Origin of the sequence: Amycolatopsis panacis (assembly GCF_003600245.1) — a bacterium.
Taxonomy (GTDB): domain Bacteria; phylum Actinomycetota; class Actinomycetes; order Mycobacteriales; family Pseudonocardiaceae; genus Amycolatopsis; species Amycolatopsis sulphurea.
Genome location: NZ_QZFV01000098.1, coordinates 115,105 through 172,775, shown reverse-complemented (window position 1 = coordinate 172,775; position 57,671 = coordinate 115,105). Strand labels below are relative to the sequence as shown.

General features: G+C 69.8%; 49 protein-coding genes and 1 pseudogene (2 of these 50 only partly in view). 30 read left to right on the top strand and 20 right to left on the bottom strand.

The genetic code is table 11. The features are described 5' to 3' along the window. From mtrA to secA, 6 genes are all read left to right on the top strand, one after another. On the top strand, positions 1 to 609 hold the 3' portion of the coding sequence (mtrA, locus tag D5S19_RS21100) for an MtrAB system response regulator MtrA (RefSeq protein ID WP_120025071.1). The gene continues 69 nt to the left of window position 1, outside the view; only the last 609 of its 678 coding nucleotides appear in the window; its start codon lies off the left edge, out of view; the stop codon is at positions 607 to 609. A 7-nt stretch (positions 610 to 616) separates the two neighbouring features. Beyond that, positions 617 to 2,368, top strand: coding sequence for an MtrAB system histidine kinase MtrB (gene mtrB, locus D5S19_RS21095; RefSeq protein ID WP_120025070.1), 1,752 nt, complete (start codon positions 617 to 619; stop codon positions 2,366 to 2,368). Beyond that, entirely contained in the window at positions 2,365 to 4,116 is a 1,752-nt protein-coding gene (locus D5S19_RS21090) for an LpqB family beta-propeller domain-containing protein (RefSeq protein WP_120025069.1), read from the top strand. Before mtrB ends, D5S19_RS21090 begins: the two co-directional genes overlap by 4 nt. Positions 4,117 to 4,815: 699 nt before the next feature. Beyond that, a complete protein-coding gene (locus tag D5S19_RS21085) occupies positions 4,816 to 5,106 on the top strand; it encodes a ComF family protein (protein ID WP_120025068.1) in 291 nt (96 codons plus the stop codon). Between the two features lie 947 nt (positions 5,107 to 6,053). Continuing rightward, positions 6,054 to 6,746, top strand: a complete 693-nt coding sequence (hpf, locus tag D5S19_RS21080) for a ribosome hibernation-promoting factor, HPF/YfiA family (RefSeq protein ID WP_120025067.1) — start codon at positions 6,054 to 6,056, stop codon at positions 6,744 to 6,746. Between the two features lie 229 nt (positions 6,747 to 6,975). After that, positions 6,976 to 9,885 carry a preprotein translocase subunit SecA gene (gene secA / locus D5S19_RS21075; protein WP_120025066.1) on the top strand — a complete coding sequence of 970 codons (2,910 nt, stop codon included), beginning with the start codon at positions 6,976 to 6,978 and terminating at the stop codon, positions 9,883 to 9,885. A 220-nt stretch (positions 9,886 to 10,105) separates the two neighbouring features. Here secA and D5S19_RS21070 read toward each other — a convergent pair whose 3' ends face one another. Continuing rightward, the gene (locus tag D5S19_RS21070) at positions 10,106 to 10,582 is read right to left on the bottom strand and encodes an Rv3235 family protein (RefSeq protein ID WP_199730608.1); all 477 of its coding nucleotides are present in this window, start codon (positions 10,580 to 10,582) and stop codon (positions 10,106 to 10,108) included. Between the two features lie 163 nt (positions 10,583 to 10,745). Here D5S19_RS21070 and D5S19_RS21065 point away from each other — a divergent pair, with 163 nt between their 5' ends. Further along, positions 10,746 to 11,153, top strand: a complete 408-nt coding sequence (locus tag D5S19_RS21065; protein ID WP_120025106.1) for an HAD-IA family hydrolase — start codon at positions 10,746 to 10,748, stop codon at positions 11,151 to 11,153. Here the strand turns inward: D5S19_RS21065 and D5S19_RS21060 are convergent. Further along, positions 11,146 to 11,946: a TrmH family RNA methyltransferase gene (locus tag D5S19_RS21060; RefSeq protein ID WP_407641773.1), complete on the bottom strand. Its 801-nt coding sequence runs from the start codon at positions 11,944 to 11,946 to the stop codon at positions 11,146 to 11,148. The genes D5S19_RS21065 and D5S19_RS21060 overlap by 8 nt on opposite strands. On the opposite strand from D5S19_RS21060, the gene D5S19_RS21055 reads away from it, so the two are divergent. Next, positions 11,945 to 13,342: a WS/DGAT/MGAT family O-acyltransferase gene (locus D5S19_RS21055; protein WP_120025063.1), complete on the top strand. Its 1,398-nt coding sequence runs from the start codon at positions 11,945 to 11,947 to the stop codon at positions 13,340 to 13,342. The genes D5S19_RS21060 and D5S19_RS21055 overlap by 2 nt on opposite strands. Then, on the top strand, positions 13,339 to 13,830 hold the full coding sequence (locus D5S19_RS21050; protein WP_120025062.1) for a DUF6912 family protein: 492 nt from the start codon (positions 13,339 to 13,341) through the stop codon (positions 13,828 to 13,830). Before D5S19_RS21055 ends, D5S19_RS21050 begins: the two co-directional genes overlap by 4 nt. A gap of 57 nt (positions 13,831 to 13,887) precedes the next feature. Here the strand turns inward: D5S19_RS21050 and D5S19_RS21045 are convergent, their stop codons facing one another. From D5S19_RS21045 to rsgA, 3 genes are all read right to left on the bottom strand, one after another. Continuing rightward, complete coding sequence (locus D5S19_RS21045) at positions 13,888 to 14,682, bottom strand: hypothetical protein (RefSeq protein WP_120025061.1); 795 nt, start codon at positions 14,680 to 14,682, stop codon at positions 13,888 to 13,890. A 130-nt stretch (positions 14,683 to 14,812) separates the two neighbouring features. Continuing rightward, complete coding sequence (locus D5S19_RS21040; protein WP_120025060.1) at positions 14,813 to 15,718, bottom strand: hypothetical protein; 906 nt, start codon at positions 15,716 to 15,718, stop codon at positions 14,813 to 14,815. Positions 15,719 to 15,843: 125 nt separating this feature from the next. Continuing rightward, positions 15,844 to 16,881, bottom strand: coding sequence for a ribosome small subunit-dependent GTPase A (gene rsgA / locus D5S19_RS21035; protein ID WP_120025105.1), 1,038 nt, complete (start codon positions 16,879 to 16,881; stop codon positions 15,844 to 15,846). A gap of 134 nt (positions 16,882 to 17,015) precedes the next feature. Between rsgA and D5S19_RS21030 the strand changes: the two genes are divergently transcribed. After that, a complete protein-coding gene (locus D5S19_RS21030) occupies positions 17,016 to 17,777 on the top strand; it encodes an SOS response-associated peptidase (protein WP_120025059.1) in 762 nt (253 codons plus the stop codon). Continuing rightward, positions 17,774 to 18,382, top strand: a complete 609-nt coding sequence (locus D5S19_RS21025; protein WP_120025058.1) for an alpha/beta hydrolase family protein — start codon at positions 17,774 to 17,776, stop codon at positions 18,380 to 18,382. Before D5S19_RS21030 ends, D5S19_RS21025 begins: the two co-directional genes overlap by 4 nt. 64 nt (positions 18,383 to 18,446) lie before the next feature. Here the strand turns inward: D5S19_RS21025 and ybaK are convergent, their stop codons facing one another. Then, on the bottom strand, positions 18,447 to 18,935 hold the full coding sequence (gene ybaK, locus D5S19_RS21020) for a Cys-tRNA(Pro) deacylase (RefSeq protein ID WP_120025057.1): 489 nt from the start codon (positions 18,933 to 18,935) through the stop codon (positions 18,447 to 18,449). A gap of 188 nt (positions 18,936 to 19,123) precedes the next feature. Here ybaK and D5S19_RS21015 point away from each other — a divergent pair, with 188 nt between their 5' ends. Next, entirely contained in the window at positions 19,124 to 19,750 is a 627-nt protein-coding gene (locus D5S19_RS21015) for a sigma-70 family RNA polymerase sigma factor (protein ID WP_120025104.1), read from the top strand. Next, complete coding sequence (gene rsrA, locus D5S19_RS21010) at positions 19,747 to 20,067, top strand: mycothiol system anti-sigma-R factor (RefSeq protein ID WP_120025056.1); 321 nt, start codon at positions 19,747 to 19,749, stop codon at positions 20,065 to 20,067. The genes D5S19_RS21015 and rsrA overlap by 4 nt, the downstream gene beginning before the upstream one ends. 69 nt (positions 20,068 to 20,136) lie before the next feature. On the opposite strand, the gene D5S19_RS34210 is transcribed toward rsrA, so the two are convergent. Beyond that, positions 20,137 to 20,211 (bottom strand): 50S ribosomal protein bL37, encoded by a 75-nt coding sequence (locus tag D5S19_RS34210; RefSeq protein ID WP_098515123.1) that lies wholly within the window; start codon positions 20,209 to 20,211, stop codon positions 20,137 to 20,139. 198 nt (positions 20,212 to 20,409) lie between these two features. Between D5S19_RS34210 and D5S19_RS21005 the strand changes: the two genes are divergently transcribed. Further along, entirely contained in the window at positions 20,410 to 21,930 is a 1,521-nt protein-coding gene (locus D5S19_RS21005; protein ID WP_120025055.1) for a sensor histidine kinase, read from the top strand. A 346-nt stretch (positions 21,931 to 22,276) separates the two neighbouring features. On the opposite strand, the gene D5S19_RS21000 is transcribed toward D5S19_RS21005, so the two are convergent. Next, complete coding sequence (locus D5S19_RS21000; protein WP_098515124.1) at positions 22,277 to 22,531, bottom strand: WhiB family transcriptional regulator; 255 nt, start codon at positions 22,529 to 22,531, stop codon at positions 22,277 to 22,279. Positions 22,532 to 22,789: 258 nt separating this feature from the next. Continuing rightward, complete coding sequence (locus D5S19_RS20995) at positions 22,790 to 23,731, bottom strand: diacylglycerol/lipid kinase family protein (protein ID WP_120025103.1); 942 nt, start codon at positions 23,729 to 23,731, stop codon at positions 22,790 to 22,792. 787 nt (positions 23,732 to 24,518) lie between these two features. On the opposite strand from D5S19_RS20995, the gene D5S19_RS20990 reads away from it, so the two are divergent. Further along, on the top strand, positions 24,519 to 25,001 hold the full coding sequence (locus tag D5S19_RS20990; protein WP_120025054.1) for a hypothetical protein: 483 nt from the start codon (positions 24,519 to 24,521) through the stop codon (positions 24,999 to 25,001). Between the two features lie 11 nt (positions 25,002 to 25,012). Here D5S19_RS20990 and D5S19_RS20985 read toward each other — a convergent pair whose 3' ends face one another. Then, positions 25,013 to 25,495 (bottom strand): GNAT family N-acetyltransferase, encoded by a 483-nt coding sequence (locus D5S19_RS20985; RefSeq protein ID WP_120025053.1) that lies wholly within the window; start codon positions 25,493 to 25,495, stop codon positions 25,013 to 25,015. Position 25,496: 1 nt separating this feature from the next. Beyond that, complete coding sequence (locus tag D5S19_RS20980; protein ID WP_120025052.1) at positions 25,497 to 26,087, bottom strand: acid phosphatase; 591 nt, start codon at positions 26,085 to 26,087, stop codon at positions 25,497 to 25,499. Between the two features lie 88 nt (positions 26,088 to 26,175). Here D5S19_RS20980 and D5S19_RS20975 point away from each other — a divergent pair, with 88 nt between their 5' ends. Further along, entirely contained in the window at positions 26,176 to 26,646 is a 471-nt protein-coding gene (locus D5S19_RS20975) for a hotdog fold domain-containing protein (RefSeq protein ID WP_120025051.1), read from the top strand. Here the strand turns inward: D5S19_RS20975 and rfbC are convergent. After that, entirely contained in the window at positions 26,613 to 27,224 is a 612-nt protein-coding gene (rfbC, locus tag D5S19_RS20970; RefSeq protein WP_120025050.1) for a dTDP-4-dehydrorhamnose 3,5-epimerase, read from the bottom strand. The genes D5S19_RS20975 and rfbC overlap by 34 nt on opposite strands. Before the next feature lie 449 nt (positions 27,225 to 27,673). On the opposite strand from rfbC, the gene D5S19_RS20965 reads away from it, so the two are divergent. Continuing rightward, on the top strand, positions 27,674 to 28,858 hold the full coding sequence (locus tag D5S19_RS20965; RefSeq protein ID WP_120025049.1) for an NAD(P)-dependent malic enzyme: 1,185 nt from the start codon (positions 27,674 to 27,676) through the stop codon (positions 28,856 to 28,858). A 97-nt stretch (positions 28,859 to 28,955) separates the two neighbouring features. On the opposite strand, the gene D5S19_RS20960 is transcribed toward D5S19_RS20965, so the two are convergent. Next, complete coding sequence (locus tag D5S19_RS20960; protein WP_199730607.1) at positions 28,956 to 30,209, bottom strand: ATP-binding protein; 1,254 nt, start codon at positions 30,207 to 30,209, stop codon at positions 28,956 to 28,958. A gap of 143 nt (positions 30,210 to 30,352) precedes the next feature. Continuing rightward, the gene (locus D5S19_RS20955) at positions 30,353 to 31,777 is read right to left on the bottom strand and encodes a bis-aminopropyl spermidine synthase family protein (RefSeq protein WP_120025048.1); all 1,425 of its coding nucleotides are present in this window, start codon (positions 31,775 to 31,777) and stop codon (positions 30,353 to 30,355) included. Positions 31,778 to 31,873: 96 nt separating this feature from the next. Here D5S19_RS20955 and D5S19_RS20950 point away from each other — a divergent pair, with 96 nt between their 5' ends. From D5S19_RS20950 to D5S19_RS20935, 4 genes are read left to right on the top strand one after another with little or no spacing between them, the layout of a single operon-like run. Continuing rightward, complete coding sequence (locus D5S19_RS20950) at positions 31,874 to 32,962, top strand: ABC transporter ATP-binding protein (RefSeq protein ID WP_120025047.1); 1,089 nt, start codon at positions 31,874 to 31,876, stop codon at positions 32,960 to 32,962. Beyond that, positions 32,962 to 33,657, top strand: a complete 696-nt coding sequence (locus D5S19_RS20945) for an ABC transporter permease (protein ID WP_120025046.1) — start codon at positions 32,962 to 32,964, stop codon at positions 33,655 to 33,657. The genes D5S19_RS20950 and D5S19_RS20945 overlap by 1 nt, the downstream gene beginning before the upstream one ends. Continuing rightward, positions 33,654 to 34,358 (top strand): ABC transporter permease, encoded by a 705-nt coding sequence (locus tag D5S19_RS20940; protein ID WP_098513428.1) that lies wholly within the window; start codon positions 33,654 to 33,656, stop codon positions 34,356 to 34,358. The genes D5S19_RS20945 and D5S19_RS20940 overlap by 4 nt, the downstream gene beginning before the upstream one ends. Continuing rightward, entirely contained in the window at positions 34,355 to 35,245 is an 891-nt protein-coding gene (locus D5S19_RS20935) for an ABC transporter substrate-binding protein (RefSeq protein WP_120025045.1), read from the top strand. The genes D5S19_RS20940 and D5S19_RS20935 overlap by 4 nt, the downstream gene beginning before the upstream one ends. 78 nt (positions 35,246 to 35,323) lie before the next feature. Here the strand turns inward: D5S19_RS20935 and D5S19_RS20930 are convergent, their stop codons facing one another. Further along, positions 35,324 to 39,025 carry a multifunctional oxoglutarate decarboxylase/oxoglutarate dehydrogenase thiamine pyrophosphate-binding subunit/dihydrolipoyllysine-residue succinyltransferase subunit gene (locus D5S19_RS20930; protein WP_120025044.1) on the bottom strand — a complete coding sequence of 1,234 codons (3,702 nt, stop codon included), beginning with the start codon at positions 39,023 to 39,025 and terminating at the stop codon, positions 35,324 to 35,326. Between the two features lie 263 nt (positions 39,026 to 39,288). Here D5S19_RS20930 and D5S19_RS20925 point away from each other — a divergent pair, with 263 nt between their 5' ends. After that, positions 39,289 to 39,657, top strand: coding sequence for a hypothetical protein (locus D5S19_RS20925; RefSeq protein ID WP_233574066.1), 369 nt, complete (start codon positions 39,289 to 39,291; stop codon positions 39,655 to 39,657). A gap of 7 nt (positions 39,658 to 39,664) precedes the next feature. Here D5S19_RS20925 and D5S19_RS20920 read toward each other — a convergent pair whose 3' ends face one another. Next, a complete protein-coding gene (locus D5S19_RS20920) occupies positions 39,665 to 43,420 on the bottom strand; it encodes an ABC transporter ATP-binding protein (protein WP_120025043.1) in 3,756 nt (1,251 codons plus the stop codon). Between the two features lie 428 nt (positions 43,421 to 43,848). Then, positions 43,849 to 44,964, bottom strand: coding sequence for an alanine dehydrogenase (gene ald, locus D5S19_RS20915; RefSeq protein ID WP_098513433.1), 1,116 nt, complete (start codon positions 44,962 to 44,964; stop codon positions 43,849 to 43,851). Between the two features lie 186 nt (positions 44,965 to 45,150). On the opposite strand from ald, the gene D5S19_RS20910 reads away from it, so the two are divergent. Then, positions 45,151 to 46,092 (top strand): zinc-binding dehydrogenase, encoded by a 942-nt coding sequence (locus D5S19_RS20910; protein ID WP_120025042.1) that lies wholly within the window; start codon positions 45,151 to 45,153, stop codon positions 46,090 to 46,092. Between the two features lie 12 nt (positions 46,093 to 46,104). Here the strand turns inward: D5S19_RS20910 and D5S19_RS20905 are convergent, their stop codons facing one another. Then, positions 46,105 to 47,673 carry a PucR family transcriptional regulator gene (locus D5S19_RS20905; protein ID WP_120025041.1) on the bottom strand — a complete coding sequence of 523 codons (1,569 nt, stop codon included), beginning with the start codon at positions 47,671 to 47,673 and terminating at the stop codon, positions 46,105 to 46,107. Positions 47,674 to 47,879: 206 nt separating this feature from the next. Between D5S19_RS20905 and D5S19_RS20900 the strand changes: the two genes are divergently transcribed. Both D5S19_RS20900 and metX read left to right on the top strand, forming a co-directional pair. Continuing rightward, complete coding sequence (locus D5S19_RS20900; RefSeq protein ID WP_120025040.1) at positions 47,880 to 49,187, top strand: bifunctional o-acetylhomoserine/o-acetylserine sulfhydrylase; 1,308 nt, start codon at positions 47,880 to 47,882, stop codon at positions 49,185 to 49,187. Next, positions 49,184 to 50,305 (top strand): homoserine O-acetyltransferase MetX, encoded by a 1,122-nt coding sequence (gene metX, locus D5S19_RS20895; protein ID WP_233574065.1) that lies wholly within the window; start codon positions 49,184 to 49,186, stop codon positions 50,303 to 50,305. Before D5S19_RS20900 ends, metX begins: the two co-directional genes overlap by 4 nt. A 64-nt stretch (positions 50,306 to 50,369) precedes the next feature. On the opposite strand, the gene D5S19_RS20890 is transcribed toward metX, so the two are convergent. Then, the gene (locus tag D5S19_RS20890) at positions 50,370 to 51,143 is read right to left on the bottom strand and encodes an SGNH/GDSL hydrolase family protein (protein WP_120025039.1); all 774 of its coding nucleotides are present in this window, start codon (positions 51,141 to 51,143) and stop codon (positions 50,370 to 50,372) included. Positions 51,144 to 51,245: 102 nt separating this feature from the next. Beyond that, positions 51,246 to 52,419 (bottom strand): annotated as a pseudogene (locus D5S19_RS20885) (IS3 family transposase). Positions 52,420 to 52,604: 185 nt separating this feature from the next. Between D5S19_RS20885 and D5S19_RS20880 the strand changes: the two are divergent. The 5 genes from D5S19_RS20880 to D5S19_RS20860 form a co-directional block, all read left to right on the top strand. After that, on the top strand, positions 52,605 to 53,195 hold the full coding sequence (locus tag D5S19_RS20880) for an SACE_7040 family transcriptional regulator (protein WP_199730606.1): 591 nt from the start codon (positions 52,605 to 52,607) through the stop codon (positions 53,193 to 53,195). 55 nt (positions 53,196 to 53,250) lie between these two features. Then, the gene (locus D5S19_RS20875; RefSeq protein WP_120025038.1) at positions 53,251 to 53,748 is read left to right on the top strand and encodes a hypothetical protein; all 498 of its coding nucleotides are present in this window, start codon (positions 53,251 to 53,253) and stop codon (positions 53,746 to 53,748) included. A 192-nt stretch (positions 53,749 to 53,940) separates the two neighbouring features. Further along, positions 53,941 to 55,554 carry a carboxyl transferase domain-containing protein gene (locus D5S19_RS20870; RefSeq protein ID WP_120025037.1) on the top strand — a complete coding sequence of 538 codons (1,614 nt, stop codon included), beginning with the start codon at positions 53,941 to 53,943 and terminating at the stop codon, positions 55,552 to 55,554. 5 nt (positions 55,555 to 55,559) lie between these two features. Further along, positions 55,560 to 57,545, top strand: coding sequence for an acetyl-CoA carboxylase biotin carboxylase subunit (locus tag D5S19_RS20865; protein WP_120025099.1), 1,986 nt, complete (start codon positions 55,560 to 55,562; stop codon positions 57,543 to 57,545). Beyond that, positions 57,542 to 57,671: the 5' portion of an acyl-CoA dehydrogenase family protein gene (locus tag D5S19_RS20860; protein ID WP_120025036.1), read on the top strand. Its footprint extends 1,031 nt past the window's final position; 130 of the gene's 1,161 nt are visible here — the first part of the coding sequence; it begins with the start codon at positions 57,542 to 57,544; its stop codon lies off the right edge, out of view. The genes D5S19_RS20865 and D5S19_RS20860 overlap by 4 nt, the downstream gene beginning before the upstream one ends.

The window sequence follows — 57,671 nt, the reverse complement described above, 5'->3', positions numbered from 1 at the left end:
GGCGAGGGGTTCGACACTGCGGTGGTCGCGGACGGTTCCCGCGCGCTGCCCGCGTTGCGCGAGCTCAAGCCGGACCTGGTCCTGCTCGATCTCATGCTGCCCGGCATGAACGGCATCGACGTCTGCAAGGCGATCCGCGCGGAGTCCGGCGTGCCGATCGTGATGCTGACCGCCAAGAGCGACACCGTGGACATCGTGCTCGGGCTCGAGTCCGGCGCCGACGACTACGTGGTCAAGCCGTTCAAGCCGAAGGAACTGGTCGCCCGGGTGCGGGCGCGGATGCGCCGTACCGAGGCCGAGCCCGCCGAATCGCTCACCATCGGCGATCTGGTCATCGACGTGCCCGGCCACGAGGTCACCCGCGAGGGCAAGGCGATCCCGCTGACCCCGCTTGAGTTCGACCTGCTGGTCGCGCTGGCCCGCAAGCCCCGCCAGGTGTTCACCCGGGAGGTGCTGCTGGAGCAGGTGTGGGGCTACCGGCACGCGGCCGACACCCGGCTGGTCAACGTACACGTCCAGCGGCTGCGCTCGAAGGTGGAGAAGGACCCGGAGCACCCCGAGGTGGTGCTGACGGTGCGTGGTGTCGGCTACAAGGCTGGTCCGCCGTGATCCTGCGATGAAACCGCTCGCGGGCCGGCTCTCCTCCGCCGTCCGCGCCACCGGCCGCCTGCTGCGGCGGCTGGTGGTCTTCGCACGGCGCCGAGCCGTGGCATGCAACGAGCTATGGCGGCATTCGCTGCAGTTCCGGGTGACCATCTCGACCCTCGCGTTGTCCTTCGCCGTGGTGTTCGTGCTGGGCATGGTCCTGCAGAACCAGATCACCGAACGGCTGCTGGACACCAAGCGCAAGGCCGCCATCGAACAGACCCAGTCGCTGGCCGACACCGCGGCGCGGGAGCTGGTCGGCGTCGGCGGCGAATCGCCGGACGCGTTGCACACGCGGCTGGAGAACGCGCTGAAGAAGCTCTCGTCCGTGGGGTCGTCGCCGAGCGGCGCGGGGGCGGGCACCTTCGAACCGGTGCTCGCCAGCGTCGAGCCCGGCCAGCCCAACGCCGACCCGATCTACGTCGGGCCGTTCTCGTCGGTTCCGGTGCAGCTGCGCGAGTTCGTGGAGAACAACGCGTTCTCCCGGCTGGAGCACACCGTCGTCGGGGGAGACGGATCGCGCACCACGTATCTGATCGTCGGCACCCCGCTCAACACCGTCGCCACCCCGATGCAGCTGTACCTGCTGTTCCCGCTGACCGGTGAGCAGAACACCGTGTCCACCGTGCAGAACACGCTGCTGGTCGGCGGGCTGGTGCTGCTGCTCCTGCTGGCCGGGATCACCAACCTGGTGGTCCGGCAGGTGGTGCGGCCGGTCCGGCAGGCGGCCGCGGCGGCCGAGCAGTTCGCCGGCGGGGATCTCGACCAGCGCCTCGCCGTGGTCGGTGAGGACGACGTGGCCAAGCTCTCGGTGTCCTACAACCGGATGGCCGCCAGCATCCAGCGCCAGATCCGCCAGCTGGAGGAGTTCGGCGGGCTGCAGCGGCGGTTCACCTCCGATGTGTCGCACGAGCTGCGCACCCCGCTGACCACCGTGCGGATGGCCGCGGACGTGCTGCACGCCTCGCGCGAGCAGTTCCCTGCCGGGCTGGCCCGTTCCACCGAGCTGCTGGTGGACGAGCTGGACCGGTTCGAGGCGCTGCTCGGCGACTTGCTGGAAATCAGCAGGCTGGACGCGGGCGTGGAGGAACTGGCCGCGGAGTACATCGACGTGCGGCCGATCGCGACGCGCGCGGTCGAGCAGGTCCGGGTACTCGCCGCGGGCACCGGCAGCGAGGTACGGCTGGTGCTGCCGGACGAGGACGCGGCGGCCGAGGTGGACGCGCGCCGGGTCGAGCGGATCCTGCGCAACCTGCTCGCCAACGCGGTCGACCACAGCGAGGGGAAGCCGGTGGTGCTCACCGTCGCGGCGGACGAGACGGCGGTGGCGGTCACCGTGCGGGACTACGGCGTCGGCCTGCGGATGGGGGAGTCGGACCTGGTGTTCAACCGCTTCTGGCGGGCCGATCCCTCGCGCAACCGGCGTACTGGCGGGACCGGCCTCGGCCTGGCGATCAGCCAGGAGGACGCCCGGTTGCACGGCGGCCTGCTCGACGCGTGGGGCGAGACCGGGCACGGTGCTTGCTTCCGCTTGGTGCTGCCGCGCCAGCAGGGAATGCCGCTCGACGATGGGCCGCTGGCGCTGCCGCCCGCCGACGCCGTTTCGGAGATTACGCTCTCGCCCTCGTCGCTGCTGGAGCTGCAGCCGGAGCCGGAGGTGATCCTGCCCGAGCCGGAGCAGGCGAACCCCGGCAATGCGGATCGGGAGGGGGTCGGCCGGTGAGGCGGGTGCTGCTGGCAGTGGCCTGCGTGCTGCTGCTCGCCGGGTGCGCGAACGTGCCGCAGGAATCGCAGCCGGTGGTGGTGTCCCCGGAGGGGGCGAAACCCCAGCCGAACGAGGTCGTGCCGCCGGATCCGGGGCTGGACGCGCTGTCCATCGTCCGCCAGTTCGTCCGGGCGTCGGCCGATCCGCGCTCGAACAACGCGGCCGCCCGCGCCTACCTGGAGGACCGGCTGCGCACGCCGTGGCATCCGAGCCGGGCGATCACCATCATCGACAACACGTTCAGCACCGTCTACAACGACGCTTTGCCTCCGACGCTGGCCCCGGGGCAGCCGTCGGACCCGAACGTCCGCACGATCTCGGTGCGCGGTTCGGTCCTCGGCACGCTGAGCGCGGACAGTGCGTTCATCCCCAGCTCCGGCACGGCCGAGCCGACCTTCCAGGTGCGCAAGCAGGCGGACGGGCAGTGGCGGATCTCGGTGCCGCCACCCGGTTTGCTGATCACCGACGACGATTTCGACGCGAACTACAACTCCGTCGCGGTGAGCTTCTACTCGCCCGAATCCGCGACCTTCGTGCCGGATCTGCGTTACGTCGGCGCGAAACCGCAGTCCGGGCTGCCCAGCCGGGTGATGGATCTGATCCTGCAAGGCCCCTCCGCCGGGCTGGCCGGTGCGGTCAAGAACCTGCTCGGCGACCAGGTCACCCTCGAGACGAACGTGAAGAACAACGACGACGGTTCGCTGCTGGTGCATCTGTCCGGGCTCACCGGGGCCGGCCCGGAGACCCGGTCGCTGATCGCCGCGCAGATCGTGCTCTCCATGCAGACCGTCACGTCCACTCGCATCCGGCTGCTGGCGGACGGCACCCCATTGGTCCGCGATCACGAGTACTGGCGCGCCAGCGACGTGCCCGCCTACAGTGCGGCCACGTCACCGAGCCCGGATCTGCCCGGACTGATGACAGTCGACGGGCGTATCCGCTCACTCGCCGACGGCGGCCCGATCCCCGGCCCCGCCGGCAGCGGCTCATTCAGGGTGGTCAGCGCCGCACAGTCGATCGACGGGAAACGGCTGGCCGTCGTCGAACAGAACGGTGACCGCGTCAGCCTGCGCGTCGGCGATTTCGGCCGGGACATGCCGCAGGTCGAGCTGGGGGGCGGTTCGCTCAGCCGCCCGACCTGGCGTACCGCGCCGACCGGAGCCGGCCCGTCCGGCGAGGTGTGGACCGTGGTGGACCACACGATCATCGCCCGCATGGTGCTCGATCCCGGTGGCCGCTGGCAGCGCCAGAGCGTGAACGCGAACGACCTGCTGGCCCTGGGCCCGATCGATGCCCTGCGCCTGTCCCGCGACGGCGCCCGCGTCGCCGCGATCGTGCGCGGCCGGCTGGTCGTGGCGGCCGTGGTCCGCACCGGAGATGCGGTGACCCTGCGCGAGCCCCGCGTCCTCCAGCCCGCCGCGCTGGCCGATGTGGTGGACGTCGACTGGGGTTCCACTCCGGACACCCTGGTCGCGGTCACCTCCTCGATCTCGCAGCCAGTGCGGCGGATCTCCCTGGACGGGCGGCGCATGGACACCTTCAACAGCTCGAACCTGACCGCCCCCGTCCGCGCCGTGACCGCCGCCCCGAGCCGCCCGATCGTGGTAGCCGACGCCGGTGGCCTGTGGAACGCCACCGAACTCGGCGAGGTCTGGCGCCCACAGGCCCACACCCTGGCGAACGCGGACCCGTTCTATCCGGGGTGACTTTCGCTGTTTCGCTGCCGGTGAACATCTTTTCGTTCGAAACTTTCAGTAGTCAGGTGCATACTGAGAGTTATGTTGCTTGATCTGCTCTTGCCCACCCGTTGCGCCGGCTGCGACACCCGCGGCGCTGCTGTGTGCTCCGGCTGCACCCGTGAGTGGTCTTCCCTCGCTGAGGTGACCCGGCCCCTGCTCACCGTCCCCGCCTACGCTCTTGCGCCCTACCGCGGCATCGCGAAACGCATCCTGCTCGCCTACAAGGAGCGTGGCCGCCGAGATCTGGCTCCGTCGCTGGGCTGGGCCTTGGCCGTCGCCCTGGTCGCCCTCCCGCGCCTGGGTGCCCTTCTCTTGCCGGCAGGCCGGAACCGCGCGTCCCGTCTCTTGCCGACGGGCCGAATTCTCGCTTCCCGTCTCCGGCCAGGAGGCAGCCGTCCCACGTCCCCTCTTTCGTCAACAGGACACTCTCCCGTGCCCTCGCTCTCGTCAGCGGGCTGCCCTCCCGCGCCCCTTCTTTCGTCAACAGGTCGAATTCTCTTGTCAACAGGCAGCCCTCCCGTGGCCCCTCTCTCGCCAACAGGTCGCCCTCTCGCGTCCCCCGCTACTCGTCACCCGGATCGATTCCGGAACCAGACTCGCCCGTCCCTCTGCCTGATCCCGGTGCCCAGCCGCCGTCCTGCCGCCCGAGCCCGAGGCGGTCCGCATATGCGGCGAATCGCCGAAGAAGCCGCCCGCCACCTGAGCAATACCCTCGTCGCACCCGCGCTGACCCTGTCCGGCGGCCGGGACTCCGTCGGCCTCACCCCGGACCAGCGAGCCCGGAACCTGCACGGACGCGTGCACTTCATCCCCGCCCGACGCCCGCCGCCGAACACCCGAGTCCTCCTTGTCGACGACGTGATCACCACCGGCACCACCTCCGCCGCCTGCGTGACCACCCTGGCTGCCGCGGGTATTCCGGTGGCCGGTGTCGTCGCCCTCCTCAGCGCGGGCTGACTGCTTCGGACTTGCTTCGGGGTCTGCTTGCCGGCTGACTTCGAGGGTCTGCTGTCGGTTTCTTTCGTCGGGTCGCTCCGTCGGGTCGCTTCGTTGGCTTGCTTCGTTCGGCGGCCTCGCCGATGTCTGTGAAGGGACCCTTCACGGACTCTGAGTCCGTGAAGGGTCCCTTCACAGCCATCCAATCCGGACCTCCGGCGGGCCGGTTGCCCACGGCGGGTCGGCTCTTCGCCAGTCCCACGGACTTCGTCACCCGGCTTTCGCTGCCTCGCTACCCACGGCCCGCCCCTGTCCGCCCACCACCCACCACCTACCGCCCCGCCTCAATGGCTTTATCAGCCCCGTCCGGCTCGTCGTCACCATCCGCACCACCAACCACCCGGGTGACCACCACACAACGCCACGGTGAACGTCACCTACACGAGTGATGTCGACGGGGAACCAGCCGTTGCTGCCGCCCGTTGTCCGAGCATGCGGGTCAGGAACGGAATCACTCCGCCGACCGGGCGCTTGACCGGGGTGGCGGCTGCGTCGGAGGGGGCCGTCACCCTCGGCGTCCGAGGCACGGAGCCGTTGCGCCTTCCGCGTGAAACCCAACGGGCTGCGCTGCGCCTTCCGCGCAAGGTTTTCGGGGTCGGCACAAGCGTTTCACTGCGCGCCGTGACGGGTTCCCGAATTGTGACATCCCCCGGCTCGGGGGCTGTTGCGGACGGCGTGATGAAGCTAACGTGCTCCGCTATCAGCAAAACCCGCAGGCAGGGAGGTGTGCAGCCCATGTCCCTGGCGCCGGAGGCCCGCTGAGTCCGCGCTCGCGCATCCGCCACGAGACGTCGTGGACCGGCTGCGGGGGTTCTGCTCGGCCCGCCGGATCCGGGCTCCGTCCCGCAAGTACCGGCGCCATGTGAACGCACAACAGCTCGCAGTCATCTCGGCGAGGGAGGTCGTGTATGGACATCGTCATCAAGGGCCGCAACGTGGAGGTGCCCGAGCACTATCGGGCACTCGTCAGCGAGAAGCTGGCCCGCCTTGAGCGCTACGACAAGAAAGTCATCCGCTTCGACGTGGAGCTGTTCCACGAGCCCAACCGCAGGCAGGCCAAGAACTGCCAGCGCGTGGAGATCACCGGAAAGGGCCGTGGCCCGGCCGTGCGCGCCGAGGCGTGTGCCGCCGACTTCTACGCAGCGCTCGATTCTGCCGTGACCAAACTGGAAAACCGGTTACGGCGGACACACGACCGCAGGCGCGTGCACTACGGCCGCAGCCGTCCGGAGTCGGTCGCCGAAGCGACTTCGGTGGTGGCGGCGGCGGGCGGTGCGGGCTCGAGTGCCGGGCCGGCGATGAGCACCGCGGTACTGGAGGCACCCGACGCGACCGCACCGATGGTGAACGGTTTCGCGGCGACGAGTGCCGGTGACATCCCCCAGCAGAAGCGCTGGGAAGGCGACGAACCGGGATACCAGCCCGGCCGCGTCGTCCGCGAGAAGCGGCACAACGCGGACCCCATGACGGTGGACCAGGCTCTCTACGAGATGGAGCTGGTCGGCCACGACTTCTACCTGTTCAACGACTCCGAGGCCGGCCGGCCGAGCGTCGTCTACCGGCGAAAGGGCTTCGACTACGGCGTGATCCGGCTCGGCTGAGCCCGGCGTCCGGATGGCCCGCGCACCCCGGGTGTGCGGGCCATCCGCATGCCCGCGCCGGCCGCCGCCGAAACGCCCGGTGACCTTCGGCGACGCCGTGCGTGCACGGACCTGGGCGCGTTCCCTACGATGGGGTATGCGACGGCGGAGCAGTCGGGCGTCCGCCGCGGGAGAGACTGCCCGGGACCGGCTCGGGTGCGATCATGATTCAGCTAGTGAGGTCGACCGGATGGTGCTGAACCGCCTGCTCCGCGCGGGCGAGGGCAAGATGGTGAAGCGGCTGCGCAACATCGCCGATCACATCAACACCCTCGAAGACGACGTGTTGGACCTGTCGGACGACGCGCTGCGGGCCAAGACCGACGAGTTCCGTGCGCGGTACGCCAAGAACGAGTCCTTGGACGACCTGCTCCCGGAGGCGTTCGCGGTCGCCCGGGAGGCCGCGAAACGGGTACTCGGCCAGCGGCCCTACGACGTCCAGCTCATGGGCGGCGCCGCATTGCATCTCGGCCAGGTCGCCGAGATGAAGACCGGTGAGGGCAAGACGCTCACCTGTGTCCTGGCCGCCTACCTCAACGCGCTCTCGGGCGAGGGCGTGCACGTGGTCACCACCAACGACTATCTCGCCAAGCGGGACGCCGAGTGGATGGGCCGGATCCACCGCTTCCTCGGGCTCGAGGTCGGCGTCATCCTCGCCGAGCAGGACCCGCAGGAACGCCGCAGGCACTACAACGCCGACGTCACCTACGGCACCAACAACGAGTTCGGCTTCGACTACCTGCGCGACAACATGACCTGGTCCCTGGAGGACTGCGTGCAGCGCGGGCACAACTTCGCGATCGTCGACGAGGTGGACTCGATCCTCATCGACGAGGCGCGCACCCCGCTGATCATCTCCGGCCCGGCGGACCAGTCCTCGCGCTGGTACGTGGAGTTCGCCCGGCTCGCGCCGTTGATGCAGGGCATCGACACCACCACGATGGGGACGCGTGAGCGGGTCGAGAAGGCCAACCTGATCAACTCGAAGTACCACTACGAGACCGACGTCCGCAAGCGCACCGTGGCGGTCACCGAGAAGGGCGTGCGGTTCGTCGAGGACCAGCTCGGCATCGAGAACCTGTACGAGGCGGCGAACACCCCGCTGGTGGGTTACCTGAACAACGCCTTGAAGGTCAAGGAGCTCTACCACCGGGACAAGGACTACATCGTCCGCGACGGCGAGGTCATGATCGTCGACGAGTTCACCGGCCGGATCCTGGTGGGCCGCCGCTACAACGAGGGCATGCACCAGGCGATCGAGGCCAAGGAACGCGTCGAGATCAAGGCGGAGAACCAGACGCTGGCCACGATCACGCTGCAGAACTACTTCCGGCTCTACGGCAAGCTTTCCGGGATGACCGGTACCGCCGAGACCGAGGCGGCCGAGTTCCACCAGACCTACAAGCTCGGTGTGGTGCCGATCCCGACGAACCGGCCGATGGTCCGGGCCGACCGCGCGGATCTGATCTACAAGACCGAGCAGTCGAAGTTCGAGGCGGTCGCCGAGGACATCGCCGAGCGGCACGAGAAGGGCCAGCCGGTGCTGGTCGGCACCACCAGCGTGGAGAAATCCGAGCACCTGTCGAAGCTGCTGCTGAAGCTGGGCGTGCCGCACGAGGTGCTGAACGCGAAGTACCACAACAAGGAAGCGCTGATCGTCGCGCGCGCGGGCAAGAAGGGCGCGGTCACCGTCGCCACCAACATGGCGGGCCGCGGTACCGACATCGTGCTCGGCGGGAACCCGGACATCATCGCCGACCAGGTGCTGCGCGAGCAGGGCTTGGACCCGGTGGAGAACTCCGAGGAGTACGAGGCCGCCTGGCCGAAGGTGCTCGAGGAGGTCAAGGCGGAGGCGACCGGCGAGGCCGAGCACGTTCGTGAGGTCGGCGGGCTGTACGTGCTCGGCACCGAGCGGCACGAATCGCGCCGGATCGACAACCAGCTGCGCGGTCGTTCCGGGCGGCAGGGCGACCCCGGCGAGTCGCGGTTCTACCTGTCGCTGGGCGACGATCTGATGCGCCGGTTCAATGCGGTGATGGTGGAGCGTGTGATGACCACCATGCGGCTGCCGGATGACGTGCCGATCGAGCACAAGATGGTCTCCAAGGCGATCAAGAGCGCGCAGACCCAGGTCGAGCAGCTCAACATGGAGACGCGCAAGAACGTCCTCAAGTACGACGAGGTCATGAACGAGCAGCGCAAGGTGATCTACGCCGAGCGGCACCGCGTGCTCGAGGGCGAGGATCTGCGGGAGCAGATCGAGCACATGCTCACCGACGTCGTGCAGGCCTACGTCCAGGGCGCCACTTCGCAGGGATACGCCGAGGACTGGGACCACGACCAGCTGTGGACCGCGCTCAAGACGCTCTACCCGGTGAGCCTGGACTGGGACGACCTGATCGAGGACGGCGACCTCGACGCGGAAGCCCTCAGCCAGGCGCTGACCGAGGACGCGCTCGCCGCCTACACCCGGCGTGAGACGGAGATCGACGAGCTGGTCGGCGAGGAAGGCTCGATGCGCCGCCTCGAGCGTCAGGTGATGCTGACCGTGCTGGACCGCAAGTGGCGCGAGCACCTCTACGAGATGGACTATCTCAAGGAGGGCATCGGCATGCGGGCGCTCGCCCAGCGCGATCCGCTGATCGAGTACCAGCGCGAGGGCTTCGACATGTTCCGTGCGATGCTCGACTCGCTGAAGGAGGAGGCCGTCGGCTTCCTGTTCAACCTGCAGGTCGAGCGCACCGAGGCGGAACCGGCGCCGCAGCCGGAGCCGTCCGCGCTACCCGGCGGCGTCACCTCCGCCACCGGTGCGGCCGCCGCCTCGTTCGGCGAGAACGGCGGCAGGCACGCCCGCCCGACGCCCCCGCAGCCACCGGCCACGGACGCCGAATCCGTGCCGTCCGCCTTGCGGGGCAAGGGAACCGGCGGCGGTGTCCCATCCAGACTGACGATGTCCGGCCCCGGCGAGGACGGCGACGTCGAGTCCCGTTCGGACAGCCCGAAGCCCGCGGACGGGGCGCCGGGCGCCAACACCCGGCGCGAACGCCGGGCGGCCGAACGCGCACAGGCGAAGAAGGCCAGGAAGGGCACGCAGCGCTGAGCCGCTCGTGAACCGACGCGGGCCGTCCCGGATGGGGCGGCCCGCGTTCGTGTTCCGGGCGGGACTTGCCGGGGTCGCGTTTCGCGGGCCGACCGCTCGGGCTACCGGTGGGGCCCGGTTTGGATGGCTGTGAAGGGACCCTTCACAGCCTCAGAGTCCGTGAAGGGTCCCTTCACAGCCTTTGGCGATCGCTCGGCGGCCCCGGTTCCGAGCCGCCCGGTCAAGCCACCGACGGCCGGTCCGGCTGAGGGCGGCGTACCGGGCCGAGGCGCGGCGCCAGCACGTGGAATCGAGTGCACACCCAGCCGGTGCGGGTGAGTTCGAAGCGGGCGGCGACTGCGTGTACGCGGCCGTGGGTGATCAGGGTTGTGCTGGTCTCGATGGCGGTGTCCGAGGGCTGGCACACATGCAGGTCGCCGACGCGGTAGCGCAAGCCGGGCAGTGGGCCGTGCGCGGACAGCCGGGCGAACAGGGCGTCGTCGACCAGCGACTGGATCTGGACGGCCGGGCGGCGGCCGGCGAGGACTTCGAGGATCGCCTTGAGCCGCTGGGTGAGGTGCCGTTCGTGCGGGACTTCGGCGAAGCGCAGGATCCGGTGGCCGGCGGGCGGCAGATCCCGGACCGCGGGCCGCGCGACGCGGTGGTGGACCCTGCGGACAGGCCCGGGCGTCAGCAGCCGGAGGTGGTGTTTCGTCATGAGGTTCCTCCCCTGGATCGTGGCGTTGCTGCACAACGGCCACACACACATGACTCAGTGCATTCGCGCCGAACGGGTGTGACAGCGTGCGTCGGATCGGGCGAAACGGCAGGGAACGGACTAGACGTATGTGCTTTGTGTGTTAGTGCCCGAGCACCGGTCGATGCCCCCGGATACCCTGGATGACGTGCTGAAAGGCTTGCTGGTCGACTACGCGGGGGTGCTCACCGACCCGGACGCGCACCTGCTGTACGACTACCTCCACGACGCCCGTGCCCGGGGTACGCGGACCGCGCTGGTGTCCAACGCGCCCGGGGCCGCGCCAGGGGCGAAAGCCGCGCTGGGCGAGTATTTCGACGCGCTGGTGTTCTCCGGTGAAGCCGGGGTCGCCAAACCGGCCCGCGAGATCTACCTGGTGGCCGCCGAGCGGCTCGGGCTGGCCGCGCCGAGCTGTGTCTTCGTGGACGACGCCGAGCGCAACGTTCGCGGGGCGGTCGAGGCGGGCATGGTCGGCGTCCATCACGTGGGTGTGCCGAAGACTCTCGCCGAGCTGGCCGTCCTGTTCAGCTGAGGCCGCGCCGCACCAGTTCGAACGACACCACTGCGGCCGCGGCGGAGACGTTCAGCGATTCCACGTCGCCGGGCATCGGAATGGTGACCCATTCGGTGACCAGTTCCGCGACTTCCGCGCTCACCCCGGCCGTTTCGCCGCCCAGCACGAAGACCGCGCGCTTCGGCAGGTCGACTTCGAACACCGACACCCCGGCGGACGCATCGAGCGCGTACAGGCCGTAGCCCGCCTCCATCAACGACTCCGCCGCTTCGCGGGCGCTCCCGCAGCGCAGTACCGGCGCCCGGAAGGCGATCCCCGCGGATGCCTTGACCACCATAGGATCGAGCGCCGCCACGCCCCGGCGCGGCACGATCACCCCGGCCAGCCCGGCCGCGGTGGCGGTGCGCAGAATCATCCCGACGTTCGCGGGGGTGGTGATCCCGTCGAGCAGCAGCAGTCGCTCCGGCGGGCGGCGGTCAGCCAGCGCCGCGGCCAGCGCGCGCATCCGTGGCGCGACCACGTCCGCCAGCACACCCTGGTCCTGTTTTCCGTTGCCGGCCAGCACTTTCACCCGGTGCGCGCTGGCTCGCTGCACGGGCACGCCGGCCGTCTTCGCGGCGCGCTGGATCTCCGCGGCGGCCGGGCCGCGCGCGGTGTCGGCGAGGATCACCTTGTCCACGCGCAGGTCCGCGTCCGCGAGCGCCTCCAGCACCGGTTTGCGCCCGTAGACGGTCAGGAATCGGTCCTTCGGGGAAACCGCCTCGTCATCACCCACACCGGTCAGTCTCGCACTATGTAAGGATCGGCCCATGCCCGACCGCCTGTCCGCCCTCGATGCCTCGTTCCTGTACGTGGAGGACCAGACGACGCCGATGCACGTCGGCGGGGTGGCGATCTTCGACCGGCCGCCGTCCGGATTCACCTACGAGCAGCTGCTGGCCCTCGTCGGCGCGCGGCTGGCGTTCCTGCCGCGCTACCGCCAGCGGGTGCTCGGCGTGCCGGGGCACCTGGCGCGCCCGGTGTGGGTGGACGACGTCGACTTCGACCTCAACTACCACGTCCGCCGGTCCGCGCTGCCCGAACCGGGCAGTGACGAGCAGCTGTTCGACCTGGTCGCCCGCCTGATGTCGCGCCGGCTGGCCCCGGAGCGCCCGCTGTGGGAGGCCTACTTCGTGGAGGGGCTCTCCGGCGGCCGGGTGGCGCTGGTCACCAAGACTCATCCGTCCGTTGTGGACGGTATCGGCACGATCGACCTCGGCCAGCTCATCCTCGACGAGACCCCGGCGCCGCCGGAGCCGTTCGAAGACATGTGGACCCCGCGCCGGGAACCGAGCCGCATGCAGCTGCTGCTCGACGCGGTGAGTGAGACCGTGCAGCGGCCCGGCGAGCTGGCCGAGAACGTCCGAGCAGCCGCCACGGACGCGTTCGCCACGGTGGGCAAGGTCGTCGAGACTCTCGGTGGTGTCGCGTCCACGGTGGCGCGGCCCGCGCCGCCCGGACCGCTGAACGTACGTGTGTCCGGTGGCCGGATGTTCGCCGTCGTGCGCACGCGGCTGGACGACTTCCGGTCGATCCGCGCGAAGCACGGGGGCAAGGTCAACGACGTCGTTCTCGCCGCGATCACCGGCGCGCTTCGGGAGTGGCTGCTGTCCCGTGGCGAGAGCCTGACGCCGACCTCCACTGTTCGCGCGCTCGTGCCGATGGCGGTCAACGATGCGGAAACGGCCGAGTACGCCACTCCGGCACTGATCGGCAACGAGGTCGCCGCGTACCTCGTCGACCTGCCGGTGGGCGAGCCGAATCCGGTGCTGCGGCTGCAGCACATCGGCCATGCGATGACCGACCATCTCGACTCCGGCCGTTCGGTGGCCGCGCGAGGGCTGCTCAAGGTCAGCGGGTTCGCCCCGGCCACCCTGCATTCGCTGGGTGCGCGGGCGGGCGGGTCGTTGTCCGGGCGGATCTTCAACCTGATGATCACCAATTCTCCCGGCCCGCAGGTGCCGGTGTACGCGGGGGAGGCGAGACTGGTGGAGATGTTCCCGGTGATGCCGCTGATGCGTACCCAGGCGCTGGCGATCGGGGTCACGTCCTACCACGGTGGCGTCTACTTCGGACTCAACGGCGACCGCAAGGCCGCTTTCGACGTCGGGCTGCTCGGCGGGATGATCGAGGAAGCGTTGGAAGAGCTGAAGGGGGCGCACTGGTGAGGGTTTATCTGCCGGCCACGATCGCGATGCTGCGGGACTTCGAGGCGAGCGGGGAGTTCCGCGCCCGCGGCGGTACCGGGTTCGCGCTCACCCCGGCGCTGCGCGAGGCGTACGTGAGCGGCTCGGACGAGGAGCTGGAGTACGCCGCCCTGCTCGACGCGGCCAGGGCGTCGTTGCGCCTGATCGCTGCGGAGGAGAAGGGCGAGCCCCGTCGTGTGGTGGTCTCCGCGGACGTGGACGACGTCACCTTGCGTGCCGATCTCGACGCCCCCGTGGTCCGCCTTGCCGGCCCGGTCCCGAGGTCGAAGGTCGCCGCGATCCACGTGGACGCCGCCGAGGCAGCCGACGCGGTGGCCGCCGCAGCGGCCGTGATCGACGCTGCGGACCTTGGCGACGAGGACGCGGAATTCACCTTGGGCGATGCCGAGGACCATGAACTGGCCTGGTACGCGCCCCAGGAACTGCCGTTCCTGCTGGAATTGCTGTAGCCGCCGGGGTGTGGGAGACGGCCGGGCGTCCGGAAACGTCGAGTGCGGGAAACCGGCTCATCCGCCGGCGAGAGTGCCCACTTCGGCCGCGGGCGGCGGGTCGACGGTGACCGGAGACCCCCAGCCGGAGTACCGCGCGGTGATCCGGGCGTCTCCGGTCTCGCCGGTGGCTTGCAGTACCGGTGACAGGTCCAGGACCAGCTGAACCGGCCGATGCTGCGGATCGAGCCACAGGTCGAGCGGGACCGTGGCGCCGTGCCCGCCCAGCTGCGCCATCGCGTCGGCGGGCAGGCCCGCGGGCAGTTCGGAGCCGAGCTTCGCGAGGTCCACGGTCAGCCGGTAGTGCTCGACCGGGGCGTCGCCGAGGCGGGCCTGTTCGCTGGTGGTCAGCGTGCCTGCCGTGCGCACCTGGGCGAGTGTGCGACCGGGATCGTTCTGCTCGGCCAGCTGGGTCAAGCTGCCGCCGAGAACCTGCGAAAGCGGGTCGTTGCCGTCCGGCGACACCTGCACCCAGGGCTTGCCGCCGGTTACCTGATCCCGTGCGCCGGCGGGCACCTTCGCGTACAGCGCGCGGTTCACCAGCCGCAGTTCGAGCGGCTCGCCGACGTAGTCCGTGGTCATTTTCAGCGCGGTCCCGGACGGGTCGAACCGGGCCTGTCCGGTGCCGTGCGACACGAACGTCCCGGCGGCGACGTCGGTGGTGAACTCCGCCGACCGGCCGGCGAGGGTCGCCGCCGTGGCCGCGTCGGCGAGCGTTCGCGCGTCGGCGAACCGCTGGGGCTCGTCGTCCGAGCAACCGGCCAACGCTGCCGCAAGCACCACCACGGCACCCGCCACCGCCGTCCTGCGCATCCGGAAACCCCCCCACTGACCGGTGAAAAGAGCCCTTACCCAAGCACAAGCTCGCTCATGCGGGGAACGCGGGCAACCGAAAACAAGCCCCGAGCCGGGCGGCTCGGGGCTTGTCACCGCAGGATCGGCCTCAGCGGCCGCCGCCCATCTTCTTCGCGATCTCGCTGAAGTCGCCCACCTGGTCGGCCGGCGGTGCGGCGACGTCCACCGGGGCACCCCAGTCGGAGTACTTGACGGTGATCTTGCCCGGACCCTGCGTGCTCGCGCCCATGGCCTGCATCAGCGAACTCTCGTCCATGGTCACCTGCAGCGGCAGCTGGTCCTTGTCCAGCCACAGCTCGGCCGGGAGCTTGATGTCCTTGCCCGCCAGCATCTTCGTCATCTGGTCCTTGGCCTCCGCCGGCAGGTCGCCGGTGAACTGCCCGATCGCCTTCTGCACGTCCAGTTCGACCCGGTAGTGGTTGACCTCCTGGCCGTCCAGCCGGGTCTGGTCGGAGCCGACGATCCGGCCGGCCTTGGCGACCTGCTCAAGGATCTGCGTCGGGTCGCTCTGCTTCGAGGCCTGCTGCATCGACTTGCTCAGGGACTGCGAGATCGGGTCGTTGGCGTCCGCCGCGATCTTCAGCCACGGCTTGTCCGTGCCGAACTGCTTGGCCTGGCCGGAGGGCACCTTCAGGTAGAGAGTGTTGTCCAGGTAGCGCATCTCGGTGGAGCCGTCCGGGGTGTTCATGGTCATGGTGAACTTCTGGCTCTGGCCGTCGAAGCTCATCGCGCCGGTCGCGGTGACCGACTTGCCGCCCACGGACATGTCCATCGACATCTTCGCCGACTTGGACTTCTCGGTGCCCTGCTTGGCCGCGTCGGCCAGCTTGAGCACGTCGCCGAACGGCGCGGCGAGGCCGCCGCCCCCGGCGGACTGGTCCTGCGCCTGGCCGGCCGGGGAGGCCGTGCCGTTCTCGGTGTTCGAACCACACCCGGTCAGGACGAGTGCCAGCGCGGCACCCGCGGTGACGGCGAAGGTCGTGGTCTTGCGCATGTGCGTTCCCCCAGGGAATCGGTTCTCATCCGGTGTTGCACCTGCAGTATCGGCGGATCTCCGTAGTGGTTACACCTGTTCGGGTGAAATCGTGAGGGTGATACCGGATCGGTACGGATCGGACGTTACCTGTCTGCGGGTGGTTCCCTCGGGGATTCCGCGCCGCCCGCCCGGGAGACCAGCAGCCGTCGTAGCGAGGCCAGCCGGTCCGCGCCCGCCGGGTGCTGCCGCACGACCTCGTCCAGCGCGCAGTCCGGGTCCTCCGGCGGGCCGAGGTGCCCGCAGTTCGGCGGGCACTCCTCGGCGGCTTCGGCGAACTCGTCGAACGCGTCGACGATGTCGTCCGCGGTCACGTGCGCCAGGCCGAACGACCGGATTCCCGGCGTGTCGATCACCCAGCCGCCGCCGGCCAGCGGCAACGGCAGCGCGACCGCCGCCACCGAGGTGTGCCGCCCCTTGCCCACCGCGCTCACGTCGCCGGTGGCGAGTGCGGCGTCCGGGACCAGGCGGTTGACCAATGTCGACTTGCCGACCCCGGAATGCCCGACGAGCGCGGTCACCCGGCCCGCCAGCCGCTGCGCGAGTCCCTCCGGCGGCTCGTCGTGCCGGGTCACGACGGCGGGCACGTCCAGCCCCGCGTAGCCGGCGAGCAGGTCGGCCGGGCTCGCCAGATCCGCTTTCGTCAGGCACAGCACCGGATCCAGTCCGCCCGCGTAGCTGGCGACCAGGCACCGGTCGATGAACCCGGGGCGGGGGAGCGGGTCGGCCAGCGCGGTGACGATGAGCAGCTGCGCGGCGTTGGCCACCACCACCCGCTCGTAGGGATCGGTGTCGTCCGCGGTCCGCCGCAGCACGCTGGTCCGCTCGTCCACGCGGACGATCCGGGCGAGCGTGTCCGGCCGTCCGGACACGTCGCCGACCAGCCCGACCCAGTCGCCCACGACCACCGAGACCCTGCCGAGCTCGCGGGCCCGCATGGCGGTCACCAGCCGGTCCGGATCGGCGTCCACCGCGCAGGTCCAGCGGCCGCGGTCCTTGCCGACGACCATCGCGGTGACCGCGTCCGCGTGCTCGGGCCTGCGCTTGCTGCGGGGCCTGGAACCCTTGCCGGGACGGATCCGCACGTCGGATTCGTCCAGCCGTCTCCAGTCGCCTCGCGCCAAACCGCCCACGTCCTCCCGGTCGTCCTGCCCGGGTCCTGCCGGAGCCCGTGCCTGGTCGAATGATCCCACGCGCCTCGCGCGGCGCCCCTCCAGCGTGCAACGATGGCCTGGCGAGCATCCCCGAGGAGGTTGGCATGTGCGGCCGTTACGCCGCGACGAAGGATCCGGCGAAGCTGGTCGAGGAGTTCGCCGCGGTCGACCTGACCGAGGGCCGGGTGCGGGCGGACCACAACGTGGCGCCCACCAAGAACGTGGTCACCGTGGTGCAGCGGCATCCCCGCGACGCCGAGGGCCGGGTGCTCGACGACGAGCCGGCGCAGCGGTCGCTGCGGATGATGCGCTGGGGTCTCGTGCCGTTCTGGGCGAAGGATCCGTCGGTCGGCTCGCGCATGATCAACACTCGCGCGGAGACGGCGAAGGAGAAGCCCGCGTTCAAGCGTGCCCTTGCCGCGCGGCGGTGCCTGGTTCCCGCGGACGGCTGGTTCGAGTGGCGGCGCACGGGCAAAGAAAAGGAGCCGTTCTACATGACGGATCCGGACGGCGCCTCGCTCGCGTTCGCCGGGATCTGGGAGACCTGGCGGCCGAAGGACGACGCGGACGCCGAGCCGTTGATCACCTTCTCGATCCTCACCACCGATGCCGGCGGCCGGCTCACCGATGTGCACCACCGGATGCCGCTGATCGTGCCGCGGACGCACTGGGACGGCTGGCTCGACCCGGATCGCTCCGAAGTGGACGGTCTGCTCGTGCCCACGCCGCCGGAGATCGTGGAATCGCTGGAACTGCGCCCGGTTTCGAGCCTGGTCAACAACGTCCGCAACAACGGCCCGGAGCTGTTGCGGCGCGTGGAACCCGACCAGCCGGTGGACGCGCTGTTCGACGTACCGGCGACATGACCACCCTCGAAATCCCCACCGAACACGGCCCCGCGCGAGCCGAGCTGCACTGTGCGAAGGAGGGCGTCGCGGTATTGGTGCTCGGCCACGGCGCGGGCGGCGGCATCGGGGCGAAAGACCTCGTGACGGTGGCCGGCGCGGCCAAAGCGGCGGGCGTGCACGTGGCGCTGGTCGAACAGCCCTACCGCGTGGCCGGCCGCCGCGCCCCCGCCCCGGCCGCGCAACTGGACACGGCCTGGCTCACCGTCGCCGACGAACTGTCCACGCGATTCGCCGCGCTGCCGCTGGTGTTCGGCGGCCGCTCGTCCGGCGCCCGCGTGGCCTGCCGCACGTCCGGCGCGGGCCAGGCGGTCGCGGTACTGTGCCTGGCCTTCCCGGAGCATCCACCGGGCCGTCCGGAGAAGACCCGCCAGCCGGAACTGGACGCGGTGACCGTTCCGGCGTTGATCATCCAAGGCGAGAGCGACCCCTTCGGCCGCCCGGCGCCGGCTCCGCACCGCGAGATCGTCCTGGTCCCCGGTGACCACAGCCTGTCCAAGGACCTGGACACCGTGGCCCGCGCCACCACGGAATGGCTGGGCCGGGTCCTCCGCCCGCACCTCTGACTTCGCCCGGTTGGAAGGGCTGTGAAGGGACCCTTCACGGACTCTGAGTCCGTGAAGGGTCCCTTCACGGCTTTTGCGGCGCGGAAATGGCCGCGACCACCGCGCCGGTAAGGCGGGTCAGCTCGGCCGGGGGCAGTTCCACTTCCAGCCCGCGGCGCCCGCCCGAGCAGTAGATCGTCGGGAACCGCGTCGCGGACTCCTCCAGCACGATCGGGAGACGGGTGCGGTGGCCCAGCGGGGAAATGCCGCCCAGCACGTAGCCGGTCGCTCGCTGGGCGGCTGCGGGGTCGGCCATTTTCGCGCGTTTCCCGCCCGCCGCGGCGGCCAGTGCCTTGAGATCCAGCTGGCCGGTCACCGGGACCACGCCGACGGTGAGCCTGCCGTCCACGTCCGCGACCAGGGTCTTGAACACCCGCGCCGGGTCCAGCTCCAGCGCCTCCACAGCTTCCAGGCCGTACGACTCGGCACGCGGGTCGTGGTCGTAGGCGTGCACCGTGTGCGGCACCTTCTGTTTCGCGAGCAGCACCGTCGCCGGGGTTCCCTTGCCTGCCATGGGCGCCGAGTCTAAAACCGCACGGGAATGCGGCGCGGCCGCCTTCTGTTGAACCGGGCGTGACCACCACGCTCGCCACTCCACGACCCAGCGCCGGCCGTGCCCGGGCCGCCTTGCCCGGTTCGCGCGTAAACTCGGGTGCGTTGTATGCGCGTCCGCGCATCGACGCCGAACGGGAAGGGAACGGTTTGCCGAGCACGCCCAACTCCGCGCCGGAGACGGCGGCCGACGAGGTGGAGCTCGCCGAGCGCTTCGAGCGCGACGCGATGCCCCTGCTCGACCAGCTGTACTCGGCCGCGATGCGGATGACCCGCAACCCCGCCGACGCCGAGGACCTGGTCCAGGAGACCTACTTGAAGGCCTACGCGGCGTTCGCGTCCTTCAAGGCCGGCACGAACCTCAAGGCGTGGATGTACCGCATCCTCACCAACACCTACATCAACGGCTATCGCAAACGTCAGCGGCAGCCGGTGCAGCAGCCGACCGAGGAGATCTCCGACTGGCAGATCGCCCGTGCGGAGAGCCACACTTCCCGCGGGTTGCGCTCAGCTGAGGTCGAGGCGATGGACAACCTGCCCGACACCGACGTCAAGGCGGCGTTGCAGAAGCTGCCTGAGGAGTTCCGGCTGGCGGTCTACCTCGCCGACGTCGAGGGCTTCGCGTACAAGGAGATCGCCGAGATCATGGACACGCCGATCGGGACCGTGATGTCGCGCCTGCACCGCGGTCGCGCCCAGCTGCGCGACCTGCTGGCCGAGGTCGCGCGCGAACGTGGCTTCATCCGCGGTGGCCGCGAGGAGGTGGCCAAGCGATGAGCACGGACGACGCGTCGAAGGCCAAGATGCGCTGCGAGGACGCGCTGGCCGAGATCTACCTGCTGCTGGACCGCGAGTGCAGTCCGCAGCGGGACGCGCAGCTGCGGCGCCACATCGAGGACTGCCCGCCGTGCCTGGAGGAGTACGGCATCGACGATCAGCTCAAGCAGTTGCTGGCCCGCAAGTGCGGTGGCGAGCACGCGCCAGCCGAGCTGAAGAGCCGGTTGCGTGCCTCGATCCGGCAGACCGTGGCCACCCGGGGCGGGGTCGCCGTGGAGCGTACCGAGATCACCGTCGAGCAGCAGACCGGCGAATAACCCGCCGCCGGACGACGACGACCCCCGTACCGATCCGGTGCGGGGGTCGTGCCGTGTCCGGGCGCGAACTCAGGCGTTGGGCTTCTTGCCGTGGTTGGCGCCGTTCTTCTTGCGGTCGCGACGCTTGCGGGCGCGCTTCGACATACTTCTCTCCTCTGTGCGCGGCCTGGCCCGGAAAAGCACCGGCCGGGCTCGGGTCAACCTCTCCAGTGTGGCATGCGGGTCCGGGCTGAGCGGCGGCACCCGGGCGGATCGCCGTACTCTCGGTAGGGCAGGAGCCGAGGAGGAGGCCGGGATGACCGATCGCAGCAAGGTGCCCGTCGCGGGGAGGGATCGCTGACCGTGTCCACGCTCTCCGATCTGCTCGCCGAGAACACCGGCCTGCCCGGCGCGGCGGCCGACCACCTGCAGACCGTCGTCGCGGAGTGGCAGCTGCTGGCCGACCTGTCCTTCGCCGACTTCCTGTTGTGGGTCCCGGTCGCCCCGGAGCTGCGCCAGGACGGTGGCGATTTCGTGTGCGTCGCGCATGCCCGCCCGACCACCGCGCCCACCGCGCACCCGGAGGACGTGGTCGGCACCCGGTTCACCGTCGACGAGCACCCGCAGCTGGCCAAGGCCATGCGCGAGAAGAAGATCAGCCGCGAGGAGGATCCGCACTGGTACCGCGATCTGCCGATGCGGCGGGAGGCGGTGCCGGTGAGTTTCGGCGGGGAGATGATCGCGGTGCTCAGCCGCGAGACGAACCTCGCCGCCCCGCGGGTGCCGAGCCCGCTGGAGATCGCCTACCTCGGCAGTGCCGGCGACCTGTGCCAGATGATCGTGGACGGGACCTTTCCGCCGGCCGGTGGCAATCAGACCGACACGCACACCAGCCCCCGGGTCGGCGACGGCCTGGTCCGGCTCGACACCAGCGGCACGGTGGTGTTCGCTAGCCCCAACGGCCTGTCCGCCTATCACCGGATGGGCCACGAATCCGATCTGGTCGGGCAGCGGCTGGCCCCGTTGACCCGGTCGCTGATCCGGGATCCGTTCGACGCCACCGAGGTTTCGCACCGGATCATCGAGGCGCTGGACGGCAAACCGTCCTCGCGGACCGAGGCCGATTCGAAACTGGGCGCGGTGGTGCTCTTCCGCGCGCTGCCGCTGCGCCCGGCCGGGCAGGCCGCCGGCGCGCTGGTGCTGGTCCGCGATGTGACCGAGGTCAAGCGCCGGGACCGTGCGCTGCTGTCGAAGGACGCCACGATCCGCGAGATCCACCACCGGGTCAAGAACAATCTGCAGACCGTGGCCGCGCTGCTGCGGCTGCAGTCACGGCGGACCACCAGCGAGGAGGCGCGGCTGGCGCTGGGCGAGTCGGTGCGCCGGGTCTCCTCGATCGCGATGGTGCACGAGGCTTTGTCCATTTCCGTGGACGAGCGGGTGGATCTGGACAAGCTGCTGGACAACGTGCTGCCGATGGTCGGCGAGGTGGCCACGGCCGAATCGCAGGTCGGGCTGACCCGCACGGGCTCGTGCGGGGTGGTGGTCGCGGAGATCGCCACGCCGCTGGTGATGGTGCTCGCCGAGCTGGTGCAGAACGCCATCGAGCACGCTTTCCCGCAAGGCCGTCCCGGCAAGGTGGAACTCATCGTGGAACGGTCCGCGCGCTGGCTGGATGTGCTGATCCGGGACAACGGACGCGGCCTGCCGTCCGGGTTCTCGCTGGAGCGCAGTGACGGGCTGGGGCTGCAGATCGTACGCACACTGGTGGAGTCGGAACTGCGCGGATCGCTTTCACTGCGCAAGATCCGTACCGACGACGCGGGCAACCGGGTGCCGGGCACCGAGGCCGCGCTGCGGATTCCGTTGTCCCGTCGGCTTTGAGCCCAGCCCGGGGGTGTACATAGTGGACTGATCCACATCGGACACTCGGGTGCGGACACGGCGAAGGGCCGGTACCCGAGGCGGTACCGGCCCGTTCGACGGTTCTGCTGAGACGGCACCCGGGTGCGGATGACCCGTCTCACGTTGCTAAGATTGAACCGGAGATGTATCAGCCCCGACCGGGCGAGCGCAGAAATAGGCCCGCCCGGTGAAATCGCGGAGCTGTGTGGTGTTTCCGTGCTGCGTGGTTCTTGCTGTGTGGTGTTGCTGTGCCGGTACCGATGGTGCGTGGTGCCGGGTTTTTCGGTGCTACCGGTTCTGGGTGGTGCTACTGAGCCGGGAAGGCTCAGGCGGTGGTCCGCGTGCCGATGTACGTACGGCGGCGCTTGAGCGCGCGTCGCTCGTCCTCGCTCATGCCGCCCCACACGCCGGCGTCCTGACCGCTGGCCAGAGCCCAGGCCAGGCAGTCGGAAGCGACGGTGCAGCGGTGGCACACGGCCTTCGCCTCGGAGACCTGCAGCAGAGCCGGACCGCTGGTTCCCACCGGGAAGAACAGCTCGGGGTCCTCGTCTCGGCAGGCCGCATCGTGGCGCCAGTCCATGTTCGTGAGCTCCTTCACAGTGGCGCGGGAAGACCGCGCCACAGTCGTCATGGCGGTCGTGTTTTTGGGTGCTTGTGAATGCTTTCACGAAGCACCGCGTTCGACAAGGGTTTCCGGAAGATCGGTGAGTCAGCTCACCCGGCCGAGTTATGCCTCTGACCTGCGGTTTCTGTCCGAAACGGCGGTGTTGGCGGAAGGCCGATGCGGTGAGTGGAGGTTCTGCGTCGCCGAACGGCAGCGGCACTTTGCCGCGGACGATCAGTGGCCATTCGGTGACGCGATTACCGTGAGTGCGTCCGGCACGCTCTGGAATTCCACGCGCGTCCGCTGCCCCACGAGGTCGCCGTCGACCTGGAAATTCACCGGCTGATCTGCGTCGATGCGGATCAGCGGCAGATCGTCGCGGCGCAGTAGCCGCCGGCCCCGCTGGTCGCTGTCGGTGAGCAGGGCCTGCCGTACGTGCGTGAACACGGTGGGCAACCGCAGACCGCTCAACGCGAACAGGCCCAGCCCGGTCTCGAACGAGCAGCCCGCGTTCAGATGCACCGGACGCCCGCCCAGGTAGGTCCACGGATCGGTGTTCGACACGAACGCGGTCAGCACCTCGGTCGGTTCCTCCCCCGGAATCCGCACGGTCAGCGCCGGACGGCCGTGCGGCGGGCGGAAGTAGGAGCGCACCGCGGCCCGCATGTACAGGCTCGGGCTGGTCTGCTTGCCCCGGCGTTTCGCGACCCGGCCGACCACGTCGGCGTCCCAGCCGAGCCCGGCGTTGAAGGTGAACCAGTGCCGGTCGGCCAGCCCCAGCCCGATCCGGCGGTGCAGGTTCTGCTCAAGCGCGGTGAGCAACAGGTGAGTGGCCTCGACCGGATCCGCGGGCAGCCCGAGCGCGCGAGCGAAGACGTTGGCCGAACCGCCGGGCACCACGCCCAGCATCGGCACCGAGCCCGCCCCGCCGGGACGCCCGTCGCAATCGGCGAGCAGCCCGTTGACGACCTCGTTCACCGTGCCGTCCCCGCCGTGCGCCACGACCAGGTCGATCCCGTCGCGCGCGGCCGCCCTGGCCACGGCCATCGCGTGGCCGCGGTAGTCGGTCTCCACCACGTCGAGCTTGACGTCGCTGGCCAGCGCGTGCGCCAGCACGTCCCGGCCACCGGCGGTGGTCGAGGTGGCCTGCGGGTTTACGACGAGGATGGCGCGCACTACCGCAGAGTAGGTGACGCCCACCCGGCACGAGAACCTCCCGGGACCACAAGGTGACGCGAAGCTCAGGCGGGGTGAACTGGGTCCTGGCGCGGTGTGGTGGTCCCGGCGGCGGCGTGGCGCGGTGTGCGTGGGGTGGTGGTCCGTGCCGTGCCGTGCCGTGGCGCGGCGCGGTGTGGCGCGGTGTGGTGTGGCGCGGTGCGTGGGGCGGTGGTCCGTGCCGCGGCACGGCACGGCGGCGCGGTGTGGGGGCGGTGTGGTGATTCCGGCCGCGGCGCGGTGTGCGCGGTGTGGAGGTCCCTCCCGGTCACGGCGCGGTATGGGCGGTGCGGGCGTCCCGGCCCGGCGCAGTGGCCCTGGCGCAGCGCGATGGTTGCCAAGCCGCAGGGAGGGCATGGCCAGTGTGGACAGGGTTGCCGCGGGGCTAGGCAGGCCGCCAGCGGTCCGGATTGGATGCCGTGAAGGGACCCTTCACGGACTCGAAGGCTGTGAAGGGTCCCTTCACAGACATGGGCCAGGTTGCGGAGGCCCGGTCCGGCGGCGGTGGAACGCCCCGATTACCGATGCGAGCCTGTGGCGGCGTCCTCCTTTGCGCACGGCGAACCAGCACGTCGTGACAAGTGCACCCGGGCCGACCGCCCGCTCATCGACGACACCCTGATTTTTACCTGACCGCCGCCATGCGAAAACGGCCGACCGGGTGGCATACCATCGAAACTGCTCACGCACGGTGACTCGCGCTGGTCGGGTGCCTGTGCTCCCGCAAAGCAGCTGAAAGGCCGGCCCTGTGTCGCACTCCGAAGACCTGCCGCCCACCCCGATCGAGGTACGCCTTGCCGGGGTGCTCACCGGACTGCCCGGCCTCGGGCTGCTGGTCTTCGGCGTGATGATCCTCCTCGAAGGACTCGACACGCCGCCTCGCCCCGGTAACAACATCTGGGCCGAGTTCGGCACCTTCGCGGTGATGGCGCTGGCCTTCCTCGCCGCGTCGGCCGGGCTGGTGCTCGGCCGCACCTGGGCACGTTCGCCGGGTGTGGTCGTCGCGTTGCTGCTGATCGGGGTTGGCTGGTACATCCTCGGCCCGTCGGAGCAGCCGGTCTGGGGCGTGCCGATCGGGCTGTGCGGGATCGCCTCGCTGGTGCTGTTGTTCCGCCGGCCGTCCCGCGCGTGGGCGCTGGGTATGCACGACGACGAGACCGAGGAAGAAGCGGCCGAACGCGGTGGCCTGGCCGGGCGTCGCGCGGAGCGGGAACGGCGCGAACGCGACTGACCGGTCGTCGCTCAGGCGTCTCCGGCCAGGGCGCGCAGCGGACCGTCGGTGAGCCGGTAGGTCGTCCACTCGTCCTGGGGGAGTGCGCCGAGCGCGCGGTAGAACCCGGTGGCCGGGTTCCAGTTCAGCACCGCCCACTCCAGACGCGGGTAGCCGCGGGTCACGCATTCCTGCGCGAGCGCGGCCAGCAGCGCCTTTCCGAGTCCGGAGCCACGCAGCCGCTCGCGGACGAACAGGTCCTCCAGATAGATCCCGTGTTCACCGCGCCAGGTGGAGAAGCTGAGGAACCACAAGGCGAATCCGCCGATCGCACCGTCCACTTCGGCCACATGACCGAACAACGCGGGGGTGTCGGAGAACAGCGCGGTGTGCAGCTGCGCGGCGGTGAGGTGGCACTCGCCGGGGGCACGCTCGTAGTCGGCGAGCGCGTACACCAGCTCCACCACAGCGTCGACGTCCTCCGGGCGGACTCGCCGTACGCGGGGGTCGGTCACTTCACGCCTCCAGCGCGGGCAGCAGGTTCAGGTGCTCGATCTGCGGTTCGCCACGTTCGTCGCCGAGTACCGCGAGGCCGGCCGGGTCGAGTCCGAAGTGGACACCGGAGGTCGCGGGAAGGCCGATCCAGCGCGCCACCAGCACCCGGCTGAAGTGCCCGTGGCCGACCAGGACCACGTCCCCGTTCTCGATCTCGCGGCGGGCGCGGTCGAGCAGCTTGTCCGCACGGGCGCCGACGTCCGCGGCGCTCTCCCCACCGGGGATCGGGTGCGTCCACACCGTCCAGCCGGGCACCTGCTCGCGGATGACCGGGGTGGTCACGCCCTCGTAGTCGCCGTAGTCCCATTCGGCGAGGTCCTCGGTGACCTCGTCCACGAGCAGGCCGGCCAGCTCCGCGGTGCGCAGCGCCCGCGCGCGAGGGCTGGACAGTACGAGCTTGGCACCGCCGAGCAGCATTCGGAGGGTGCCGCCGGCGGCCCGGGCCTGTTCCTCGCCCGCCGCGGTGAGCGGGACGTCGGTGCGGCCGGTGTGCCTGCCGTTGACCGACCACTCGGTCTGGCCGTGCCGGAGGAGAAAGAGCTGATGCGCCACGGGCCCGAATATAGCCCGGCGCGGCGGCGGTGGCCGGTCGGCGGGTTATCCTGCCTACTGACGAGTAGTAACGAGCTGGAGGTGCCGGATGGTGGCGCTCTCGACGTACCCGCTGTGGCGTCGGCTGGCCGGCAAACCCGGTGGTAAGCAGCTGTTTTCCGCCGCGATGTGCCTGCGCGTGCCCTACTTCGGCACGGTGCTGCCCACCGTCCGGGAGCTGCGTCCGGGCCACTGTTCGGTGACCGCGCCGAAGTGGTGGGGTGTGCACAACCACATTCGCACTTTTCATGCGATCGCCGCGTGCAATCTCGCCGAAATCGCGATGGGCATGCTGGCCGAGGCGACCGTCCCGGACTCCCATCGATGGCTGCCCGGGACCGGGCTGCAGGCGATCGCCGAACTGCCCGAGATTCCGCCCTTCGGTGCGGACGGATTCGATCTTCCGGTTCCGGTGCGGATTCTCGACTCGCGTGGTGACACGGTGGTCACCGCCACGATCACGATCTGGGTGACTCCGCGCAAGCGTCAGCTCGGGTTCGCCGAGCGCAGCTTCTCGTAGTAAGCGGTGCAGTCCGCGTAGGAGGGCAGCAGGCCCTGTTCCCGAGCCTCCGCGAGGGTCGGCGCAGCGCGGTCCTTTTCGGACACAACGGGCGTCAGCTGCTGGGGCCACGGCAGCCCGAGCGCCGGGTCGAGCGGGTTGATCCCGTGCTCGGCCGACGGGTTGTACGGCTCCGAGCAGAGGTAGGCCATCACCGTGTCGTCGGTGAGGGCCACGAACGCGTGGCCGAGACCTTCGGCGAGGTAGACGGCGTTGAACTCGCGGGCGTCGAGGCGGACCGCATCCCAGCGGCCGAAGGTCGGGGAGCCGACGCGCAGGTCCACCACCACGTCCAGGAGCTCACCCGCCGGGCAGTAGATGTACTTGGCCTGACCGGGGGGCGTGTCCGCGAAGTGCACCCCGCGGATGACCCCGCGGCGGGAGACGCTGTGGTTGGTCTGGCCGATCCGCAGCGGGTGCCCGGTGGCCCGCCGCAGCGCCTCCTCCTGGAACGGTGCGACGAACAGCCCGCGCTCGTCCGGGAAAACGCGCGGGGAGAACGCGTAGGCGTCGGCGATCTCGAGGGGGCGGAAGTCCATGGGCTCACCTTATCGAGTGCTTTCCGGTGCGGAGCCGTCGCGGTCGGTGGTGCTGAATCGGTTCCGCGGCCGGGAAATCCCATTCCCAAACCGGACGGACGTCTTGGGAATGGCCGGTTTTCCTGGGCCGGGCCGGGGAATCTGTGACGTGAACCGCACCGAGGGTTCGGGACCGCGGCGGGGCCTGTCATGATTGGCGGACCGCAGCGTCCGCGGCCTTTCGCCTCACCCCAGGGACCGGATGGCCGTCATGACGCCTCGCCGACAGACCGGCGCTACCGCGCTGGGCTGCCGTACGGAGGACTAGTTCCACCGGGGACGGGTGCGCCTTCGCCCGTGCGCGGTGGTCCCCCGCTCGCAGTCCCAGGAGTATCAGCATGACCCAGATTCACCCCCCGAGTTCCGGTCTCCGCCCCCGGCGGGCGCTGGAGACGACGACAGGAAACCCGATGACCGAGCAAGCCGGCAGCGTCACCGCCCCGGTGACCGATTCCGAGATCTTCGCCGGGCACGAGGGCGGCAAGCTCTCCGTGGCGGCCACGCGGCCGATCGCCGACCCGCGGGATCTCTCGATCGCCTACACGCCCGGCGTGGCGAAGGTGAGCCGGGCTATCGCCGAGGACGCCGGGCAGGCCAAGCGCTACACCTGGGCCGACCGGCTGGTCGCGGTGGTCAGCGACGGTACCGCGGTGCTCGGCCTCGGGGACATCGGCGCGAGCGCCTCGCTGCCGGTGATGGAGGGCAAGTCGGTGCTGTTCAAGACCTTCGGCGGGCTCGACTCGATCCCGCTGGTGCTGGACACCACGGACGTGGACGAGATCGTGCAGACGCTGGTCCGGCTGCGCCCGTCGTTCGGCGCGGTCAACCTGGAGGACGTCTCCGCGCCGCGCTGCTTCGAGCTGGAGGACAAGCTCAAGAAGGCGCTCGACTGCCCAGTCATGCACGACGACCAGCACGGCACCGCGATCGTCACGCTCGCCGCGCTGCGCGGGGCGAACCTGGTGCTCGACCGGGACATCGCCGGGGAGCGCGTGGTCGTCTCCGGCGCGGGCGCGGCCGGGGTGGCGTGCGCCCGGATCCTGATCGCCGCGGGCGCGGGCGACGTGACCGTGCTCGACTCGCGTGGCATCGTGCACGTCGGCCGGGAGGGCCTGAACCCGGTCAAGCAGCAGCTCGCGGAGATCACCAACCGCGCCGGGCTGACCGGCGGCATCGCCGAGGCGATGCGGGGTGCCGACGTCTTCCTCGGCCTGTCCAGCTCCACGGTGGACCCGGAGCTGCTCGCCACCATGGCCGCGGACCCGATCGTGTTCGCACTGTCCAATCCGGACCCGGAGATCCATCCGGAAGCCGCGGCCCGGTACGCGGCCATCGTGGCCACCGGACGCAGCGACTTCCCCAACCAGATCAACAACGTGCTGGCCTTCCCCGGCGTGTTCCGCGGCGCGCTGGACGCCGGCGCCCGGGCGATCACGGAGAACATGAAGCTGGCGGCCGCGGACGCGATCGTCGCGGTGGCCGCCGACGACCTCGGCCCGGACCGCATCGTGCCGAGCCCGCTCGACCCGCGCGTGGCACCGGAGGTGGCCGCCGCGGTCGCCAAGGCTGCCGAGACGGACGGCGTCACGGGCTGAAAACGGTTCGTCGGCAGGGGCTTCCCGGGGCGGTTGACCGGGGAGCCCCTGTTTTGTGCCCGGGGTGGTGTTACGGCGAGGAATGAGTCGGCGCGGGTCAGCCGGCAAGCTGCCACAGCGCGCTGATCGGCACGGCGCGTAGTTTTGGGCCGAACGGCAGGGTTTCCGTCCCGGTATGCAGCACGTAACCGGCCAGGAAGTCGCTGCCGAGTCGTTGCTCGAGGTGCCGGATTCCGCGAAAGTCCTGGGAACTCACCGTCGTGGCCGCTTTGATCTCGATGGCGATGACCTGGCCCCGCCGATTCTCGAGTACCGCGTCGACCTCCACCTTGTCCTTGGTGCGGTAGTGGTAGAGCTCGGCCCGGGTCTGCGACCAGGTCAGCTGACGGGCCAGCTCCATCAGTACGAAACCCCCGAGCAGCGCGCCGAACTCACCACTCGGCCGGACCAGCGAGGCCGGTTCTGCCTGGATCAGGTCCGCGGCGATTCCGGTGTCCACAAAGGCCACTTTGGGGGTGTCGACCGCCCGCGCGCTGAGATTGCGGGACCAGGCCGGGATGCGCTTGATGAGGAAGACCTCTTCAAAGAGCCCGAGGTACCGCTGGGCGGTGTGGTGACTCAGCCCGGCGGCGTTGCCGAGCGCGGTCGGGACCAGCAGGCCCGCGTTGCGGGCCGCGATGAGCCGCAGCAGCGTGCGCAGCTGGGAGAACCGCTCGATTTCGCCGAGCTGACGGACATCCCGCTCGACCAGATCGTTGAGATAGGACTCGAAGAAGCGTGCCCTTCGCTGAGGTACCGTCCGGCGCACAGCTTCGGGGAAACCGCCCCGTACCGCCCGCTCGGCGTAGTCCTGCCGGCTGAGTTCGGATCGGTGGTGCAGGTCCGGTCCCAGCGTGAAAGCAGCGTCGACGAACTCGTCGCGGGTGCCGTCGATCTCTCCCTGGGAGAGCGGCCACAGTTCGATGGTCTCGCTCCGGCCCGGCAGGGTGTCCGGCAGCCCGCGCAGGGCGAGTATCTGGGACGACCCGGTGAGCAGGAACCGGCCGGGCCGTGGATCCAGGTCGACTTTCGCCTTGATCGGGAGGAAGAGCTGCGCGGCACGCTGGATCTCGTCGATGATCATCAGCTGGTCGAAATCGACGAAACCGCTGGGGTCGGCGATGGCTGCTTCGAGATCTTGCGGGAGGTCGAGGTTGCGGACCTCGGCTGCGCGGGCCTGCGCGGTGAGCCGGGCGAGGGTGCTTTTGCCGACTTGGCGGGCACCGTTGATCAGGACTACACGCGTGTCGGACAGGGCTTCTGTCACAGAGGCGAGAGCGTGTCGCGCGAAGAACTCCGGCACACTGGTCACTGCGCCATTTTAGCAGTTCAGAGGCGTTGGCTTCCAGATGGTCGCCGACTAGCCTTCCGAAAAGTCGCCGGAGTGCCTTCCAGATGGTCGCTTCACTGCCTTCCGAAAAGTCGCAGCTTCGCCCGCCCGGAGGTCGCGGCCGGTCAGCCGGGCAGGAGGGCCGCCAGCCGGTGTCGCGGGACGTCGACGAGGCGGAGGTCGGCGAGGTCCGGTGGGGCGTCCAGGACGGCGTTCGCCAGGCGGGCGTGGGCGCGGGTCAGCAGGTCCGAGGGGTGGTCGGTCAGGTCCGCCACGACGACGGCGTGGCGGTTGTCCGGGGTGCTGCGCAGCAGGCGGAGGCGGTACTTCGGGGAGACCAGCGCGGTCAGCGCGGCTTGTGCGGCCGCGTCGATGAGGTCGGGGTGGTTGTTCGGGAGCAGCAGGGCCAGCCGTCGGGCGTTGGTGCCGAGCAGGGTGCGCAGCAGCCACGGGCCGGGGTCCGCGGTGAGGTCCATCGCGATCGCGTCGCCTTCCGGGCCCGAGGTGGCCCAGCCGACGGGGCGGGTTTCCAGTGCGAGACCGCCTTCGGCGGCGATTTCGCGGACTGCGCGCACGAGCGCCGGTTTGGTTCCGGCGGCCTCGACAGACTGCGGGCCGTGTGTGTAGATCGCGGAGTTTCCCTTGCGTACGCCGGATTTCTTCGCCTTGGCGGTCGGCTGGCAGACGTAGAGATCGGCTTTGGCGCCGATGGCCTGCGCGCCCGTGTAGCGGTTGAAGTCCGGCAGGATCGCCTCGAAGGTCAGGCCGAGGGTGGCGAGCGCGCGTTGCACCTGCGCGCCCAGCGCCGGATGCCGCGGGCTGTATCCGTACGCGAGCAGGATTCGCCCGATCGTCGGTTCCCGCAACGCTTGCACCGCCCGCGCGGCGAACAGGCCCATGCCCTCTGGCGTGTACGGCGGATCGCTGAACACCAGATCCGCCTTGCCGGTGACCGCGGGCGGCAGCCCGACCCGCAGATCGGTGTGCACCGTCCGCACCTCGCGCGCACTTGTTTCGTCCAGGTACGACAACACGCGCTCGTCGAGATCCACCACGGTCAGCCGGGCCTGTGGGCACACCGCGCGCACGGCCAGCGACGTCAAGTCATGATCGCCAAGGAACAGCACTTCGCTGCGACGCAAGTCATACCTGGCATTCAGCCACAACGCGCGGCGCAGCACAGTCTCCGGCGTCGCCTGCACGTGGTCCAGCGCGGCCAGCGGCGGCGGGACCGCGGCGATCCGCTCGGTCAGCTCGGTCAGCAGCTCCGGCCGCGCGGCCACGGCGGCGTCGAGCGGGTCGGGCAGCTCCGGCAACGCGTAGGTCTCGTACGCGTCGCGGGCGTGCGGGGCGATCCGTACGCCGGCGGGAGAACGCTCCAGATCCTCGGCCAGCGCGGCCAGCACGTCTTCCACGCTCCGCCGTGGTGCGCCGGTCAGCCGGATCAGGTCGGCGAGTTCGTGCGAACCACCGCGCAACAGGGAGAGCACTTGGTACAGCGGGCGGACCGCGGCACCGTGCGCGGCGAGAACGTCGTCGAGAGCGGTCACGGGTACCGAGAGTAGTAGTCCGCTCCGCGGGACATGCTGCCAAGGCCTGTCGATTCGGCTACCGTCGGACCCTGCATCCGAGGTGGGGAGAAGTCTGTGACAATCGAATTTCGCGACGTCACCAAGCGGTATCCGGATGGCACAGTGGCGGTCGACGGGCTCTCCCTGACCGTGGAGGACGGCACCATCACGGTGTTCGTCGGCCCCTCCGGCTGTGGCAAGACGACCTCGCTGCGCATGATCAACCGGATGGTCGAGCCCACCTCGGGCAGCGTCCTGCTCGACGGCGAGGACGTCAGCGCGGGCGACCCGGCCGTGCTGCGCCGAGGGATCGGCTATGTGATCCAGCACGCCGGGCTCTTTCCACACCGGACAGTGCTGGACAACATCGCCACCGTGCCGCTGCTGTCGGGCTGGGACAAGCGCAAGGCCAGGGCCCGGGCGGCCGAGCTGCTGGAGACCGTGGGCCTGCCCACCGGGCTCGGCAAGCGTTATCCGGCGCAGCTGTCGGGCGGGCAGCAGCAGCGGGTCGGCGTGGCCCGCGCGCTCGCCGCGGACTCCCCGGTGCTGCTGATGGACGAACCGTTCTCCGCGGTCGACCCGGTGGTCCGGGAGGGCCTGCAGGACGAGCTGCTGCGGCTGCATTCCCAGCTGGGCAAGACCATCGTATTCGTCACGCACGACATCGACGAGGCGGTCCGGCTCGGGGACAAGGTCGCGGTGCTGCGGGTGGGCGGGAAGCTCGCCCAGTACGGCACTCCCGCCGAGGTGCTCCGGCATCCGGTGGACGATTTCGTCGCCTCCTTCGTCGGCCGCGACCGGGGCTACCGCGGGCTGTCCTTCCTGCCGGCGACCGGGGTACAGGTCTCCCCGGTGAGCACCGTCGAGCTGGGCAGCACCGTGACCGGTCCGTCGGAAGGCTGGCAGCTGGTGGTGAACGAGGACAAACAGCCACGCGGCTGGCTCCCACCGGGCTCCACAGTGGACGGTCCGCTGGCGGAGACCGATCTGGTGGCGGGCGGTTCGCTCTACATCGAGGGCACGCCGATCCGCGGCGCGCTGGACGCCGCGCTGTCCTCGCCGGCCAGCCTCGGCGTGGTGGTGGACGAGGATCTTCGCGTGCTCGGCACGGTGCTGGCGCATCAGGTGCTGGACGTGATCGAGGCTTCCCCGCAGGGGTCCTGATGGGCGACTTCTTCGGCGATCTCGGCCGGTATCTGTCCAGTGTGCACAATCGCGAGGATCTCCTCGGCGATCTCGGCCAGAACGTCTACCTCGCGCTGGTGCCGCTGGCGCTGGGCATCGTGCTGGCGATCCTGCTCGGCTGGCTGGGGCACCACAACCGGGCCGCGCGGTCGGTGCTGCTGGTGGCGTCGAACCTGCTGTACACGATCCCGTCGCTGGCGCTGTTCGTGGTGATCCCGGGCCTCATCGGCTCCCGGATCCTGGACTCTGTCAACGTGATCGTCGCGCTCACCATCTACAGCACGGCGCTGCTGGTGCGGCCGGTGCTGGACGCGCTCGACGCGGTGCCGCCGCACATCGTCGCGGCCGCCACCGCGATCGGCTACCGCGGGCCGCGCCGGTTCCTGGCCGTGGAGCTGCCGCTTTCGGTGCCGGTGCTGGCCGCGGGCGTACGGGTGGCCTCGGTGAGCAACATCAGCCTGGTGAGCGTCGGCGCGCTGATCGGCACCGGCGGGCTCGGCCGGCTGTTCACCGACGGGTTCCAGCGTGAGTACTTCCCGCCGATCGTGATCGGTATCGTGTTGACCATGGTGCTGGCGCTGGTCGTGGACCTGCTGCTGGTGCTGCTGCGGAATCTGCTCACCCCCTGGGAACGCGCGAGCCGGACCACGGCCGGAACGGAGGTGGCCGGATGATCGGCGATGTCTTCGGCTGGTTCACCACAGCCGCGAACTGGCAGGGTCCCGACGGCATCGGGGCGCGGCTGGGTGAGCATGTGGGCTACGTGCTGCTCTCCCTGGTCATCGCGCTCGTGATCGCCATTCCGGTGGGGCTGTTCGTGGGCCACACCGGCCGCGGTGGGGTCGCGCTGGTCAGCATCGGCAACGCCGTCCGCGCGCTGCCCACGCTGGGGCTCATCACCTTCTTGTTCCTGCTGTTCACCGAGAGCACCACAGCCACCGTGATCGGGCTGGTCGTGCTGGCGATCCCGCCGGTGCTCGCGGGGACCTACGCCGGGCTGCAGTCTGCGGAGCACGAGGTGGTGGACGCCGCGCAGGGCATCGGCATGACCGGCTGGCAGCGGCTGTGGCAGGTGGAGGTGCCGATCGCGCTTCCGCTGGTGCTGGGCGGGATTCGCAACGCGGTGCTGCAGCTGGTGGCGACCGCGGCGGTGGCTGCCTACGTCGGGCTCGGCGGGCTCGGCCGGTTCCTGCTCGACGGACTGGCCATTTTGGACTACACCGAGGTCGTCGCGGGCGCGATTCTCACCGCCCTGCTGGCGATCGCGTTCGATCTGGTCCTCGGTGCGGTGCAGCGGGCACTGGTGCCGAAGGGGGTTCGGCTGGCCGCCAAGGCGGCGTCCGGCCGGGCAGTGGCCGTGGGAGGTACGGCGTGAAGCGGTTGGGTGTCCTCGTGGCGGGGCTGGCCCTGCTGCTTTCGGCCTGCGGCAATCCGCTCGCCGGCGGCGGCGAGGGCGGGGCCGGCGGCGATATCATCATCGGCGCCTCCGACGTGGGGGAAAGCCTGCTGCTGGCCCAGATCTACGCCGGGACACTGCGCAACGCCGGGGCGGAGAACGTGACCGTGCGCCCGCCGGTGGGCAGCCGCGAGGTGGTGGTCAAGGCGCTGCAGGACAAATCGCTGTCGCTGGTGCCGGACTACAGCGGGAACCTGTTGCGGTACTTCGACAAGAACACCCCGGCGACAACCTCGGCCGAGGTCTACGCGCAGCTGAAGCAGAAGCTGCCCGCCGGGTTCGAGGTGCTTGAGCAGGCCCCGGCCGAGGACAAGGACCTGCTGGTGGTGGGCAAGCAGCTCGCCGATTCCGGGGTACGCACCTTCTCCCAGCTCGGCCCGCGTTGCAAGGACCTGGTGATGGGTGGTCCAGGCCAGTGGAGCAGCCGGTGGAAGGACCGGATCAAGCAGCTCTACGGCTGCGAGTTCAAGGAGATCCGCACCACCGACACCGGCGGCCCGGTCACCGTGGCCGCCCTGCGCTCCGGTGACGTCCAGGTGGCCGACTTGTTCAGCACCTCGGCCACCATCGCGGCCAACGGCTTCGTCCCGCTGGAGGACGACAAGCACATGTTCCCGGCACAGAACATCGTGCCGCTGGTCGCGAAGGGCGTGCTCAACGAGCGCGAGACGGCCGCGCTGAACCGGGTGTCCGCCGCGTTGACCACCGAGGAGCTGATCCAGCTGAACGTCGAGTTCACCGGGGAGAAGCGCAATCCGCAGGACATCGCGGACGATTTCCTCGCGCGTAACGGGCTGAAGTCCTAACGCGCGTTTCGCGGAAAGGCTGTGAAGGGACCCTTCACGGACTCTGCGTCCGTGAAGGGTCCCTTCACAGCGTTGATCTCACTCGAAGGCCTTGGCGATGAGGGCCTTCTGCTCGACCTCGTGCACCTTCGACGAACCGGCCGACGGCGCGGCCATCGGGCGGCGCGCCACCACGTCGAGCCCGGCGAAGACCTCCGGGAGCCTGCGCGGCAGGTTGAGGCCGAAGAACGGCCAGCCGCCCTGGTTCTCCGGCTCCTCCTGGACCCAGACGATCTGCCGCGAGTTCGAGTAGCGCTCGATCGCAGCCAGGAGCTTCTTCTTCGGCAGCGGGTAGTACTGCTCGATGCGGACGATCGCGACGTCGTCCACCCCGAGCTTCTCCCGCTCGGCGAGCAGCTCCCAGTACAGCTTGCCCGAGGTCAGCAGGACCTTGCGAACCTTGCCGGGGTCGATGTCGGCGTCGTCGATCACGGACATGAACCGGCTCTGACCGGTGAAGTCCTCGACGGCCGAGGTAGCGGCCTTGTTGCGCAGCATCGACTTCGGGGTGAAGACGATCAGCGGGCGCTGGATGCCGTCGAGGGCGTGGCGGCGCAGCAGGTGGAAGTAGTTCGCCGGGGTGGAGGGCACGGCGACGGTCATCGAGGCTTCCGCGCACAGTGACAGGAAGCGTTCGATGCGGCCGGAGGTGTGGTCCGGGCCCTGGCCTTCGTGGCCGTGCGGGAGCAGGAGCACGACGTCGGAACGCTGGCCCCATTTGGCTTCGCCGGAGGAGATGTATTCGTCGATGACGCTTTGGGCGCCGTTGACGAAGTCACCGAACTGGGCTTCCCACATGACCAGGGATTCGGTGTTGGCCACGGAGTAGCCGTATTCGAAGCCGACCGCGGCGTACTCGGACAGCGCGGAGTCATAGATCATCACGCGGCCCTGCTCGTCGGACAGGTGCTGCAGCGGCGAGTATTCCTGGCCGGTGCGGCGGTCGATGTAGACCGAGTGGCGCTGGGTGAAGGTGCCGCGGCGGGAGTCCTGGCCGGACAGGCGGACCAGTTTGCCTTCCAGCGCGAGCGTGCCGAAGGCGAGCAGTTCGCCGAAGGCCCAGTCGACGCCGCCTTCGCGGGACATCTTGTGCCGGCGTTCCATGACGGGCTTGACGCGCGGGTGCGGGGTGAAGCCCTCGGGCACGTTGAGGAAGGCATCGCCGATGTGCTCGACGACCTCCTGCGACACGGCGGTGGCGACCTTGGCCGGGATCTGCTGCTCTTCCTCGACCGAGGGGCTGGCCTTCGCCGGGTGCTTCTCCAGCTCGCGGACCTCGTTGAAGACGTGTTCGAGCTGGCTGGAGAAGTCGCGCAGCGCTGCTTCGGCCTCTTCGACGGAGATGTCGCCACGGCCGATGAGGGACTCGGTGTAGGTCTTGCGGACCGAGCGCTTGGTGTCGATGATGTCGTACATCGCCGGCTGCGTCATCGACGGGTCGTCGCCCTCGTTGTGCCCGCGGCGGCGGTAGCAGATGAGGTCGATGACGACGTCCTTGTGGAACGCCTGCCGGTATTCGACGGCCAGCTTGGCCACCCAGTGCGCGGCCTCCGGGTCGTCGCCGTTGACGTGGAAGATCGGCGAACCGATCATCTTCGCCACGTCGGTGGCGTACTGCGACGAACGCGAGTGCTCCGGCGCGGTGGTGAAGCCGACCTGGTTGTTCACGATCACGTGCACGGTCCCGCCGGTGCGGTATCCGCGCAGCAGCGCGAGGTTCAGGGTCTCGGCCACGACACCCTGCCCGGCGAACGCGGCGTCGCCGTGCATCAGCACGGGGAGGACGGAGTAGCCCCCGGTGACACTGTCGCCCTTGTCCAGGATGTCCTGCTTGGCGCGGACGATGCCTTCCAGGACCGGGTCGACGGTCTCCAGGTGCGAGGGGTTCGCGGTGAGCGACACCTTGGTCTCGCCGTCGCCGAACATGCGGAAGTACTTGCCCTCGGCGCCGAGGTGGTACTTCACGTCGCCGGAACCGTGGGCCTGGCCCGGGTCGAGGTTGCCCTCGAACTCCTGGAAGATCTGGCTGATCGGCTTGCCGACGATGTTGGCCAGCACGTTCAGCCTGCCGCGGTGCGGCATGCCGATGACGACCTCGTCGAGCTCGTGCTCGGCGGCCTTGTCCAGGATGGTGTCCAGCAGCGGGATCGCGGTTTCGCCGCCTTCGAGGGAGAACCGCTTCTGCCCGACGTACTTGGTCTGCAGGAAGGTTTCGAAGGCCTCGGCCGCGTTGAGCTTGGACAGCACGTACTTCTGCACCGCGGGGTCGGGCTTGGCGTGCGGGATCTCCACCCGCTCCTGGATCCAGCGCCGCTCCTCGGGGTCGAGGATGTGGGTGTACTCGATGCCGACGGTGCGGCAGTAGGAGTTGCGCAGCACGCCCAGGATGTCGCGCAGCTTCATGGTCTCTTCGCCGGCGAACCCGCCGACCGGGAACTCCCGGTCCAGGTCCCACAGGGTCAGGTTGTGCGAGAGCACGTCCAGGTCGTGGTGGCTGCGCTGGCGGTAGTTCAGCGGGTCGGTGTCGGCCATCAGGTGCCCGCGCATGCGGAACGCCTCGATCAGCTCGATCACCCGCGCGGTCTTGTCGACCGGGCCGTCCGGGATGTCGGCGACCCAGCGGATCGGCTCGTAGGGCAGGCGCAGGCTGGTGAAGACGTCGTCGTAGAAGCCGTCCTCGCCCAGCAGCAGCTCGTGGATCCGCTTGAGGTACTCGCCGGACTCGGCGCCCTGGATGATCCGGTGGTCGTAGGTCGAGGTCAGCGTCATGATCTTGCTGACCGCGAGGTCGACCAGGGTCTTCTCGCTGGTGCCCTCGAACGCGGCCGGGTACTGCATGGCGCCGACGCCGATGATCGCGCCCTGCCCGGCCTGCAGCCGCGGCACCGAGTGGTTGGTGCCGATACCGCCCGGGTTGGTCAGCGAGATGGTGGTGCCGGAGAAGTCGTCCGCGGTGAGCTTGTTGGTGCGGGCCTTCTTGATGATGTCCTCGTAGGCCTGCCAGAACTGCATGAACGTCATGTCCTCGACGCCCTTGACCGAGGCCACGACCAGCGTGCGCGCGCCGTCCTTGCCCTTCATGTCGATGGCGAGGCCGAAGTTCACGTGCTCCGGGGTCACCGCGAACGGCTTCCCGTCGATCAGCTGGTAATGCCGGTTGAGGTTCGGGTAGTCCTTCAGCGCCCGCACCATCGCGTAGCCGATCAGGTGGGTGAAGGAAATCTTCCCGCCACGGGTCCGCTTGAGGTGGTTGTTGATGACGATCCGGTTGTCCGCCATCAGCTTCGCCGGCACCGCACGGACACTCGTCGCGGTCGGCACGGACAGCGACGCGTCCATGTTCTTCGCGATCGCGGCCGCGGCACCACGCAGCTGCTTCGACTCCGGCTCGTCCTTCTTCACGGCCTTGGCGGGCTCCGCCTTCGCGGGCTTCGGTGCCTGGGTCTTGGCGGGCGCGGGCTTGGCGGGTTCTGCGGTCGCCGGGGCCTTCGCCGGGGCAGGCTGGGACACGGGGGTCTTCGCCTCGGTTGCGTGTCCGTTTTCGCCGCTCGCCGCGCTATCGGCCGCGGCGGGCCGGGCGGCGTCGGCCTTCGCCTGCGGCGACTGCGTCGGCTTGAAATCCGCGAAGAAGTCGTGCCAGGCGGCATCGACTGAGGAGGGGTCCGCGAGGAACTGGTCGTACATTTCCTCGACCAGCCACTCGTTGGGGCCGAACTGTGACGCAGGGCTGCTGCTGGACACGGCTTGGGCTCGCCTCTATCCGTCTCGATCTTGTCTGTGCTAATGCGCCTACCAGGCTAACCCCCTCCGTGACTGCCGTGTGATGGAACTGCCCTGTGTGAGGCCTGGCGCACTAGGGGATCGGTCACTGACTCGATCAAGTGTTCCCGGTCGCGCCGCCGGAGCGCAGCGATCGCTCCTGGACATGGCCTCTTCGGGCAACGTTGGTGCCGGGTTGGCCGCACGTGCGCACCAAGTTCACTGGCCGGCGGTGCACTCCGTCGGTGGAGGATGCGGCCTGTTCGTTCAAGGGCGCCCGGGCCGGTGCCGTCCGGCACGGTGTCTCCCAGGCCGACGAGGTGGTGTGCGCGATGTGGCTGATCGAATGTCCCTCGTTCTGGGACGAAGGCCTGATCCGCCCGCTTGTGACGGAGAACGGCGCGGTCGTGCTGATGTGCGACACCTGCTCCGTGGTCTGGCACACCCCGGCCGGCATCGAGGAGTTCGAGCATGTGGAGCCCGCCGCGCCGGATTGGTCCATCGGCCCGGGCACCCACGTCCGGCCCGGTACGACCCGCTGGGCCGATCCCGCCGACGTGACCACGGCCGGCTGGGGGGACCTTCGCTGGCGGGAACTGCCTTACGCGGGGTGATCGTCGCTCAGCCCAGCGCCCACAGGCGGGCATAGGGACCGCCGGCGCTGAGGAGTTCCTCGTGAGTGCCTTGTTCGGCGATGCGCCCGTGGTCGAGTACCACGATGCGGTCGGCTTTCGCTGCGGTGGCCAGGCGGTGTGCGACGACGAAGGTGGTGCGGCGCCGGGACAGGCTTTCGGTGGCGCGGAGCACGGTGGCTTCGGTCGCGGGGTCCAGGGCGGCGGTGGCTTCGTCCAGCAGCAGGACGTCCGGGTCGACCAATTCCGCTCTGGCCAGGGCGACGAGCTGCCGTTGCCCGGCGGACAAGGAGCGGCCGCGTTCGCCGACCGGCTGGTGGAAGCCGGCGGGTAGCGCGGCTACGCCTTCTAGCGCGCCGACGGCGCGTACGGCGTCTTCGACCTCGGCATCGCTCGCGTCGGGGCGGCCGTAGCGGACGTTGTCGGCGACGGTGCCGGAGAACAGGTGCGCCTCCTGGGGGACGACGCCCATTCGCGCGCGCAGGCCGGGTAAGTCGTACTCGCGGACATCGACGCCGTCGATCAGTACGGCACCGTCGGTGGCGTCGTAATAGCGCGCGACCAACTTGACGGCGGTGGACTTCCCAGCACCCGTGGCGCCGACCAACGCGACAGTCTCACCAGGGGCTACGTCGAGCGACAGCCGTTCCAGCGCGGGCGTGCCGACACTGGCGTAGGAGAACCCGACGTCCTTGAACCGCACTTCGCCGGACAGGTGGGCGGGCAGCGTGACCGGCTTTTCGGCAGTCGGCACGGAGGTCGGCGTACGCAGCAGGTCGCTGATCCGGCTGAGGCCGACCCGCGCCTGCTGGTAGCCGTCGAATACCGACGACAGCTGCTGGATCGGCGCGAAGAACTGCTGAAGGTAGAGAAGGAACCCGAGCAGGACGCCGGCCTCCAGCGTGCCCGCGGCGACGCGGTGCGCGCCGACCACCAGCACCGTGGTCGTCGCCAGGTCCGACAGCAGCGAGACGAGCGGGAAGTACGTCGCGACGTACCGCTGTGCGCGCAGCCGTGAGCGTCGGTACTCGTCACTGCGCGAAGCGAACGCGGCGGCCGAGCGCTCTTCGCGGGTGTACGCCTGGGCCACGCGCAGGCCGCTGACGTTCTCCTGCATGTCGGCGTTGACCACGCTCACCTTGTCGCGCGCCTCGTTGTACGCGCGCGAAGCGACCCGTCGGAACACGAGCGTGGCGACGAGGAGCAGGGGGAGCATGGCGAGCGCATACGCGGCCAGCGCGACATCGGTGACCAGTAGTGCAACGGCGATGCCTACGAGCGTCAGCGCGCTCACCACGGCGGTGGCCAGGCCGGTCTGCAGGAACGTCGACAGCGCGTCGACGTCCGTCGTCATCCGGGTCATGATCTTCCCGGACAGCTCGCGCTCGTAGTAGTCGAGCCCCAGCCGCTGCAGGTGCGCGTAACTACGTACGCGAAGCGAGTACAGCACGGTCTCGCCGACTCGCGCGGTGAGCTTGGTCTGCCCGTGCACCACGAACCAGTCCGCGGCGACGACCAGCGCGCCCACCGCGGCCAGCGTCCACACCACGCCCGCGGCGCCGGGCAGCACGCCGTGGTCGACCCCTCGCTGGTACAGCGCGGGAAGCGCGAGCGAAGCCAGCGCGTCGGCCGCGACGAGCGCGATCACCCCGATCAGCGGCCACCGCACCGGCCGCAGCAGCCGCCCGAGCCGGAAGCCGGGATCGGGTGTCGTGGCGTCCACTTCGGACAGTCGTGGCCGGTCCACCGCGGGTGGCAGCTTCCGTACGCCCTCCAGCAGCTCCGGGGTCGGCGGCACGTCCGCTCCCGCTCCGGCGAACCCCGATCCGCCGCCTTCCGCGCCACCGCGTACGTGCGCGGCTTCGCCGAGCGCGTCGACTTCGTCGGTCTCGCCCACGTCCGGCCACAGCTCGGGGGTACGGCCGTCCGCGCCCCGGTTGAGCACGCTGTGCCGATGCGGTTCCTCTGCGTCGTCGCCTGGCCCGGTGACCAGTTCGCGGAACAGCGGGCACCGCGCTTGCAGCTCGGCCTCGGTGCCCACGTCGACCACCCGGCCCTGGTCGAGCACCGCGATCCGGTCGGCCAGCTGCAGGGTGGAGCGACGGTGCGCGACGAGCAACGTGGTGCGCGCCGCGGTGACCGCGCGCAGGGTCTCGTGGATGGCGGCCTCGGTGACGGTGTCGATCGCGGACGTCGCGTCGTCGAGGATGAGCACGCGGGGGTCGGTCAGCAGCGCGCGGGCGAGGCCGAGCCGCTGACGCTGCCCACCGGACAGCGTGAGCCCGCGTTCGCCGACTTCGGTGGCGTACCCCTCGGGCAGCGCGCGGATGAACTCGTCGGCTTCGGCGGCCCGAGCCGCGGCAAAGACCTCCTCGTCGCTCGCATCCGGTCGCCCGTAGGCGATGTTGTCGCGGATCGAGGAGGAGAACAGGAACGCCTCTTCGAAAACCACGCCGATGGACTGCCGCAGTTGCTTGAGCGGCACGTCCCGCACGTCCACTCCGCCGACCCGCGCCGAACCGTCGTGCACGTCGTAGAACCTGGGCAGCAGCAAGGAAATCGTGGACTTGCCGGACCCCGCCGTGCCGACCAGCGCGAGCGTCTCGCCCGGCTGCGCGGTGAGCGTGAGCCCGTCTAGCACCGGATCGCTGCGCGTGTACCCGAACCGGACGTCGGACAGCTCCACCCCGAGCGGCCCTTCGGGCAACGGCCGCGCGTCCGGGCTGTCCACGACCTCGGGTTGCGCGTCGATCAGCTCGTACACCCGCTCCGCACCCGCGCGCGTCAGCTGCGCTTGTACGACCAGACTGGACAACATCCGCGCCGGCCCGATCAAGATGGCCAGGTAGGTCGCGAAGGCGAGGAAGGTCCCGAGGCTGATCTGCCCGTTCAACGCAAGCATGCCACCGATGGCCAGCACCGCTACTTGCCCGGCCGCGGGCAATGCCGAAGTGGTCGCAGTGGGCAGGGCGGACAGCCTCGCCGCGCGAAGCCGCTCGGCGAACAGCTTCCGCGCCGTACGCTCCAGCCGGGACACCTCGCGCGCTTCCTGTCCGAAGCCTTTCACGACGCGTACGCCGGTGACGGTCTCCTCTACCTGCTGCGCGACGTCGGCTGCCCGCTGTTGTGCCGACCAAGTGGCCGGGAACAGCCGCCGTCTGCTCAACGTCACCACGATCCCGACGGCAGGCGCCACGATCAACGCGATCACGGTCAGCAGCGGCGACATCCACAGCATCGCGCCGAGCGACAGCACCGCGAAGATCACCGACCCGGCCGACAACGGCACCTGCATGAGCAACCCGGTGACGAGCTGCAGGTCCGAGATCGCCCGCGAGACCACTTGCCCGGTGCGCAATGCGTCCTGCTTGCCGCCATCGAGCCGGGACACCGCGTTGAACACCTGATTGCGCAGATCGTGTTGCACGTCCAGCGCGAGCCGGCCGCCCACGTACCGGCGCAGGAACGCCGAACCGAACGCGACCACCTGCAAGGCGACCAGCGCGATCGCGATCCCGGTCAGCTGCGCGGTGTGCCCGTCCACCGCGCCGTCCACCGCCGAGCGCACCAGCAGCGGGCTCGCGGCCTGCACGCCGACGCTCAGGATTGCCGCCGTCATGGCCAGCACGACCACGCCGCGGTGCTGCCAGCATGCGGCCCAGAGGCGGCGCACCCAGCCGGTGGGCCGGGGCGCCGTCCCGGAAACCGGACGGTCTTGACGCGCAGGCGTCGCTGTGGTGCTCACGTCACAAATCTAGGGACCAGGACCGACAATTTATTCCCGGACGCCCGCCGCGCGGGCCCGATGGTGCCTGCCGCAGTGTGCCGGACGAGCGATGTTCATCACCGGCCGGGGAGTTCCCGTCGCTGCCACGCAGGTCTGACAACTACGCCTGACGACGTGTTTTGCCCGGCATGTGCAGAAAGAGCACCGCCAGTTGGCCCTTGGGGCAGGAAAACGCAGCCGGACGGATGTGCCCCCCGGGGAGGCGCGGCGGCACGTTATTACCTAAGCTGGTACTTGGCGGCCCGCTCCCAGTGACCCCCAGGCTGGTTGAGCGGGTCGCCCCTTTTTGTCCGGGGATCCGCTGCCCCGTATCCGATCGCGAGGGGCCGCTGCGTAATGCGGAGGCCCCTCGCGTCGCCAGATGGTTTTGTGGTCGGGAAAGCGGGTCAGGAAAGGACGGTCTCCAGCGCCGTGTGCGGCAGGTCGTGCGCGGCGGCGACCGGTGCGTTGGTCAGCGCGCCGTGGTGCGTGTTGAGGCCGAGGGCCAGCGCCGGGTCCGCGGACAGGGCGGCTTGCCAGCCGTGGTCGGCCAGTTGCACGGCGTAGGGCAGGGTCACGTTCGTGAGGCCGTACGTCGACGTACGGGGCACCGCGCCGGGCATGTTCGCGACGCAGTAGAACACCGACTCGTGCACGCGGTAGGTCGGGTCGTCGTGCGTCGTCGGCCGGGAGTCGGCGAAGCAGCCGCCTTGGTCGATAGCGATGTCCACCAGCACGCTGCCCGGCTTCATGCGGGACACCAGATCGTTCGACACCAGCTTCGGCGCCTTCGCGCCGGGCACCAGCACCGCGCCGACGACCAGGTCGGCTTCCAGCACGGCTTCTTCGACCGAGAGCCGGTTGGAGGTCACCGTGCGGATACGGCCGCCGAAGTCGTTGTCGATCTGGCGAAGGCGGTCCACGTTGGTGTCCAGGATCTCCACGTCCGAGCCGAGGCCCAGCGCCACCCGTGCGGCGTTCAGGCCGGCCACGCCGCCACCGATCACCACAACGCGCGCCGGGTGTACGCCCGGGATACCGCCGGGCAGCACGCCACGGCCACCGCTCGGCTTCATCAGCGCGAACGCGCCCACCTGCGGCGCCAGCCGTCCCGCGACCTCCGACATCGGGGCCAGCAGCGGCAGCGCGCCGTTCGGCTTCTGTACGGTCTCGTACGCGATCGCCGTGGTGCCCGAGGACAGCAGCGCGTCGGTCAGTGGCCGGTCCGCGGCGATGTGCAGGTACGTGAACAGCACCAGGTCTTTGCGCAGCCGCGGGTACTCGTCGGCGATCGGCTCCTTGACCTTGAGCACGAGCTCGCCCTCGGACCAGGTCTCCTCCGCCGTGGCCAGCACCTTCGCGCCCGCGGCCACGTACTCCTCATCGGTGATCGAGGAACCGGCGCCGGCCTGGGTCTCGACGAAGACGTCGTGTCCGCGGCCGACCAGTTCGTGCACACCGGCCGGGGTCAGCGCGACCCGGTACTCGTGCCTCTTGATCTCACGGGGAACGGCGATACGCACGGCGGCCTCCTGGCGGCTTGGTTCGAGGTGCTGCCACTCACGGTGATACACCCGGACAGTGGTGTCATCGTGTTCCAGTCACAGTTTTCAGGGCATTTCGTAGTGCTCCCGAAACAAGCCCTTGACATCGAGCGCACTTGAGGTAGTTCGCTGTCCCGCGGCGGTGACGAGGCGGAAGGGCGGGATATGCGCGCGGTGTGGCTGAGGGAGTTCGGCGGGCCTGGAGTGCTGGTCGCGGGGGAGGCCCCGGATCCGGTGCCCGGTCCGGGGCAGGTGCTGATCGAAGTGGCGTTCGCGAACATCACGTTCGTGGAGACCCAGTTCCGGGCCACCGGATCCGGACCGTACGCGGCGGAGCTGCCGATGGTCCCCGGCAACGGCGTCGGCGGCGTGATCAGCCGCATCGGCACGGGCGTGGACCCGGCGCTGGTCGGCCGCCGGGTGGTCACCTCCACCGGCGGTCGCGGCGGGTATGCCCAGCGGGCCGTGGCCGACGCGGCGCTGGTTTTCCCGGTGCCTGACGCGCTGAGCCTCGATGTGGCGGTGGCCTTGCTCGCCGACGGCCGCACCGCGACCGGCCTTATGCACGCGACGGACGTACGCGCGGGTGACCGCGTACTGGTCGAGGCTGCCGCCGGTGGTGTGGGCAGCCTGCTGGTGCAGCTGGCGAAGGCGGCGGGCGCGGAGGTGGTGGCCGCCGCCGGTGGCCCCGCGAAGGCTGCCCAGGCCCGCGACCTCGGCGCCGACCTGGCGGTCGACTACACCGATCCCGGCTGGCCGGACGTTGCCGGGCCGGTCGACGTGGTCTTCGACGGCGTCGGCGGTCCGGTCGGCACGGCCGCGTTCACTCTGCTCCGTCCTGGCGGCCGGATGGCGATCTACGGACTCTCCAGCGGCTCGTGGGCGGAAGTGTCCGAAGAGGACGCTCAGGCCCGGGACGTGACGCTGGTTCGTTCCATTGGTGACGCGAAAGCGTTGCGTGGGTTCACCGAAGCCGCGCTCGAAGCGGCTGCGGCCGGCGTGCTCAGCCCGGTGATCGGCCAGCGGTTCCCGCTGGAACGCGCGGCGGACGCGCATGCGGCGATCGAATCCCGTGGCACAGTGGGGAAAACCTTGCTGATCGCGTGAACAAGGCCCGGGTCAGCTCCAGCGGAGTGCGATCAGCTGGGTGAGTAGCGCCAGCCGGACGTCCGGGTCCTCCAGATCGAGCGGCACCTGGTCGAGAAGCCGTTTCATCCGGTACCGCAAGGTGTTCGGGTGGATACGCAGCTGTTGCGCGGCCGCTCGCGGGTCGCCGGGGTGGCGGAGCCATTCATAAAGCGTGTCGACGTACCCCGTCCTGCTTGCCTCGTCGTGTTCCTGCAGGACGCCGAGCGGACCGAGTTCGGCGACGCGCGCGGCTGCGGCTCCGGTCGCCGCGCGGTGCAGGACCAGGGCGGTCCACACCTCGTCGTATGCCACCACACGACTTTCGACCAATCCGGCGCGCAGCAAGCCGATCGCCTCGTCCGCCTGGGCGCGTGAAACCGCCAGCGCGGCAATGGTTCCGGGCGCGCCCGCGGCGGCGCGGGGCACTCCGCCACGGCGGGAGGCCGGTTGTGCGCGCAGGGCATCGCGCAGTTCGGGCCAGCCGCCAGGGCCGGCCCGGTCGGGGACCACGGCGTACAGCAGCCCGCCCAGCTCCGTCGCGGGTGGGCGGCGGCCGACGCCCTGGGAGATCCGTTCCAGCAAGGCCAGCTGGAGTCCTTCGGCGTCCCGGCCGTCGCCGCCGGTCACCTCGATGACCACGACTCGGTGCGGTTCGTCGGACAGGTCCAGCTCGGCGACCGCGCGGCGCGGCGCGGCACGGCCTTCCAGCACCGCCCGCAGCAGCTCGGCGGACGCCCGGCGTTGCGCGTCCGTGTGCGCTCGCCGCCGCAGCAGATGCAGTGCGACGACCGGGGCGGAGTCCGCGAACGCCGCGGCGCGCTCCTCCGGCACCGGGCCGGTCACCACCGCCCACATCGACCCCAGCAACTCGCCGCCCATCCGGATCGGCACGATCAGCCGCGGGAGCGTGCCGTCGCGCTGGGCAGGCACGAAGATCGTCTGCCGTCCGCGCGAAAGCTCCCGGAACACCCCGCGGGAACGGAACCTGGCGAGCACGTCGTCCGGGATGCGGCGGCCCATGATCGTGGCCACCCGAGCCGGGTCGGTGAGATCCTGACGGGCGGAGTAGGCGAGCACCCGGGAGTTGGTGTCCTCGATGGTCACCGGCGCGTCCACCACCGAGGCAACCGCATCGGCGAGCCGGAACAGGTCGCCGGAGCCCGGATCACCGCCCTCTTCGAGCGATTCGGATTCGTCGGCCAGTGCGTCGAGGACCGTGCGCAGCAGCCACACGAGCTGGGCCCACGAGGTCGCCGCGTGCACCTGGATCAGCGCGATCCCGGCCGCCTTCGCCGCCCGCCGCACCGGTTGCTTGGCGGCCAGCGGCGGCTTCAGCAGCACAGCCGCGGCGCCCTGCGCGGCGCTCACCCGGACGAGTTCGACCGCGTCCGCCGGCTCCGCGGTGGCCACGCCCAGCACCAGATCCCCGGCGGCGAGCCCGGACGGGGCACCCGGTTCGGCGATCACCACGTCACCGACCGCGGGGCAGTCCTCGGGTAGCTGCAGCGCGTGCAGCAACGTCGGCCCGACCCGGTCCACCACACTGCGCACCGAGACCACTGCCACCTCCGTCTTTCCCGCTCAACGGTAGAAGACCGCGGCCGCTGCGCCACTCGCGGGACACCCCAACCGGTTGTGCCACCCGATTACCGGCTTCTCCCAGCTCATGGGAACAGTAGGGTGGGACGGTCCGCGCGGTTAGCGTCGTGGCCGATCCGATTCCCCGCCGGGTCATGCCCAACCCTTTGACCCGCAAGGAGAAACCGATGCCGGACGACACCGCGGCCTGGTCCTTCGAAACCAAGCAGATTCACTCGGGAGCGGCCCCCGACCCGGCCACCGGAGCCCGTGCGACGCCGATTTACCAGACCACTTCGTTCGTTTTCCGGGACAGCCAGCACGGGGCCGATCTGTTCAGCCTCGCCGAGCCGGGCAACATCTACACCCGCATCAACAACCCCACCCAGGACGTGCTGGAGCAGCGGGTCGCCGCGCTGGAAGGCGGGGTCGCGGCGCTCGCGTTCGCCTCCGGCTCGGCCGCCACCACGGCGGCGATCCTGAACCTGGCCAGCGCGGGCGACCACTTCGTGTCCAGCCCTTCGCTCTACGGCGGCACCTACAACCTGTTCCACTACACGCTGCCGAAGCTCGGCATCGAGGTCACCTTCGTCGACGACCAGGACGACGCCGAGCAGTGGCGGGCCGCGGTCCGGCCGAACACGAAGCTGTTCTTCGCCGAGACGCTCGCCAACCCGGGCGGCAACGTGCTCGACATCCGCAAGGTCGCGGACGCGGCCCACGAAGCGGGCGTACCGCTGGTCGTGGACAACACCGTGCCCACGCCGTTCCTTCTGCGGCCGATCGAACACGGTGCGGACGTCGTCCTGCACTCGGCCACGAAGTACCTCGGTGGCCATGGCACCACCGTCGCCGGCCTGCTGATCGACGGTGGCACGTTCGACTTCGGCAAAGACCCGGCCCGCTTCCCCGGGTTCAACGAGGCTGACCCGAGCTACCACGGCCTCAAGTACTGGGAAGCGCTCGGCCCGGGTGCGTACGCAGCGAAGGCGCGCGTTCAGATCCTTCGCGACACGGGCGCGGCGATCGCCCCGTTGAACAGCTTCCTGATCCTGCAGGGCATCGAGACGCTGTCGTTGCGTCTGGAGCGGCACGTCTCCAACGCGCAGGCGCTCGCCGAGTGGCTGGAGCAGCGAGACGAGGTCGAGAAGGTCTACTACGCCGGTCTGCCGTCCAGCCCGCACTACACGGCCGCGCAGAAGTACCTGCCGCGCGGTGCGGGCGCAGTGCTGTCGTTCGACTTGCGTGGCGGCGCGGATGCGGGCCGCAAGTTCGTGGACGGCACGGAGTTGCACAGCCAGCTGGTCAACATCGGCGACGTGCGGAGCCTGATCGTGCACCCGGCGTCCACCACGCACAGCCAGCTCAACACGGACGAACAGCTGGCCAGCGGCGTCACCCCGGGGCTGGTCCGGCTGGCCGTCGGCCTTGAAGGGCTCGAGGACCTGAAAGCCGACCTGGAAGCGGGGTTCCGCGCCGCAAAGGCGGACCTGTGACCGATCCCGTGCCCGCCACCGGCGCGTGGCGGGCCGGGGATCCGCCCGGGCGGCGGAAGTGGTTCACCGGTCCCGGCGCGCTCGCGCTGGAGGCCGGCGGTGTGCTGCCCGGCTACACCCTCGCCTACGAGACGTGGGGAACTCTCGCCCCAGACGCGTCCAACGCGGTGCTGATCGAGCACGCGCTCACCGGCGACAGTCACGTGGCCGGTCCGGCCGGGCCGGGACACCCGAGCCCCGGCTGGTGGGACGGGCTGGTCGGGCCGGGCAAAGCCTTCGATACCGACGAAGTGTTCGTGGTCGCCGCGAACGTGCTCGGTGGGTGCCAGGGCTCCACCGGGCCGGCTTCCCCCGATCCGGACGGCAGGCCGTGGGGCAGCCGGTTCCCGGCGGTGACCGTGCGGGACCAGGTGCGTGCCGAGGCAGCGCTGGCGGACGCGCTCGGCATCGAGCGCTGGGCCGCCGTGGCCGGTGGGTCGATGGGCGGTATGCGGGCCCTCGAATGGGCGATTTCATTACCCGGCCGGGTTGCCTCGGCGCTCGTGGTGGCCTCGACCGCGCAGGCCTCCGCGGAACAGATCGCCTGGGCTTCGCCGCAGCTGCACGCGATACGCGCCGATCCGGGCTGGCGTGGCGGCGACTACTACTCGGCCCAGCCGGGGGAGGGTCCGCACACTGGGCTCGGGATCGCCCGGCGGATCGCGCACACCACTTACCGCAGCGAGGCCGAACTGGCCGTGCGATTCGGCAGCAGTCCGCAGGAGGCCGAGGATCCGTTGCGGGGCGGCCGGTTCGCCGTCGAGTCCTATCTGGACCATCACGCGGACAAGCTGGCCCGCCGGTTCGACGCGGGCTCCTACGTGCGGCTCACCGAATCGATGAACACCCACGACGTGGGCCGCGGCCGGGGCGGGGTGGCCGCCGCACTGGGCCGGATCACCGCCCGGGTCGTGGCCGCGGGCGTGCACAGCGACCGGCTGTACCCGCCGTACCAGACGGAACGGATCGCCGCCGGTACCGGGACCACCGCCGCGGTGCTGGACTCCCCGCACGGCCACGATTCGTTCCTGCTGGAAACTGCCCAGCTCGCCGCGCTCGTCAAGTCACTCCTCGGCTGAACGGCTGTGAAGGGACCCTTCACGGACGCAGAGTCCGTGAAGGGTCCCTTCACAGCGGGAAAAATCAGCCGATCGCGGCAGTGAGCGGAGCGTAGTAGCCGCCCCGCTGGCCTGCCACGGTCGGGTGGTAGGACTCGTCGATCGGGGGGGTGAGACTGCGCAGGTAGTCACCAGCCGCGGAGCAGATGTTGTGGCCGTTGAAGGCCGGGCGGACATCCACGAACTTCGCCCCGGCCGCCGCGGCGCGCGCGGACAGCACCGAGTCCAGCGCGTCCACGCCGGAGTTGATCGCGGACCGCTTCGTGTCGCTCAGCCCGACGGCGCACGAACCCGGCACGGTGTAGAAGCGCGGGTAGGACAGCACGACGAGCTTCGCGTTCGGCGCCTTGGCCTTGACCGCCGCGTACACCTTGTCGAGCAGCCCCGGCAGAGTGTTCTTCAGGTAGGACTTCGCCGTGTTCACCCGGTTGATGCAGGTCTGGTCGTCGTTGAAGGTGCACGTCATGATCACGTCGGTGGCGCCGGCGTCGTTGCCGCCGACGGTGACCGTGACCAGTGTGGCGTTCGCAGGCATCGAGCTGATCTGGTTCAGCACGTCGCCGGTCTTGGCGCCGGAGCAGGCGAGGAAGGTGAAGTTGGTGCCCGAATGGGCGTTGGCCCACAGCGGTCCGAAGGCGTTCGCGCTGCGTTTGCAGTCGCCCGAGTTGCCGTAGTCCCCGGCGCCCACTCCGGAGGCGAAGGAATCGCCGAGCGCGACGTAATTGGTGGCCCGGACGGCGTTCGCGGTGCCCGCGATGCCGAGTGAAGCAAGCAGAGCGACCCCCAGGGTCGCGCACATCCGGACGAGGTTTCGTGATCGTGGACGGGTGGCAGCAGACATGGGTCACTCCTGTCGTGTCAACTTGATGCGCCCCGGGTCTGGTGCAGGTCTCGTTGTCTGTCACCGAGCCAGGGCAGGCTCCAGGTGTTGATCATAGCGTGGCGCTGGGTGGCGGGCTTCGGCCTGGGCTGGGGTGCGGTGGCCGAGCTCGCCGTGGACGCGGCGATGGTTGTACCAGTCGACGTATTCGGCGACTGCGATCTCGACATCGTGGACCGATTGCCAGCCGTGGCCGCGGACGATAGTGAACTCCGCGGTCGGAATGATGGACGACGCCGGTCACGTCGTGTCCAGCTCTTCTTCTGCTCCATATTCCCATCTCCAACGCGTCGAGGGCGAGATTTGTGTGTAGCGAGGTGGAGGCCCAGCCCACGACCATTCGGGAGAAAACATCGATAACGAACGAGGCATACACCCATCCGGAAAGCGTCCGGAAATAGGTGATGTCGGCGACCCAGAGCCGGTTCGGGCGATCAGCGGAAAGCGCCGGTCGACCAGGTCCGCCGGAGACGGCGAGGCCGCGGCTGCGATAGTTGTCCTGGGTTGCCTGCCGCGCTGCAGCCCCTGCAGGCCTGAGCGGCGCATCAACCGCTCGACTGTGCAGCGAGCCACGCGCACGCCCTCTCGGTCGAGCTGTGCATGAATTTTCCGCGCCCCGTAGACGTCGTAATTCTTGCGGAACACGCGCCGATCTCGGTGAGCAGTTCCGCATCCGCACAGCGCGTTGTGACGGTGCGCGCTTCTTGGCTGTCCACTACGTTCTCGGGGCGATCTGCACGCCCGCGTCGTTCACGACCGCGCAGATCGACTCGGCCCCGGGTTTCTTCCCCTCAATAGCCCGCTCGCGGTGGCCGTCACCATCATCGACGACCGCCGCGAGCGGAACCTCCCGTCGATGCGCGGAATCGTCCGGAGTTACTTGATTGTGCGGTCGAGCTCCGCGGCGGCGAAAAACGCCGAAGCCATCTTCAGAATCTCGTTCGCCTCCGCAACTCACGCACCTCGCGCTCCAGCTCAGTGATCCGCGTCGCATCGTTGCTGGTGCGGCCGGGCGCCGTGCCGGCTCGATCTCGGCGTGCTTGACCCATGTCCGCAACGCCTCCGGGTGTACGTCCAACTGGCCCGCGACCCGGCGGATCGCCGCCATCCGCCACCCCTCGGCCGCGATCGCGTCCAACGCCATCCGCGTCGCCCGCTCACGCAGCTCGTCGCTGTACTTCTTCGGTGCCGGCATGCTCTGCACCCTCCCCGGGATCACAGCCTGTACCGAACCCGGGGCGCATCAACTTGACGGAGTCAAGCAATATTCATGCGCAATCCCCACGGGCACCTCAAAAGGGGCAGGTTGCCCCACTTGGCTCAACCCGAAAGTCCGACCGGAGGTTAGTGCCCGCTAACACCCGGTCCTACTATGGCCCGATGCGGGCGAATCCCACCCCACTCGTGCAGGGCGAGAAGGCGAACAGGCGGGAACAGATCATGGCGGCCGCCGCCGAGCTGTTCGCCCACCACGGCTTCCACGGCGTCGGCATCGACGATATCGGTGCCGCGGTCGGCATCTCCGGACCCGCGCTGTACCGGCACTTCCGCAGCAAGGACGCGATCCTCGGCGAGATGCTCGGCTCGATCAGCGACTTCCTGCTGACCGGCGGTACCGCGCGGGCCGAGGCGGGCGGCACGCCGGAGGAGCTGCTCGGCGCGCTGGTCCGCTTCCACGTCGACTTCGCCCTCGACAACCCGGCCCTGATCACCGTCCAGGAGCGCAATCTGGCGAACCTCACCGACAGCGACCGCAAGCAGGTGCGGGCCCTGCAGCGGCAGTACGTCGAGGTGTGGGTGCGGGCGATCCGCGCGGCGCGGCCGGGCCTCGGCGAGCGGCAGGCCCGGTCGGCGGCACACGCCGTGTTCGGCCTGATCAACTCCACCCCCTACAACCGCCATCTCGGTGACGGCGAGCTGGCCGATCTGCTGTGCCGGCTTGCGCTCGGTGCCCTTTCCGCGGCGGGCTGAGCACCCGGATTTCGGGGTATCCCCACGAGTGCCGGTGCTGGTGTTTGATAGGCACGTGACCCCCGACCGGAGCGAAGACGAGCAGCGGCTCGTCGAGAAGGCGCAGCGTGCGCTCGTCGCGATCAGCCTTGGCGAAGACGCCGAAGCACTCGACGAGGTCATGCCGTCGGCCGACGAGCCGGACGCCCGGTCCGAGGAGACGAAGGCGCTGATGATGCTGCTGTTCGGCGAGTGCAGCGCGATGGTGTCCACGCTGGGTGACGGCGGCACCGCCCCGGTCAAGGTCCAGGTCTTCGACGAGGACGGCGAAGAGGTGTCCATCGATCAGGCCGATCCGCCGGTGCGCACCGCGGTCCGCACGCTGCTGGCCGAGGTGCACGGCAACACCGCCGCCGCGCGGGAGCAGGTGGAGATCGCACTCGCCAGCGCCGCGCCGAACGAGGTGGACAGCCTGGTCTTGCAGGCCTTGCGCTGGACCATCCGGCTGTCGGTGGAATGTCTCGACCGGGATCTGCCGGTCGCGTCCTGGATCTCGGACGCGGTCTCCGACTGAGGATCGCCCGGATACCGGCCGTCGTCTGCCGCCGCGCGAGTCGCGGCCTGGTCAAGACACTGCTGGGTGACGCCGAGATTGAAGCCCCGCAGTTGCCCTGGGCACACTGAGTGCAACCGGACTGGACAGGCTGGTTAACGACCACTAACCTCGAAGAGGAGTTAACGACCGCTAACGTCTCGACGGAGAGCCATGGACACGCCGGTACTGCGCAGTTCCGCGGACCCGCGCAGCGATACCTTCACCCGCAGCGTCGCCTCGCACGGTGAGCTTGTCGAAGACCTGCGCAAGCGTCTGGCCACGACCCGGCTCGGCGGGCCGGAGAAGTCCCGGACCCGGCATGTCGAGCGCGGCAAGCTGCTGCCCCGAGACCGGGTGGACACCCTGCTCGACCCGGGTTCGCCGTTCCTGGAGCTGTCGCCGCTGGCGGCGACCGGGCTCTACGAGGACGAGGCGCCCGCGGCCGGGATCATCACCGGGATCGGGCGGGTGTCCGGGCGCGAATGCGTGATCGTGGCCAACGACGCCACGGTCAAGGGCGGCACCTACTACCCGATAACGGTGAAGAAACACCTGCGGGCGCAGGAAGTCGCGCTGCACAACAATCTGCCGTGCATCTACCTGGTCGACTCCGGCGGCGCGTTCCTGCCGCGGCAGGACGAGGTCTTCCCGGACCGTGAGCACTTCGGCCGGATCTTCTACAACCAGGCCACCATGTCCGCGCGCGGCATCCCGCAGATCGCCGCGGTGCTCGGTTCGTGCACGGCGGGCGGCGCGTACGTGCCGGCGATGAGCGACGAAGCGGTGATCGTGCGCAATCAGGGCACGATCTTCCTCGGCGGCCCGCCGCTGGTGAAGGCGGCGACCGGCGAGGTGGTCACCGCAGAGGAGCTGGGCGGCGGCGACGTGCACTCCCGGCAGTCCGGAGTGACCGACCACCTCGCCGCCGACGACGCGCACGCCTTGCGCATCGTCCGCGACATCGTGTCCACACTCGGCCCGCGCACGCCGCGGCCGTGGGACGTGCGGCCGGTCGAGGAGCCGGCAGCCGATCCGCGCGAGCTGTACGGCGTGGTGCCCACCGATTCGCGGACGCCTTACGACGTGCGCGAAGTGATCGCGCGGGTCGTGGACGGCAGCCGGTTCTCGGAGTTTAAAAAGGAATACGGCAGCACGCTGGTCACCGGATTCGCGCACATCCACGGGCATCCGGTCGGCATCATCGCGAACAACGGCGTGCTGTTCGCCGAATCCGCGATGAAGGGCGCGCACTTCATCGAGCTGTGCGACCGGCGTTCGATCCCGTTGGTATTCCTGCAGAACATCACCGGGTTCATGGTCGGTCGCGCGTATGAGGCGGGCGGTATCGCCAAGCACGGCGCGAAAATGGTGACCGCCGTGGCGTGCGCCAGGGTGCCGAAGTTCACTGTGATCATCGGTGGTTCGTTCGGCGCCGGGAACTACTCGATGTGCGGCCGGGCGTACTCGCCGCGGTTCCTCTGGATGTGGCCGAACGCGCGGATCTCGGTGATGGGCGGGGAGCAGGCCGCGTCGGTGCTTTCCACCGTGCGCCGGGACGCGATCGAGGGCCGTGGCGGCGAATGGTCCACAGAGGACGAAGAGACGTTCAAGGACCCGATCCGCGAGCAGTACGAGGAACAGGGCAGCCCGTATTACTCCACCGCGCGGCTGTGGGACGACGGCGTGATCGACCCGGCGGACACCCGCACGGTGCTCGGGCTCGCGCTTTCGGCCGCGGCCAATGCCCCCCTGCCCGAGGTCAACTACGGCGTCTTCCGGATGTGATGAGCGTGTTCACTACTGTGCTGGTCGCCAACCGCGGGGAGATCGCCGTCCGCGTGATCCGGTCGTTGCGCGAACTCGGGATCCGTTCCGTCGCGGTGTACAGCGACGCGGACGTCGATGCCCGCCACGTGCGCGAGGCCGACACCGCGGTGCGGCTCGGCCCCGCCGAAGCGGCGAAGAGCTACCTGTCCATTCCGGCGATCGTCGATGCCGCTCGGGTGACCGGCGCACAGGCGGTGCACCCGGGTTACGGCTTCCTCGCCGAAAACGTCGACTTCGCCAGGGCCTGCGCCGAGGCGGGGCTGGAATTCATCGGCCCGCCGCCCGAGGCGATCGAGAAGATGGGCGACAAGATCCGGGCGAAGGCCACGGTCTCCGCGGCCGGTGTGCCGGTGGTGCCCGGTGCGTCCGATGTGGACATACCTGCGGGCGGATTCGCCGAAGCCGCTGCCCGGGTGGGTTATCCGTTGCTGATCAAGCCTTCCGCGGGTGGTGGCGGCAAGGGCATGCGGCTGGTCCACGAAGAGTCCGAATTGGACGCTGCGGTGGAGTCGGCCCGCCGCGAGGCGAAGAGTTCCTTCGGTGACGACACGTTGCTGATCGAGCGGTTCGTCACCACCCCACGGCACATCGAGATCCAGGTGCTGGCCGACGCGCACGGAACCGTGCTGCACCTCGGCGAGCGCGAGTGCAGTCTGCAGCGGCGGCACCAGAAGATCATCGAGGAAGCGCCTTCGGTGCTGCTCGACGAGGCGACCCGGCAGAAGATGGGCACCGCGGCCGCGGAGGCCGCCCGCTCGGTCGGTTACGTCGGCGCCGGCACCGTCGAGTTCATCATGTCCGCGCACAATCCGGACGAGTTCTTCTTCATGGAGATGAACACCCGGCTGCAGGTCGAGCATCCGGTCACGGAAATGGTCACCGGCCTGGATCTGGTGGCCTGGCAGGTGCGGATCGCCGCCGGCCAGCCGCTCACCGTCGGGCAGGAGGACGTGCGGCTCGAAGGGCACGCGATCGAGGCCCGCGTCTACGCCGAGGACCCGGCCCGTGGCTTCATCCCCACCGGCGGCAGGGTGCTGGCCGTGCGCGAGCCGTCCGGCGCCGGCGTCCGGGTGGATTCGTGGATGGCTCCCGGCGCGGTGATCGGATCGAGCTACGATCCGATGCTGGCCAAGGTGATTGCGTACGGGCCGGACCGCGAGGCCGCCCTGCAGAAGCTCGACCGGGCGCTCGCCGACACGGCGTTGCTCGGGGTCGGCACGAACATCGCGTTCCTGCGCGCACTGCTTGCGGACGAGGACGTGCGGGCCGGGCGCCTGGACACCGAACTGGTCGACCGGCGACTGTCCGAATTGGTCTCCCCGGCGGTGCCGCCGGAGTTCTTTGTGGCCGCGGCCGTGGATCGGCTGCTCTCGCTGGAGCCTGCCGGAGCGGTGGTGGACCCGTGGGAGGTGCCGTCGGGCTGGCGGCTCGGCGCTCCCGGTGGCGTGACCTTCCGCCTGCGTACCGGGGAAAACCAGGCGGTGGTGCGAGTGACCGGCACACCGTCGGCGGCTTCGGTGCAAGTGGACGACGAAGAACCGGTCGAGGTTTCCGCGTACCGTGAAGGCGATCTGCTCGAAATTCACCGGGCAGGCGGGACCGAGCGCTACCGGTGTGCGGACGGTCCGGAAAGGACAGTCTGGCTCTCGCGGGAGGGCAGGGCGTTCGCGTTCGCCGACCAGGAGTTCACGCTCGCCGCGCGAGGTGAGGCGGCGGGAGCCGGTCCGGTCAAGAGCCCGATGCCGGGCACCGTGCTGGTGGTCAAGGCCGCCGAGGGCGACGTGGTACAGGCCGGGGCGCCGTTGCTGGTCGTCGAGGCGATGAAGATGGAACACACCGTGACCGCGCCGATCGACGGTGTGGTGAGCGAGCTGCCGGTCCGGGTCGGACAGCAGGTCGCATTGGACGAGACGCTGGCCGTGGTGACTGCCGGAGAGGAGAAGCCGTGATCGACTTCCGGCTGGACGAGGAATACGAAGCACTGCGCAAGACCGTCGAGGACTTCGCGCGCACCGAGGTCGCGCCGGTGATCGGGCCGTTGTACGAGAAGGAGGAGTTCCCGTACGACCTGGTCG

Excerpts from the sequence above, each read along its gene's own strand:
- D5S19_RS20910 (WP_120025042.1), top strand. The coding sequence starts at position 45,151 with ATGCGCGCGGTGTGGCTGAGGGAGTTCGGCGGGCCTGGAGTGCTGGTC.
- D5S19_RS21000 (WP_098515124.1), bottom strand. The coding sequence starts at position 22,531 with ATGGACTGGCGCCACGATGCGGCCTGCCGAGACGAGGACCCCGAGCTG.
- rfbC (WP_120025050.1), bottom strand. The coding sequence starts at position 27,224 with ATGGACTTCCGCCCCCTCGAGATCGCCGACGCCTACGCGTTCTCCCCG.
- D5S19_RS21060 (WP_407641773.1), bottom strand. The coding sequence starts at position 11,946 with ATGGGCCGATCCTTACATAGTGCGAGACTGACCGGTGTGGGTGATGAC.
- mtrB (WP_120025070.1), top strand. The coding sequence starts at position 617 with ATGAAACCGCTCGCGGGCCGGCTCTCCTCCGCCGTCCGCGCCACCGGC.
- D5S19_RS20945 (WP_120025046.1), top strand. The coding sequence starts at position 32,962 with ATGGGCGACTTCTTCGGCGATCTCGGCCGGTATCTGTCCAGTGTGCAC.
- D5S19_RS20965 (WP_120025049.1), top strand. The coding sequence starts at position 27,674 with ATGACCGAGCAAGCCGGCAGCGTCACCGCCCCGGTGACCGATTCCGAG.
- D5S19_RS21065 (WP_120025106.1), top strand. The coding sequence starts at position 10,746 with ATGCCCCCGGATACCCTGGATGACGTGCTGAAAGGCTTGCTGGTCGAC.
- hpf (WP_120025067.1), top strand. The coding sequence starts at position 6,054 with ATGGACATCGTCATCAAGGGCCGCAACGTGGAGGTGCCCGAGCACTAT.
- D5S19_RS21025 (WP_120025058.1), top strand. The coding sequence starts at position 17,774 with ATGACCACCCTCGAAATCCCCACCGAACACGGCCCCGCGCGAGCCGAG.
- D5S19_RS21055 (WP_120025063.1), top strand. The coding sequence starts at position 11,945 with ATGCCCGACCGCCTGTCCGCCCTCGATGCCTCGTTCCTGTACGTGGAG.
- D5S19_RS20870 (WP_120025037.1), top strand. The coding sequence starts at position 53,941 with ATGGACACGCCGGTACTGCGCAGTTCCGCGGACCCGCGCAGCGATACC.
- D5S19_RS21085 (WP_120025068.1), top strand. The coding sequence starts at position 4,816 with ATGCGGCGAATCGCCGAAGAAGCCGCCCGCCACCTGAGCAATACCCTC.
- D5S19_RS20880 (WP_199730606.1), top strand. The coding sequence starts at position 52,605 with ATGCGGGCGAATCCCACCCCACTCGTGCAGGGCGAGAAGGCGAACAGG.
- D5S19_RS20940 (WP_098513428.1), top strand. The coding sequence starts at position 33,654 with ATGATCGGCGATGTCTTCGGCTGGTTCACCACAGCCGCGAACTGGCAG.
- secA (WP_120025066.1), top strand. The coding sequence starts at position 6,976 with ATGGTGCTGAACCGCCTGCTCCGCGCGGGCGAGGGCAAGATGGTGAAG.
- D5S19_RS20900 (WP_120025040.1), top strand. The coding sequence starts at position 47,880 with ATGCCGGACGACACCGCGGCCTGGTCCTTCGAAACCAAGCAGATTCAC.
- D5S19_RS20975 (WP_120025051.1), top strand. The coding sequence starts at position 26,176 with ATGGTGGCGCTCTCGACGTACCCGCTGTGGCGTCGGCTGGCCGGCAAA.
- D5S19_RS21045 (WP_120025061.1), bottom strand. The coding sequence starts at position 14,682 with ATGCGCAGGACGGCGGTGGCGGGTGCCGTGGTGGTGCTTGCGGCAGCG.
- D5S19_RS21070 (WP_199730608.1), bottom strand. The coding sequence starts at position 10,582 with ATGACGAAACACCACCTCCGGCTGCTGACGCCCGGGCCTGTCCGCAGG.
- D5S19_RS21040 (WP_120025060.1), bottom strand. The coding sequence starts at position 15,718 with ATGCGCAAGACCACGACCTTCGCCGTCACCGCGGGTGCCGCGCTGGCA.
- D5S19_RS21030 (WP_120025059.1), top strand. The coding sequence starts at position 17,016 with ATGTGCGGCCGTTACGCCGCGACGAAGGATCCGGCGAAGCTGGTCGAG.
- D5S19_RS20890 (WP_120025039.1), bottom strand. The coding sequence starts at position 51,143 with ATGTGCGCGACCCTGGGGGTCGCTCTGCTTGCTTCACTCGGCATCGCG.
- rsrA (WP_120025056.1), top strand. The coding sequence starts at position 19,747 with ATGAGCACGGACGACGCGTCGAAGGCCAAGATGCGCTGCGAGGACGCG.
- ybaK (WP_120025057.1), bottom strand. The coding sequence starts at position 18,935 with ATGGCAGGCAAGGGAACCCCGGCGACGGTGCTGCTCGCGAAACAGAAG.